This window comes from Nitrosomonas aestuarii (assembly GCF_003046585.1).
GTDB lineage: Bacteria > Pseudomonadota > Gammaproteobacteria > Burkholderiales > Nitrosomonadaceae > Nitrosomonas > Nitrosomonas aestuarii.
In genome coordinates, this window is the sequence record NZ_QAAE01000013.1 from 1 (window position 1) to 57671 (window position 57671).

General features: G+C 44.7%; 52 protein-coding genes and 1 pseudogene (1 of these 53 running past the window's edge). 30 read left to right on the top strand and 23 right to left on the bottom strand.

Annotation, left to right across the window (positions count from 1 at the left end; translation table 11 throughout):
• Nucleotides 1-87: 87 nt before the first annotated feature.
• On the bottom strand, nt 88-309 hold the full coding sequence (locus C8R11_RS11260; RefSeq protein ID WP_107795787.1) for a ZIP family metal transporter: 222 nt from the start codon (nt 307-309) through the stop codon (nt 88-90).
• Between the two features lie 63 nt (nt 310-372).
• Nucleotides 373-1746 (bottom strand): hypothetical protein, encoded by a 1374-nt coding sequence (locus C8R11_RS11265; RefSeq protein ID WP_244907644.1) that lies wholly within the window; start codon nt 1744-1746, stop codon nt 373-375.
• Between the two features lie 503 nt (nt 1747-2249).
• Between C8R11_RS11265 and C8R11_RS11270 the strand changes: the two genes are divergently transcribed.
• Nucleotides 2250-2882: a transglycosylase SLT domain-containing protein gene (locus C8R11_RS11270; RefSeq protein ID WP_107795788.1), complete on the top strand. Its 633-nt coding sequence runs from the start codon at nt 2250-2252 to the stop codon at nt 2880-2882.
• Between the two features lie 439 nt (nt 2883-3321).
• Here C8R11_RS11270 and ilvD read toward each other — a convergent pair whose 3' ends face one another.
• Nucleotides 3322-4995, bottom strand: a complete 1674-nt coding sequence (gene ilvD, locus C8R11_RS11275; protein WP_107795789.1) for a dihydroxy-acid dehydratase — start codon at nt 4993-4995, stop codon at nt 3322-3324.
• 140 nt (nt 4996-5135) lie between these two features.
• Here ilvD and lgt point away from each other — a divergent pair, with 140 nt between their 5' ends.
• Nucleotides 5136-5975 carry a prolipoprotein diacylglyceryl transferase gene (gene lgt / locus C8R11_RS11280; RefSeq protein WP_107795790.1) on the top strand — a complete coding sequence of 280 codons (840 nt, stop codon included), beginning with the start codon at nt 5136-5138 and terminating at the stop codon, nt 5973-5975.
• On the opposite strand, the gene C8R11_RS11285 is transcribed toward lgt, so the two are convergent.
• The 13 genes from C8R11_RS11285 to C8R11_RS17010 all read right to left on the bottom strand — a co-directional run bounded on the left by C8R11_RS11285 (nt 5965) and on the right by C8R11_RS17010 (nt 21667).
• Nucleotides 5965-7347, bottom strand: coding sequence for an alginate export family protein (locus C8R11_RS11285; RefSeq protein WP_107795791.1), 1383 nt, complete (start codon nt 7345-7347; stop codon nt 5965-5967). The two genes, lgt and C8R11_RS11285, sit on opposite strands and share 11 nt — an antisense overlap.
• Before the next feature lie 108 nt (nt 7348-7455).
• The gene (locus C8R11_RS11290) at nt 7456-8865 is read right to left on the bottom strand and encodes a sigma-54-dependent transcriptional regulator (protein WP_107795792.1); all 1410 of its coding nucleotides are present in this window, start codon (nt 8863-8865) and stop codon (nt 7456-7458) included.
• On the bottom strand, nt 8858-10513 hold the full coding sequence (locus C8R11_RS11295; protein ID WP_146159106.1) for a two-component system sensor histidine kinase NtrB: 1656 nt from the start codon (nt 10511-10513) through the stop codon (nt 8858-8860). Before C8R11_RS11295 ends, C8R11_RS11290 begins: the two co-directional genes overlap by 8 nt.
• 40 nt (nt 10514-10553) lie before the next feature.
• Nucleotides 10554-10802 carry a PP0621 family protein gene (locus C8R11_RS11300; RefSeq protein WP_107795794.1) on the bottom strand — a complete coding sequence of 83 codons (249 nt, stop codon included), beginning with the start codon at nt 10800-10802 and terminating at the stop codon, nt 10554-10556.
• A gap of 346 nt (nt 10803-11148) precedes the next feature.
• Nucleotides 11149-12039: a hypothetical protein gene (locus C8R11_RS11305; RefSeq protein ID WP_107795795.1), complete on the bottom strand. Its 891-nt coding sequence runs from the start codon at nt 12037-12039 to the stop codon at nt 11149-11151.
• Between the two features lie 154 nt (nt 12040-12193).
• A complete protein-coding gene (locus tag C8R11_RS11310; protein WP_090697605.1) occupies nt 12194-12772 on the bottom strand; it encodes a YfiR family protein in 579 nt (192 codons plus the stop codon).
• A 14-nt stretch (nt 12773-12786) separates the two neighbouring features.
• Entirely contained in the window at nt 12787-14697 is a 1911-nt protein-coding gene (locus C8R11_RS11315; protein WP_280523898.1) for a TonB-dependent receptor plug domain-containing protein, read from the bottom strand.
• A gap of 294 nt (nt 14698-14991) precedes the next feature.
• Nucleotides 14992-15261 carry a YfiR/HmsC family protein gene (locus C8R11_RS11320; protein WP_280523899.1) on the bottom strand — a complete coding sequence of 90 codons (270 nt, stop codon included), beginning with the start codon at nt 15259-15261 and terminating at the stop codon, nt 14992-14994.
• A gap of 342 nt (nt 15262-15603) precedes the next feature.
• On the bottom strand, nt 15604-17520 hold the full coding sequence (locus C8R11_RS11325) for a GGDEF domain-containing response regulator (RefSeq protein ID WP_107795798.1): 1917 nt from the start codon (nt 17518-17520) through the stop codon (nt 15604-15606).
• The gene (locus C8R11_RS11330) at nt 17517-19643 is read right to left on the bottom strand and encodes a GGDEF domain-containing response regulator (protein ID WP_107795799.1); all 2127 of its coding nucleotides are present in this window, start codon (nt 19641-19643) and stop codon (nt 17517-17519) included. The genes C8R11_RS11325 and C8R11_RS11330 overlap by 4 nt, the downstream gene beginning before the upstream one ends.
• Nucleotides 19640-20035 carry an Hpt domain-containing protein gene (locus C8R11_RS11335; RefSeq protein ID WP_107795800.1) on the bottom strand — a complete coding sequence of 132 codons (396 nt, stop codon included), beginning with the start codon at nt 20033-20035 and terminating at the stop codon, nt 19640-19642. The genes C8R11_RS11330 and C8R11_RS11335 overlap by 4 nt, the downstream gene beginning before the upstream one ends.
• 2 nt (nt 20036-20037) lie before the next feature.
• Nucleotides 20038-20511 (bottom strand): hypothetical protein, encoded by a 474-nt coding sequence (locus C8R11_RS11340; protein ID WP_107795801.1) that lies wholly within the window; start codon nt 20509-20511, stop codon nt 20038-20040.
• 1027 nt (nt 20512-21538) lie between these two features.
• Nucleotides 21539-21667 carry a hypothetical protein gene (locus C8R11_RS17010; RefSeq protein WP_280142051.1) on the bottom strand — a complete coding sequence of 43 codons (129 nt, stop codon included), beginning with the start codon at nt 21665-21667 and terminating at the stop codon, nt 21539-21541.
• 653 nt (nt 21668-22320) lie between these two features.
• Here C8R11_RS17010 and C8R11_RS11345 point away from each other — a divergent pair.
• Nucleotides 22321-22794: a methyltransferase family protein gene (locus C8R11_RS11345; RefSeq protein WP_219908592.1), complete on the top strand. Its 474-nt coding sequence runs from the start codon at nt 22321-22323 to the stop codon at nt 22792-22794.
• Nucleotides 22795-23327: 533 nt separating this feature from the next.
• Here the strand turns inward: C8R11_RS11345 and C8R11_RS11355 are convergent.
• Complete coding sequence (locus tag C8R11_RS11355; RefSeq protein WP_107795836.1) at nt 23328-24221, bottom strand: pirin family protein; 894 nt, start codon at nt 24219-24221, stop codon at nt 23328-23330.
• 391 nt (nt 24222-24612) lie between these two features.
• Between C8R11_RS11355 and C8R11_RS11360 the strand changes: the two genes are divergently transcribed.
• From C8R11_RS11360 to C8R11_RS15915, 3 genes are all read left to right on the top strand, one after another.
• Nucleotides 24613-25113 (top strand): hypothetical protein, encoded by a 501-nt coding sequence (locus C8R11_RS11360; protein ID WP_107795803.1) that lies wholly within the window; start codon nt 24613-24615, stop codon nt 25111-25113.
• A gap of 54 nt (nt 25114-25167) precedes the next feature.
• Nucleotides 25168-25275: a PEP-CTERM sorting domain-containing protein gene (locus C8R11_RS17230; protein ID WP_483406941.1), complete on the top strand. Its 108-nt coding sequence runs from the start codon at nt 25168-25170 to the stop codon at nt 25273-25275.
• A gap of 383 nt (nt 25276-25658) precedes the next feature.
• On the top strand, nt 25659-25838 hold the full coding sequence (locus tag C8R11_RS15915; RefSeq protein ID WP_146159107.1) for a hypothetical protein: 180 nt from the start codon (nt 25659-25661) through the stop codon (nt 25836-25838).
• 181 nt (nt 25839-26019) lie between these two features.
• On the opposite strand, the gene C8R11_RS11370 is transcribed toward C8R11_RS15915, so the two are convergent.
• The 3 genes from C8R11_RS11370 to C8R11_RS11380 form a co-directional block, all read right to left on the bottom strand.
• Nucleotides 26020-26709: a fumarylacetoacetate hydrolase family protein gene (locus C8R11_RS11370; protein WP_107795837.1), complete on the bottom strand. Its 690-nt coding sequence runs from the start codon at nt 26707-26709 to the stop codon at nt 26020-26022.
• A 224-nt stretch (nt 26710-26933) separates the two neighbouring features.
• Nucleotides 26934-29300: an Ig-like domain-containing protein gene (locus tag C8R11_RS11375; protein WP_107795805.1), complete on the bottom strand. Its 2367-nt coding sequence runs from the start codon at nt 29298-29300 to the stop codon at nt 26934-26936.
• 371 nt (nt 29301-29671) lie between these two features.
• Nucleotides 29672-30745 carry a response regulator transcription factor gene (locus C8R11_RS11380; RefSeq protein ID WP_107795806.1) on the bottom strand — a complete coding sequence of 358 codons (1074 nt, stop codon included), beginning with the start codon at nt 30743-30745 and terminating at the stop codon, nt 29672-29674.
• A gap of 653 nt (nt 30746-31398) precedes the next feature.
• On the opposite strand from C8R11_RS11380, the gene purB reads away from it, so the two are divergent.
• From purB to C8R11_RS11415, 7 genes are all read left to right on the top strand, one after another.
• Nucleotides 31399-32775 (top strand): adenylosuccinate lyase, encoded by a 1377-nt coding sequence (gene purB / locus C8R11_RS11385; protein ID WP_107795807.1) that lies wholly within the window; start codon nt 31399-31401, stop codon nt 32773-32775.
• Between the two features lie 129 nt (nt 32776-32904).
• On the top strand, nt 32905-33522 hold the full coding sequence (grpE, locus tag C8R11_RS11390) for a nucleotide exchange factor GrpE (RefSeq protein ID WP_107795808.1): 618 nt from the start codon (nt 32905-32907) through the stop codon (nt 33520-33522).
• Nucleotides 33523-33613: 91 nt separating this feature from the next.
• Nucleotides 33614-35551, top strand: a complete 1938-nt coding sequence (gene dnaK, locus C8R11_RS11395) for a molecular chaperone DnaK (protein WP_107795809.1) — start codon at nt 33614-33616, stop codon at nt 35549-35551.
• Between the two features lie 145 nt (nt 35552-35696).
• Nucleotides 35697-36812, top strand: coding sequence for a molecular chaperone DnaJ (gene dnaJ / locus C8R11_RS11400; protein WP_107795810.1), 1116 nt, complete (start codon nt 35697-35699; stop codon nt 36810-36812).
• A gap of 450 nt (nt 36813-37262) precedes the next feature.
• Entirely contained in the window at nt 37263-38435 is a 1173-nt protein-coding gene (locus tag C8R11_RS11405; protein WP_107795811.1) for a tetratricopeptide repeat protein, read from the top strand.
• 65 nt (nt 38436-38500) lie between these two features.
• Nucleotides 38501-38887, top strand: coding sequence for a VOC family protein (locus tag C8R11_RS11410; RefSeq protein ID WP_107795812.1), 387 nt, complete (start codon nt 38501-38503; stop codon nt 38885-38887).
• Nucleotides 38874-39137 (top strand): TfoX/Sxy family protein, encoded by a 264-nt coding sequence (locus tag C8R11_RS11415; protein ID WP_107795813.1) that lies wholly within the window; start codon nt 38874-38876, stop codon nt 39135-39137. The genes C8R11_RS11410 and C8R11_RS11415 overlap by 14 nt, the downstream gene beginning before the upstream one ends.
• A gap of 125 nt (nt 39138-39262) precedes the next feature.
• Here the strand turns inward: C8R11_RS11415 and C8R11_RS11420 are convergent, their stop codons facing one another.
• On the bottom strand, nt 39263-39544 hold the full coding sequence (locus C8R11_RS11420; protein ID WP_107795838.1) for a DUF768 domain-containing protein: 282 nt from the start codon (nt 39542-39544) through the stop codon (nt 39263-39265).
• Between the two features lie 509 nt (nt 39545-40053).
• Between C8R11_RS11420 and C8R11_RS16760 the strand changes: the two are divergent.
• From C8R11_RS16760 to C8R11_RS11430, 4 genes and pseudogenes are all read left to right on the top strand, one after another.
• A pseudogene (locus C8R11_RS16760) lies at nt 40054-40344 on the top strand (Druantia anti-phage system protein DruA); the annotation flags it as partial.
• Nucleotides 40345-40512: 168 nt separating this feature from the next.
• A complete protein-coding gene (locus C8R11_RS16765) occupies nt 40513-40803 on the top strand; it encodes a transposase family protein (protein ID WP_244907650.1) in 291 nt (96 codons plus the stop codon).
• Nucleotides 40794-41000: a hypothetical protein gene (locus tag C8R11_RS16500; protein WP_219908594.1), complete on the top strand. Its 207-nt coding sequence runs from the start codon at nt 40794-40796 to the stop codon at nt 40998-41000. Before C8R11_RS16765 ends, C8R11_RS16500 begins: the two co-directional genes overlap by 10 nt.
• A gap of 212 nt (nt 41001-41212) precedes the next feature.
• The gene (locus C8R11_RS11430) at nt 41213-41674 is read left to right on the top strand and encodes an ISAs1 family transposase (RefSeq protein WP_280523900.1); all 462 of its coding nucleotides are present in this window, start codon (nt 41213-41215) and stop codon (nt 41672-41674) included.
• Between the two features lie 427 nt (nt 41675-42101).
• Here the strand turns inward: C8R11_RS11430 and C8R11_RS11435 are convergent, their stop codons facing one another.
• A complete protein-coding gene (locus tag C8R11_RS11435) occupies nt 42102-42455 on the bottom strand; it encodes a hypothetical protein (RefSeq protein WP_107795815.1) in 354 nt (117 codons plus the stop codon).
• Nucleotides 42456-42873: 418 nt separating this feature from the next.
• Here C8R11_RS11435 and C8R11_RS11440 point away from each other — a divergent pair, with 418 nt between their 5' ends.
• The 6 genes from C8R11_RS11440 to C8R11_RS11465 all read left to right on the top strand — a co-directional run bounded on the left by C8R11_RS11440 (nt 42874) and on the right by C8R11_RS11465 (nt 49699).
• On the top strand, nt 42874-43404 hold the full coding sequence (locus C8R11_RS11440) for a hypothetical protein (protein WP_107795816.1): 531 nt from the start codon (nt 42874-42876) through the stop codon (nt 43402-43404).
• Nucleotides 43405-43996: 592 nt separating this feature from the next.
• The gene (locus tag C8R11_RS11445) at nt 43997-45046 is read left to right on the top strand and encodes an esterase/lipase family protein (RefSeq protein ID WP_107795817.1); all 1050 of its coding nucleotides are present in this window, start codon (nt 43997-43999) and stop codon (nt 45044-45046) included.
• Between the two features lie 35 nt (nt 45047-45081).
• Entirely contained in the window at nt 45082-45954 is an 873-nt protein-coding gene (locus C8R11_RS11450; RefSeq protein ID WP_107795818.1) for an acetoacetate decarboxylase family protein, read from the top strand.
• Nucleotides 45955-46012: 58 nt separating this feature from the next.
• Complete coding sequence (locus tag C8R11_RS11455) at nt 46013-47569, top strand: patatin-like phospholipase family protein (protein ID WP_107795819.1); 1557 nt, start codon at nt 46013-46015, stop codon at nt 47567-47569.
• A 71-nt stretch (nt 47570-47640) separates the two neighbouring features.
• Nucleotides 47641-48060, top strand: a complete 420-nt coding sequence (gene arfB / locus C8R11_RS11460) for an alternative ribosome rescue aminoacyl-tRNA hydrolase ArfB (RefSeq protein ID WP_107795820.1) — start codon at nt 47641-47643, stop codon at nt 48058-48060.
• Between the two features lie 496 nt (nt 48061-48556).
• Nucleotides 48557-49699, top strand: coding sequence for a DUF1207 domain-containing protein (locus C8R11_RS11465; RefSeq protein ID WP_244907647.1), 1143 nt, complete (start codon nt 48557-48559; stop codon nt 49697-49699).
• A 36-nt stretch (nt 49700-49735) separates the two neighbouring features.
• Here C8R11_RS11465 and C8R11_RS11470 read toward each other — a convergent pair whose 3' ends face one another.
• A complete protein-coding gene (locus C8R11_RS11470; protein WP_107795822.1) occupies nt 49736-49972 on the bottom strand; it encodes a hypothetical protein in 237 nt (78 codons plus the stop codon).
• A 609-nt stretch (nt 49973-50581) separates the two neighbouring features.
• Between C8R11_RS11470 and mraZ the strand changes: the two genes are divergently transcribed.
• The 7 genes from mraZ to mraY all read left to right on the top strand — a co-directional run.
• Nucleotides 50582-51028, top strand: a complete 447-nt coding sequence (gene mraZ / locus C8R11_RS11475; protein WP_107795823.1) for a division/cell wall cluster transcriptional repressor MraZ — start codon at nt 50582-50584, stop codon at nt 51026-51028.
• A gap of 15 nt (nt 51029-51043) precedes the next feature.
• Nucleotides 51044-52024, top strand: a complete 981-nt coding sequence (gene rsmH / locus C8R11_RS11480) for a 16S rRNA (cytosine(1402)-N(4))-methyltransferase RsmH (RefSeq protein WP_107795824.1) — start codon at nt 51044-51046, stop codon at nt 52022-52024.
• A complete protein-coding gene (gene ftsL, locus C8R11_RS11485) occupies nt 52006-52341 on the top strand; it encodes a cell division protein FtsL (RefSeq protein ID WP_244907648.1) in 336 nt (111 codons plus the stop codon). Before rsmH ends, ftsL begins: the two co-directional genes overlap by 19 nt.
• Entirely contained in the window at nt 52325-54058 is a 1734-nt protein-coding gene (locus C8R11_RS11490; protein ID WP_107795825.1) for a peptidoglycan D,D-transpeptidase FtsI family protein, read from the top strand. The genes ftsL and C8R11_RS11490 overlap by 17 nt, the downstream gene beginning before the upstream one ends.
• A gap of 8 nt (nt 54059-54066) precedes the next feature.
• Complete coding sequence (locus tag C8R11_RS11495) at nt 54067-55611, top strand: UDP-N-acetylmuramoyl-L-alanyl-D-glutamate--2,6-diaminopimelate ligase (protein WP_107795826.1); 1545 nt, start codon at nt 54067-54069, stop codon at nt 55609-55611.
• Entirely contained in the window at nt 55608-57005 is a 1398-nt protein-coding gene (locus tag C8R11_RS11500; protein ID WP_107795827.1) for a UDP-N-acetylmuramoyl-tripeptide--D-alanyl-D-alanine ligase, read from the top strand. Before C8R11_RS11495 ends, C8R11_RS11500 begins: the two co-directional genes overlap by 4 nt.
• A gap of 120 nt (nt 57006-57125) precedes the next feature.
• On the top strand, nt 57126-57671 hold the 5' portion of the coding sequence (gene mraY / locus C8R11_RS11505) for a phospho-N-acetylmuramoyl-pentapeptide-transferase (protein ID WP_107795828.1). 540 nt of this gene lie beyond the right edge of the window; 546 of the gene's 1086 nt are visible here — the first part of the coding sequence; the start codon lies at nt 57126-57128; its stop codon lies off the right edge, out of view.

Below are 57671 nucleotides of genomic sequence, written 5' to 3' on the forward strand. Positions count from 1 at the left end.
TCACTGGCAATTCCTCTCTTTTATGCAGTCTAGACAACTGAATTATAAAAGATTTAACAGGAATTGCCTCCCCCATTCATGCAATATTCAGGCTAGTACAGTCATCATAATCACAATAGCCGGCGCTTGTTCCAGCCCAGCCGGTATCATGCCAAGGAATGCAGCGCCTAACAAGGTGCCGATTGCAAAACTGACCAGGCAAGGGACAAGGTTCTTTCGAATTTTTTCCGGAAAAAATAGAAACAAACCTGCGCCAGCAAGCGCACCAATACTGCCTAATAAGCTAAACCCAATTATCCAAAGCAGCATAGCTACACTCTCTATGTTATGCCAGAATTAAAAGCATATCCCGATGTGTAATCACCTGACAAATTATTTTGCGATCGTGATGCTGGGTACACCGAGAGATGGTGCATCGGTGATTGTCATTCGAAATAGAATATACAGTAATTGAAAAGCATTTTTATTCCAGTGGTAGTAGGGCTCCGCAGTGTTGATTGCATAGTATTTGCCATGAGAACGGACGGATAAGCCGGAATCGGCAGGCACTGTATCCGAAACCTTTAGGTCCAGGGTCATGCCTGGATTTTCATTGCGGGCGATAGGCGGTGTTCGTGCGTCTTTTTCAACAGGGTATTCCGGCTCTTCATCCAGCGCATGCCCAAGAAAATTAAGAATTGCATGAAAACTTCTGAGACGGAAAGAACCCTGAATAGGCCAGTCTCCACCCGCATAACCGGGACGGATATCAAAAGCGACATCATTTGCAATCCATGGACTCGTAAGGTCGTATAATTGTGCCCTTTCCTCGCAGCATACAACATCGGGATCATAATTCGTAATGAGAATGGGGCCCAGTATCTGTTTGCTCAGTGTATAGGTATTATCCTGTGGATTGTAGCGCACGGTAAATTCCTTCTCCAGCGCCTGAAATCCTTCCGCCGACACAGCAGCGCCGGGGATGGTCCAGCTACGCTCGAAGGTTAGTGGTTCCACGTAAAGTTGCCTCTGGTCCTGAATCGCTGAAAGATGCAATGCAACGCGGCGGAACATCTCGTATCCGGACATATCTGACGGGCTGTTACGGTAGGCAACTTGTTTTTGGTGTCTCTGGCTGCGTAAACGCACCCGGTGTTTCTGCTCCTCAGTCAGTTCGATAACGTGAGGAGCGGCTTTATGATGCCTGCCGTGTCTGAGTCTGAAACCATGTTCTTTTTCATCGTGGGTGTTGTCAAGGGCATCATTTGAGTTGTGGTGTTGTAAGCGTACTTCCTGAGCCATCATGCGTAATAACAGGTCAACATCGAAGTGCTGGCGCAGCAGCAGGGTAAGCTTGCTTTGATGAAATGGAGTAAGCAGACGTTTGGTGAATTCCTCCCCTTCGATCGGCACAATTGTAAAGGTGGGATTCTCAGCAACGCTGCCGCCGAATAATGGCATCAGCAACCCGCCGGCATCTCCTGTAAGTGCAGGCGTACCGCCTGCATTAATACGGAAATCGAATGTGGCCGCGATACTGGGAACTCTTGTGAAGTGAATAGGCTGGTGATGTTGCGCACGGGCGATATTGATCAACAATTGTTCCGATTCCGCTCTGGTGACAGCCTCGTCATACACAATCACCGCTCGGTTAAGCGTAATCGGCGATAAACAACCGGTCAGTGCCAGAAGGATTGTGAAGTAAACAATGATTAAGCAAACAGATTGTCTTATGTGAGCCTGTCCAGAGTTCTGATAAAAATGCATTATTGTCTGACGGTATAGTTTAAAGATAATCTGATCATGCAGTTATGGTGTGACAGTTCCGATCATCGGTCGGATTTCCTCTGAATCCTGAGCATATTTTATGCCGTGCGGTGAGTGATTGTTGCTGTAATGATTGTGGTATCAATTGTTTACCAAGGTATTTTGACATTGCCATTCCTTTCCTGCAATCTTTCCGGCATGAGAAAAAGAAAAGAATCTGTTTTTTTTTGTCAAATTTGCGTCTGGTCATGTGCTGTGCAATTGAAAGAGAAAAAACAGTCGGGGCACGGTTAATCCAGCTGCGTGTTGGCAACGAACTGATTGATTGCCCGCCCGGTCATATTCAGGGAATGCCCGCAATAAATCCCAAACTGTGAATTTACTACAGATTATCGGCTATCATTGGAGTTTTATTTTTTTCTATTGGCATTTTTATTCGTAATCCAGATTTGATTCTATAGTTTTCGGGGACCCAAACTGACAGCTATGGATTAATTCAATCTATGAACGCAATCAGACATCTTTTCAAGTCAGCTTTTATTATCATCCTGCTCGGGGGGATGGTTGGCTGCGCAACCAATCCGCCGAAACAGCAGCACAACCTGTGCGCAGTATTCGAGCAGCATCCCGATTGGTATGACTACGCCAGGGCATCGGAAGACAAGTGGGGCGTGCCGGCGCACATCCTGATGGCCTTTGTGCGCCACGAATCCAGCTACCGCCACAATGCCAAACCACCGTTCGAGTGGTTCCTGTTCATTCCGCTGGGCCGGGCTTCCTCGGCCAAGGGCTATGCCCAGATTCAGGATCCGGCCTGGCAGGATTACAAGCAAGTGACCGGTGGATTGTTCAAGAGTCGCTCGGACATGAAGGATGCGCTGGATTTCGTCGGCTGGTATAACCATAAGAGCAATAAACAGCTTGGTATTTCCAAGTGGGATTCGAAGAATCTGTATCTTGCCTATCATGAGGGCCACGGCGGCTACCGGCGCGGCACCCACCGGAATAAAAAATGGCTGCTAAGCACGGCCGGACGCGTCGATCATACGGCGCGAGAATATGGTGCGCAACTGCGCCGCTGCGAAGACCAGTTCCGGTGCCGGCACTGGTACCAGGTCTGGCCACTGTGCCGCTAGAACGGCGTTTCGGAGTCAGTAATCCTGAGGAACTCAGTTGAATAACTGGATGCCACACAATTTCTCATCATCGTTACCTTTAATTTTGATGAATTTTTTAGCCATTGATTGTTGTCCCCTGCAGTCGTTGGTCATTATTAATGGAGTTTTGTCTGACCCTTCCAATAATTGGTCACCGCCGGAAGGATTGGCCCATTGATTTAAGTCAGCAACGGATGCGGCGCGTTATTTGAAAATTGTTGGTTTGCGGGGCAACGAAGAAAGGTGCAATCACCCAAGGACATTGCACCCTAAAGATTTTGTTTCAGCAGGCTGTTGAAATCCGCTGGAGCAAAACGAGGTTTCAGGTAAAAAATGGCGAAGAAGCAAAGTTTGAAAAATGCAAATGCGTTGCTTTAGCCATTTTTTTACACTGAAACTTTAGACGTAATAAGTTCTGTTAATCCGTAATCGCGCCTTTACTGGCCGTTGACACCAGCTTGGCGTATTTAGCCAGTACGCCACGCGTATAGCGTGGTTCGGGCGGTTGCCATGCCGCACGGCGCTGTTCGAGTTCTGCGTCGGAAATATTTAGCTGTAACAAACGTTGTTCTGCGTCGATGGTGATTGAGTCTCCTTCCTGCACCAGTGCGATGGTGCCGCCGGCAAACGCTTCCGGAGCGACGTGGCCGACGACCATGCCATAGGTGCCGCCTGAGAATCGGCCGTCGGTAATCAGGCCAACTGAGTCGCCAAGCCCTTCACCGATCAAGGCCGAAGTGGGCGAGAGCATTTCGCGCATGCCGGGACCGCCTTTGGGACCTTCATAGCGGATAACCACGACGTTGCCGGGTTGTATTTTCCGATCCAGAATCGCCTGCATACAGGTTTCTTCTGATTCAAACACGCGTGCCGGGCCGGTGATTTTAGGGTTTTTGATGCCTGAGATTTTGGCGACGGCACCTTCTGTCGACAGATTTCCTTTCAGGATGGCTAAATGACCCTGTGCATACATTGGGTTATTCCAGGGGCGTATGACGTTCTGGTCAGCGCGCGGTGTGTCCGGAATATCCTTCAATACTTCAGCGATTGTCTGTCCTGTAATAGTGATGCAGTCGCCATGTAACAGGCCATTGACCAGCAGCATTTTCATGACCTGTGGAATACCGCCGGCTTTATGCAGGTCAGCGGTGACATAACGGCCGGATGGCTTCAGGTCGCAGATGACGGGTACGCGTGCGCGGATATCTTCGAAATCGTCAATGGTTAAGTTGACTTTTGCAGCATGTGTAATGGCCAGCAGATGCAATACTGCGTTGGTGGAGCCGCCGACCGCCATGATAACAGCGATGGCATTTTCAACCGATTTTCGGGTAATGATGTCGCGCGGCAGAATTTGCTTTTTAATCGCATTGACCAGCGCTTCCGCGGACTGCCCCGAACTGATCAGTTTTTCTTCATCTTCTGCCGACATGGTGGAAGAATAGGGCAGACTCATGCCCATGGCTTCAAATGCGGATGACATGGTATTGGCGGTAAACATACCGCCGCACGAACCTGCGCCGGGACAGGCATGGCGCTCAATTTGGAGTAATTCTTCCTGGTCGATTTTTTGTGCGCTGTGTTGGCCGACTGCCTCGAACACGCTGACGATCGTCAAGTCCTGTCCTTTGTACTTGCCAGGTTTGATAGTGCCACCATAAACAAAAATGGCGGGTACGTTCATTCGAGCAATGGCGATCATTGCACCCGGCATATTTTTGTCGCAGCCGCCGATGGCGATGACGCCGTCCATGCTTTCCGCTTGCACGCAGGTCTCGATGGAGTCGGCGATGACTTCCCTGGAAACCAGAGAATACTTCATGCCTTCAGTACCCATGGAAATGCCGTCAGATACGGTAATGGTGCCAAACATTTGCGGCATTGCACCGGCCTCGTGCAACGCTTGTTCTGCTTTGCGTGACAATTCATTCAAGCCCTTGTTGCAAGGGGTGATTGTCGAGTAGCCATTGGCAACGCCCACAATGGGTTTGTTGAAATCACCATCGGTGAAGCCGACCGCGCGTAACATTGCGCGGCTCGGTGCATGCTGGGCGCCCTGCGTGATAATCTGGCTACGTTTATTGTCTGGCATACTGACTCCTGAAATATTAAATATAAAAGAAATAGGCGTTCTAAAAGGATCTTTTCAAAAAGGCATTCAATTTTGCTAAACGCACTTGTTATAATGTGCTTATTTTACCGTAAATCACGTAAATGATAAGGCAGGAACCCATGCTTGTTCACCCACAGATTGATCCCGTAGCTATTTCATTGGGACCTTTGTCCATCCACTGGTACGGATTAATGTACCTGATTGGCTTCATGCTGTTTTTTTTATTGGGCCGTTATCGTATTAAATATGGCCCCAAAACCGTTATTACACATGAATTTCTGGATGATATTCTGTTTTACGGCATGCTCGGCGTGATTATCGGCGGCCGGTTGGGTCATGTATTGTTTTATCAATTTGGCTACTATCTGGAAAATCCGTTGCTTATTTTTGCACTTTGGGAAGGTGGCATGTCATTTCATGGCGGTTTTCTCGGTGCAATTATGGCAATGATCCTCCTGGCACGTAAATATAACGTGCACTGGTTGAATATTACGGATTTCGGTGTGCCTCTGGTACCGCTGGGTTTGGGTGCCGGCCGTATCGGTAATTTTATTAATGCAGAGCTTTGGGGCCGCCCTACGGATGTGTCCTGGGGTATGATTTTTCCTTATGTCGACGAACTGCCGCGCCATCCATCGCAGCTCTACCAGTTTTTTCTGGAAGGTGTTGTATTGTTTTTGTTCGTCTGGATCTATTCGGCAAAGCAGCGCGCACTGGGTGCAGTGACAGGCATGTTTATGATCGGTTATGGTGTGGTGCGTTCGATCGCAGAATTTTTCCGTGAACCGACAGATGGTTTTATGGGTGAACTGACACTGGGCGTGACGATGGGGCAGTGGTTGTCGATTCCGATGATACTGGCCGGCCTGGCATTGGTGATATGGTCAGAACGGCACAAGTCAATTGAAAACAAACCATTCAATAATCCAAAATTTCGTAAAAGAAAAGCTAGAAATTGATGGTGACCTGCGTATAGAAGTAGTTAATGTCGCCGCGATGGCCTGCGTTTGGCGCATTGTGTATAAATTTACCGGAAAAGAGGTGGGTATAACCTGCTTCAATGGCTAAGTTTCCGGGTAATAACTGCCATTGGATTTGTGCATCAAGCTGTGAACCGACAAAACTGCCTGAGCGACCATCGGGATCTCTGACGCCTGTGAATCCCCAGGCATCCCTGCTTGAGGCAAGCCATAGTGCACGATAATCCATTGATGCGGTCAATCGATTATGTGGTTTTAGATTTAGACGCATGCCTGGCGCGTGCATATTGGTGCGCGCCAGTGCGCCATAAATGCCGGTCGGTCCGAAATCAAACCGGCGTGCACTATACAATGTATCAAAACGCCCGTTATTACCATCATCAGGGTTGTTGTCACCACTGGCAAAATCATAAAGTACGGCAATTCTAGGGGTCCATGCTGTTGAAAATGTGTAGCCAGCCGTCAAATGATGAAAGTGTGCGAAATGATCAAGGGTTCGGGGCGCAACGGGAGATATATGGGACTGACCCATTTGAAATGCGGATTCGAATTCGTAGTCGATACTGGCAGAAGCGGGTGTACGGAACAATCGAAAACCCGGCGTGAAAAGCTGGCGGTTTTGCGTGAGACGATTGGATGTGTCCTGCTCATGCAGGCCGAATATAAAAAGCTCACCACGCCCGAATTTTGCAAAATTGTTTGCTGCGAAAATTCCCCAGAGCTGCAGGTCAAAACTTTCTTCGTCAAAAACAATGTTGTTGTGGAACAGTTGATCAGCCGTATCGGGAAGGCGGACTACCGGTAGCGCCCAGAATCCCCGCAGATGCATGCCTGCTAATTTTTTGCTGCCATGCCAGTTGATATCAATGCCGGTAAAACTGTTGATAGTATTACGGAATCTATTGCGGGCCACAAATCGGCGGCTGCCTACATCCAGCGTCATTCTGCCTGCCTGCGCCATGATGTTTCCACGCAGCACATCGGGCCGGTGAAATTCAAGATAAGCGCGCAATAATTCGGTGGGATTAACGATGGTCGTATTGAGTAAAGCATTATGATCCGCTGCTGTGCGTGAATCCTGTAGTTCGGCGCCCACAGTAAAACCGGCCGGTAATTGTATGCGTCCATTAACCAGCGTTCGGAAAACAATTACATCCGTTTGACCTGACTGGTTGGCTCTGAATTCGTTATCCATGAATTCATACCGGGTGCGGTGGTCGATCTGGAGTGAAAAACCCTGTGGCATCAGGGCATCGTTCAATGACCATTGCGCCTGCAAGGGAAAACTCGCCAGTATAATAATCTTGCAGGCAAGCACAATGTGCAAGCGTATAAATGAACGCAGATACATGATCAGTTTGAATTTAATGACCGATTATACTACTGATCCGGATTTTACAATTTGATTCGGGGAGAAATAATCCATATTTTTCAGCGTTTACACTCGATACAGTTCGTCTTATTTTTTGAGGTGTAATCCAAGACGATCCATACGGTAACGCATGGAACGCACCGTAATGCCCAATAGTTTCGCTGCAGCAGTTCTGTTATGCAGGGTTTGATCCAATGCCTTGTTAATGGATTCTTTCTCCAGTTTGTCCAGGTAATCCTGTAATGGCAGCTTTTGGTCAGGTGTGATCGGTGTGTCGGACGGCGATTGTTGCGTTTCTTTAGGCTTGAGCTGCAATTCATTTTTGCCGATTTTTTTATCTGAACAGAGCGCCAGCGTGCGTTCCAGAATGTTTTCCAGTTCACGTACGTTGCCGGGAAAGTCATAGCCTGCAAGTACGGCAAGTGCTTCCTGATCAAGATGGCAAATGGGTCTTGATGTTTCTCGGCAAATTTTTGCCAGTATTCGCTCTGTGATTAACGGAATATCTTCACGCATTTCGCGCAGTGCGGGCATGTCCAGTTCAATCACATTTAACCGGTAATACAGATCCTGACGAAACAATCCATTTTCAACGCATTCACTCAATATTTTGTGGGTGGCGCTGATGATGCGCACGTCAATATTTGTTTCTTGTGTATCACCGAGTTTGCGTACCTGTTTTTCCTGAATGACTCTGAGCAGTTTCACCTGCATGGCGAGCGGCAAGTCCGCGACTTCATCCAAAAATAATGTGCCGCCATTGGCAGCAAGGAAAAAGCCATTATGATCTTTGTCAGCGCCGGTAAATGCACCTTTTCTGTAACCAAAAAACTCGCTTTCCATAAGATTCTCGGGAATGGCGCCGCAGTTGACCGGAACGAATGCCTCATCGTGGCGCGCGCTTCTTTCATGAATCATCCTGGCGGCCAGTTCCTTGCCGCTGCCTGATTCACCGTTGATATATACGGCAGCCTGACTGCGTGACAGCTTTTCTATGGTTGCGCGCAATCTGCGCATGGGCTGTGATTCGCCGAGCAAGGTGCGCCGGTTGTTTGTGTTTTCTACCGGTGTAACTTCTGAATGCAGCGGCGGCAGACTCAAAGCTGATTTGACCAGCGTGCGTAAATGATTTAACGATACCGGTTTGGTTAAATAATCAAAAGCACCTGCTTTAAGAGCGGCAACGGCGTTTTCCGGTGTGCCGTATGCCGTGATAACAGCTACGGGGAGGCCGATACAGTGCTGCGTAATATATTGCACCAGATCAAGCCCGGTACCATCCGGCAACTGCATGTCGGTGAGACATAGCTGAAATGAACGGGATTCCAGTAATTGCCTGGCATGCTGCGTGTTCATGGTGCTGATGACATTCATGCCCATGCGCGCCAGCGTTAACTCGAGCAATTCAATAATATCTGGTTCATCATCAACAACCAATACATGTGGTACTGCTTTATGAATAGATGTTGTCTGATTATGCTCGTCTTTTCTAGGCATGATGGTTGGCATCCTTGCAAAAAACTCTGAAGTGCCCGCAACCCGTGTTGCAGATATACTCAAGTGCAGCGTGGTTGGCCTCGCACAATTCGCGTGCAATATAAAGACCCAGACCGGTGCCGTTGGCTGCAGTAGTAAAAAAGGGTTCAAATAACTGTTTCAACTGGATGGCGGGCACGCCTGCCCCATCATCCCGGATATCCAGAAGCATTCTGTTTGTGGAGGTGCAACGAGTGATTTTGATTATGATGCTGCCTTTTTGTCGACGGCAATGCCGCCAGGCATTACAGCATAAGTTCCAGAGTATCTGGCGCAGATGATTGGGGTCGAAGTTAATCAGACCGGTCGTGCCGATATTTGTGAAATCAAGTTGAAAAACCGTTTTATCAATTTTTTCTATCAGGCAAAAATCATCGATAAAACAATCAATAAAGTCGATAGCATCGATAGACTCAACCTGAACAGTATCCCGTCGATTCAACTGCAGTACATCTTGCACGATTTTGTTCAGACGCTGTGTGTTATCGTTAATGATACGCAACAGACGGTGATTGCTGCCGGTACCAGAGAACTGAGCGTCTTCCTCCAGAAGCTCTGCTGCATGGCTGATGGAAGATAAAGGGTTGCGGATTTCATGGGCGATATTGGCCGTCAGCCTGCCCAAAGCAGCCAGCTTCAATTGTTGTATCTGCGATTGAATTCGGCTTGTGTCTTCCAGATAAATGACGATGCTTGCGTGGGAATTGTTTTCTATAGGGATAAAGCGGGTTCTGACCAGGGTATTGTTTTTAGATAAGCGCAGTAGATCAAAGGATATGTCTGTGTTACTCCGCCAGCTGGATAACCGGGATGCGAGAGCTGGTGCATACTCGGAAAGTATGGGCGGTTTGAAATATTCCGGTTGTGATTTCAAGCCGATCAATTTTTCAGCATAAGTATTGCACTGACGAATTTTTCCGTTGTTGTCGACTACCAGAATGCCTTCTTGTAAGTCTTTAATAATCAACTGATTAATCTGTGCCATGTTAGCCAGATCGATGCCGCGTTCATGGGCCAGCTTCTCATTGGCGACTGCATGCTTGGCAAGTCGCTGCGCAACCCATGCTACTGCAAAATAACCCATGCTGAGTAACGCAGCATGGGTGAACTGGGCTGCATGAGAACCCATGTAAAGAAATGCGTAAATTTCTTCCAGCAGAACGCCGATGGTGGCGATTGCCGCAAAAAATAAGGCCATTCTTCCTTTACTGATGAGACCGGCACCAGCCAGAGAGATCATGAGTAAAATACCCAGCCCGCTTTCCAGCCCGCCGCTGGCATAGATCATAATGCAGATAAAAATGACATCGGTGCAAACCTGTTGCATCAGTTGCCACTTAAGATCGGGCTTGCGTAATCTGATCAACACCATAAGCAGGCTGCTTACAAGCAAATGCAGCCATGCCGCATAAGAGAACAGTGTGTGATCATGAGAACCCAGATTGACAAAATGAAATGACCATGCAAGTATCATCAACCCACAGGTAATGATCATTCGGGAGATATTAAATAAAAATAATGAATGCCAGAATGCTTCCGGATAAACGTGTTCCGGACTGGATAGTGTGTCAGGCTCGTTATGCGTTCTTTGATACAGCCTGTTACGCACGCTGGGCTGAATAAACGAGAAAATATCTGTAATCACAGTACTATGATGACGAGTCTAAATGCTCAAGGCGATGTTCGTTGCTGCAAAAAAACTCGCCCTGACTGGTAACGCTTTCACTTCTAGGCAGATGGACGCCACAATGCGTGCATCGCACCATTTCTTCCAGTGATTTTGGTGTTGCGTTTTCCGCTTTGTCATCATCCGGGGTTTCGGTTTCTTCGGGTGTGCGTGTTTTTATGAACCAATAAACCAGCACAGCAATAATTAAGAAAAAGACTAATTTGCCCAAATCAATGTTCCTCCTCTATGAATGCGCGACTTTTGTCGCATAAATCATAAGTATAACTGCCATCTATATAAAAACAGGATTTACGTTCAATCAACAGTTTCATCTGTAGCTATTATTTATCATATGAATACTGACAGGCAAAGTTGAAAAAAGGACTCTATTGCCGGATTAATCAAAGTGGCGTTTCTATATGTGGCTTTTTACAGCCGCCCGTCAGGTTAATGAAACGGAAAAAAACATGAGCATGACAAAGCATGGGTTTTTCAGATCTTATTATGAAAACTGGAAGGCTGCTGTTTATTGATAACAGTAGCCTTTCTTAAAATCTGCAAAACGTCAATCAGCACTAGTTTGTAACTTGGATAAAATTACCGTTTTGTTTGATCCAGGTTTCGCCTGTGAAGGCATCGGTAACGGTTGTGGCATCCGTGGCAAAACAATCGGGTACTATCTGGCTCGTATATGTGCCGGTTGAGGCGTATTCGATTGGCGGTGTTACTTGAATTCCTTCAATCGGGAATTGGGATAACGCCCCGGCTAAAGCTTCTGTGAGGTCGAGGCATATATCAGAGTTTACAATCAAGTTGGCTGTGTCAACTGCGGCGTTGATCGTGCAGTGTTTGACGCTTGCGGTAGAATCGATGATGCCTTGAAAAGGATTGGGCAACCCCGGGATAGTGGTTGTGATGCCACTTAAGCTCGAAGAAGTGATTGTATTGCTGCTGAGTGTGGAAATACCAGTAGCGGTCGGCTGTTGCGGTATCACACAAATATTGCTGTTTGCTGAGTCGGTAATGTCAGGTGCAAGTATACATTGGCCATTCGTGGTGACAGTCACTACATTGCCGCTTTGGCTATAAATAATGCCATCGGGTACATTCGCTGTATTACAGGCACTGACACTGCTGTTTCCGCCGGAGTTCTGTATCAGGTTAACCATATTTGAGAGCGTTTCAACTACTGTGACGTTGTTACCCCAAGGGCCGCCGAGTACATAAACGTTATTATCGGTTATATTGACGCCCACGTAAACGCCGGTTTCTGGATAAAACCGAAACAACCAGGGGTTGATATTTTGCGTGGCTTTATGACCGGGCAGCACCTCAGGGAAAGAATTTTCGGCCCAATTGAATACTGTTTCAGCATCCGCTGTAGTATCTGCAAATATGAGATGTGTATGTACAATTAAAGCGAGTGCGCAAATTGATTGAATGAGTTTTTTCAGATGTTGTTTCATGCCAGGAGAACTCCAGTAAATTAATAATGTTTTGTTCAATGTTCGGTTTTGAAATGCGAGGATAAGCATACCTGTTTTGGTGTTCAATCATAGGCGAGATTTAGCTGATTAAAGGTGAATATTTCGTGCGTTTGAATAACAATTAGCTTATTTTCTATTGATATACTTTAACAGCCAGATTCAGTAGCCTTGCACTGATATTCAGACCTGAGCTGCGCGCTTCGCTCAGATTGATTTCAAATACAATTTTTTCATTAGAGAGCGCCATATTGATGGCAACACCCTGGATTGCGGCACCGGGACTGTCTGCAAGCGTAAGGATAGGCTTATTCTGTATTGTGGCTAACAGGGCAGGCAGTTTTTCGCCTACAGATTTAGAAAAAAATATAACCTGGCAATCCTGTAATTGCTCAATGCTGTCATCAGTGCGTATTACCTTGATTTGATGATTGTTGACGGATTTGTTTTCTAACTTGTCAATTTCATGGCCGAAATAATCTTCTCCGTAGATACAGAGATTTAGCGTCTGACCAGTATCTTCAGGCCATTGTGTGAATGCCATGAAGTTATAAATAAACGCGGCTTTAACTTTATTTTCGACTAATTCATCAGCGCAGGCAGTTGATTGCAACGATGGCAAAATAAAACCCATGCATATCGCGCATAAGAAATAAACAACACTTTCTTTTGCGATAGTGCTCAGTAGCCTGATGAGTCGGTTGAAAAAATGCATGTCCGCGCATTCTCCTAGAAGCGCCATTGCGCCCCAACATAAATGCCGCGCGGAATAATTCCAGGTATTGAAGGGATGGTGTCGGATACGAATTCCCGGTGGTTTTGGCTGAACAGATTCTGGCCGACGAGAAACAATTCAACATTTCTGACGGGTTTGAATGCCAGTTTCGCATCCATGGTGACATAGTCTGGAATATCGTAAAAAGCGATCTTGCTGATATAACGCAGCCAGAGATTGAGCTGCAGTTTTTCGGATATGTCGTAGTTGGAGCGCAGGGATAATTGATGCTGCGGACTGATTTTGTCTGCGCCACCTGTGATCGGGTCGAGTTCTTTCAATAGTTTGTTGGAAGAAATCTGCATATTCAGATAGCTATAGCTGCTTTGCAGGCGCCATTTGGTCAGCGGTTTCCAGTCGATCGAAGTTTCGAATCCATAAGTCAGCGCCGAAGCCTGGTTATTTGCCAATGCGGGTAGTATGAATTGTGGCGGCAGTCCTGTGCTCAATGCGAGCGCGCCAAAGCTTAAATCACGCAATTGGCTGTAATCGTTGATAAACCCTGCAATATCAATGGATGCCTGTTGAGAAAACCGGTGGCGGTATCCCAGTTCGTAGGCGATCAGTTTTTCTGAATTAAAGTCACTATTGCCTTGCAGTGTTAATAAGATCGGTATCGGTAAAGTGAGTAATCCTGTTGTGTCCAGTTGTCCCACAGTGCTTGTGACATCATTTTCAGCGCGCGAAGGCGTCCGTACGGCACGGGAAACAGACATCCAGATTGAATTATCGGTGTTGGGTGTCCACATGAGGCGTGCGTTCGGCTGTACTTCCAGTCCGGTAAAGTCATTGTGACCGATCCGGGTTCCCAGTGTGAACAACAGGCGATCGGGTATCAGTGAAATGTCATCCCGGATAAAAATACTGTATAAATGATTGGTTTGTTCGGCAGGCGTGAATTTTACTAAATCTGTTTCGAAAACTTTATTGTGATACAGTCGGAAATTGGCGCCCCAGGTTACATCATGGCTGTCATATAGGGAAAAACGGTGTTGAAAGTCAACGTCGAAGCTCTCTGCTTGAATGATTCCTACCGGTAATAAGCGAATGCGAATATGATCATAATAGGTCTGCAGCATGACCGAGGATCGTTCGGAAAAAGTCCGGTCCCAGCGAAAACGTATATTACCACCTTCTTGGTGGCCACGCAGGCCGCTTGTGGGTATGGTGCTGGGAAGACTGAGCGTATCTCTACTGAGTGTGTCTCCTTTGGACATGTAGAAAAGATCGCCCTGTAAAGTAAATTCATCATTTCCACGCGTGTGATCCACGCGGAACCCACCTCTGGCCGAGTGCCATTGGTTGTGTATGTTTTCACCGGATAAGGATGTTGTATTATCACGCGTGAATCCTTTGGCGTAGACCCGAAAGGGTGTCTGTGAGTTGATTTTGCCGCCGTAGCGTGCGCCAACAAAGCCATGTTCAAAACTGCCGCCGCCGGCTGTGAGCAGAGTGCCCTGCGTATCGGCTGCCTTTTTGGTGATGATGTTGATAACCCCATTGACTGCGTTGGCGCCCCATGCGGTGGCTGCGGGCCCGCGAATGATTTCTATCCGTTCAATATCTTCCATAAGCGTGTCTTGCTGTTCCCACAGCACACCGGAAAATATCGGAGAATAAACACTGCGTCCATCCATGAGGACCTGCAGTTTGTTGGCATAGAGGCCGTTAAACCCGCGCACGCTGATAGCCCATTTATCGGTGCCTACGCGTGCAACTTGAACACCTGGCGCCATGCGTAGAGCTTCGGGGATACTGGTTGCGCCGGATCGGTGTATATCATCGCCGGTAATCACAAAAATCGCAGAGGCAACATCAGTCAGTTTTTGTGATCGTCTGGAAACCGTGGTAACTTCAATATTCATCAGCTCCTCAATGCTGAGTCCCAGAAATTGGTTGTCAAGATTTTTTCCAGTTGCGGCTGCAATACTCGCACAGCAGCAGATAGTAAAGAAGCTTAAGAACTTCATGCCTGATCGCATTGTCTGGGTGTCACTTGAAACCATGCATTCATTTTTTTGCGTTGCCGATAAATTTCTGTTTGTAAACGGGATACTGAGTTTTTTTGAGATGAATATAATATATGGGTTGCTGACTTTATAAAGCTATGAATAAAAGGAATTCGGTTGTCTTCTTTGTTAAATGAGGGAAAGGTTTTTTTACGTTATTAGATGTAAAATCTTTCTGGTTCTGGTTGAATAAATTCTGGCCGTATTCGTACCGTCGGCGAGCGCCAAAATGGCTTGTTTTTTTAAGCTGTCCAAAATACTGGAAAGGTGACCGGCCTCCAGTTTGGAGATATACACCGTCTGGCAGTTACCGGCTTTTTTAAGGGCAGCTAAACGTGAAATCTTCATTGCACATTGATTAACGGGCCTTGTTTGAAGCAGATTGATTTCGTTTGAAGGTGATTTTCTGAGAAGATGCAAAGGTTGATTACTTGATCGATATACTCAGGTCATGATTTGATGGCAAGAAAATTATAAATAAATCCGGCATTTGCACGATATTCATGCCCAGTGCTGGCAATAGGAGGTGCTGTTGGTAATTGAAAGCCCAGTAGCAGGAAAACAACGCTTTTTAGCAGTTTTGTATTGATTTCAGGCATTTCTCATACAATTGTTTTGGGTTTCGTTTGAATAGTTGAAATCCCATGCTGCTGCCTCATTGAAGTTTATTGGGTTTACCTGCTGACAGAGAAGGTGTTGAGACTGATAACGGTATCGGTTATAAGTATGAAGTTTGATAGACTGGCATTACGCGCCTTGCGGTTAGTTACTGTTGCAGTCCACAATTTTGTTATCAATAAATAAACAGGTTTTGTTTCTTCCTGTTTTCTTGGCTGCATAGAGTGCTTTGTCAGCCGCACTCAGTAGCTGATCTTCAGTTTTCATATTCTTTTCTTTTATTGCAATACCCATACTGATCGAAATTTTCATGTGAAATGAGTCGATGTTGATCTGCAGTGCGGCAATATGCTGGCGAAGCCTTTCAGCAAAAAGAACAGCTGGCTTGGCATCGGTGTCATCATTCAAATGAATAGCCATAAACTCTTCTCCGCCAATACGAAAAAAAACATCGTTTTTTCGTCCGATGGCTCTGAAAGCTGCAGCGATTTTTTTCAGTACCTGGTCACCAATAGCGTGACCATATGTATCGTTGATTTTTTTGAAGTGATCAATGTCGATTAGAATGACGAACATCTGTTGATTGGATCTGCCCGTATCATTCCATGCTTTGGAGAGTGCCTCCGTTCCTGCACGTCGGTTAGGTAATTCCGTTAGCATGTCGGTGAGTGCGATATGTTCCAATTTACGGTTTGTGACGGCCAGTTCAGCGGTAAAGCGCTTGAGTTGCTCATGGTCACGTTCCCAGGATTCCTGTAACTTTCGATAGTGCCAGGCTGCACGCAGTCGGGCGCGAAACTCGCGTATGTTAATCGGTTTTGTTACATAATCGTCCACGCCTGCATCAAATGCCTCAATGACTTCTTCTTCATCGTCGAGGCTGGTCATCATGATGATATATAAATTCTGGCCCCAATCTGTAGCGCGCAGGGATTGGGTTAGCTTAAGTCCGTCCATAACCGGCATAAGCCAGTCCGTAATGACAATATGGGGCAGCACTTCTACCGCCAAAGATAATGCCTCTTTGCCGTTACACGCTGTAAATACTGTATGACCAAGAATTCTGGATAGCAGTTCTTCAACAAGGACAAGGTTGGATGGTTCATCTTCTACTATCAGTATTCGAAGTGAAAATTTATCGACCGTACTCTCGGGCCGCGCAATTGGATTATTGATTATTTTATGAAATGGAGGAAGTTCTGCTGCAGGTATTTTGAGCAGTTCCCCCCATGTTTGCCAATCCTTGATAACATGATCGATAAATAACCCAAGCGATTCTGTATCAAGGCTCATTTTCCCGCCAAGCAACATGAGTTCGGTTGTATATTTATTCTGCTCTGACTCTGGGCTCAGGCCAAAGTCAGCTATCAGTTTCGCCATGTAGAGTAAGTGTACGATTTGATAAGGACGGGATCCCTCGGAAAAGCACGATTCTTCCGGGGTTTCATGATAATAGATTGATTCGACAAAAATCTGGGGAAAGCCGTAATTGTTCAATATTGCGGCCGTTAATTCATTGTGGTTGGTTTGTAAAAATTGTTTCTCGAGATCGATTAAAGTCAGATCAGGGGTCTGTTTTTCGAGTAGTTCACTGTATTTTTCTGGATAAATTGTGGCGAGTGCCAGGCAACCAATGCGCGCCATTAAACCGCAGGCAAACAATTCATCAGGAGAGCATAACCGCGTTGATTTGACCAGTTCCTGCGAGGCAATCGCCATCAGTAATGAATGTGACCAGAATTGTTGATAATCAAATTGGTTGCAGGTCCCTATCTGATATTGATCAATCAATGAGAATCCCATCGCGAGTTGTTTGACAGCGTTCAGACCGACGCGGGCTATGGCATCTGGAACTGAGGTGATCGTGCGCGTGCTTAAACCCGTCATATTGGCCTTCTTGATCAAGCGACCAGAGAGCGCGGGATCAGTTTGAATGAGTTTGCTGATTTCGCTGATCGTGATGTCTTCCTGCCGGCAGGCTGTCATAAGCGCAAGGGCGACACCTCTTGGCGTTGGCAGCAGTTCGCTGATGCCTAATTGGCTCGGGTTTGCGGTTTTCATGATGTGTTCCGGAGGATTTGAACTGTTTCGATTGGATGCTGTTTTCTCAAGAAATCAGTGATTTCTCCGGAGCGAACGGGTTTGCTGAAATAATAGCCCTGCAGGTAATCACAGCCTAATTTTTTTAGTACATTTGCTTGTTCGAGCAATTCGATACCTTCCGCTGTGACGGTGAAATTCAGATTCTTGGATAAAGAAATAATGGATCGGATGATGGCCAGGCTTTTTCCATCATCCAGCATGCCGTCAACAAAGCTTTTATCAACCTTGATGTTGTTAATCGGGAGATGCATCAAATAATTCATGGAGGAGTAGCCTGTGCCAAAATCATCCAGTGAAATCTCGATGTTGTGACTGCGTAACGTATTTATTGTGTTCAGAATCTCCGCGTTATAATCCATCAAAGCGCTCTCTGTCACTTCCAGAACAAGATTGCTGGGTGGAAAGCCTGTCTCTGAGAGAATACCCATCACACTTTTTACCAAATCCGGGTTTTTAAATTGCAGCGGCGAGAGATTGACGGAAACGCGTATATTGAATCCTTTTTTCAGCCATTCCATGGCCTCTGCACAGGCTGTTCGCAGTGCCCATTCTCCAATAGGAATAATCAAACCGTTTTCTTCTGCCAGGGGAATGAAATCAAGTGGTGAAATAAATCCTTGTGCAGGGTGCTGCCAGCGGATCAGCGCTTCGACTGACAGAAATTTCCCCGTTGCAATATCCATCTGTGGTTGATATACAAGAAAAAATTGATTCTGTAACAATGCATTACGAAGACCATTCTCCAGGTTTAATCTTTTTTCTGCCTGATGGGTAAATGTGCTGCTATAAAACTGACAATTGTTCCGTCCTTCATCTTTTGCATGATACATGGCGGTATCCGCATGTTTTAACAAAGTTTCTGCATCTTCGCCGTCATCAGGATAGAAGGCTATGCCAATACTCGCGGTCAAAACAACATCACGATCCCCCAGGTGAAAGGGCTGTTGCATGACTTGACGAATACGATGGGCCATAATCAGGGCATCTTCTGCACGCTGTAAATTAGGCATAACGATCGTAAATTCATCGCCACCGATGCGTGCGATATCGGCTGCTGGTTGACTGAGTTGGCCATGTGGTTTTGCGTCATATGGTGAAAAATCCAATGAATGCGTAGTATTTTTCAGGCGGCTGGCGGCTGATTTAAGGATCAAGTCGCCTGTATTATGTCCGATCGCATCATTGATACCTTTGAAGCCATCCAGATCCAGGTACAGCATTGCGAATCTGTTGTTAATATACTGTGCACGTGCAATTTCCTGTTCCAATCGTTCCATGAAGGATTGTCGATTAGGTAAACCCGTCAACACGTCAAAATAAGCAAGATGGAAAATTTTGTTTTCTGAATCCACACGATTTGTAATGTCGCGAACCAGGCAAAGCGTCTCTTGCGTATTGATTGTGACAATCCGGCTTTCAAAATGCAGCGTATTTAGTTCGTCTGGTTTAAGTTGATATTCGAAATGTTCGACCGTTTTTTTCAGGCGGGCTTTTTGCAAAGCGTTAAGATATATTTGAAAGATGTTTGTAGGCAATGTGTGACTCAATGAATTGCCAAGCTTGACTTTTAAACTGAATGTTTTTTCAGAGAGATTCAGTGTGTCAACGACTACCCCGCCATTGTCCAGAATAAACATGGCATCAGGGATAGCACTGAAAATCGCCCTGCCGCGCGCATTGGCGAGTTTAAGGTCAAGTAGATTGAGGTAAGCGCGTTTTAGATAGAGTATTCGGTAGCGGATTAAACTCCAGTTGATCGGCTTGGAAATAAAATCCGTTGCGCCGACATCAAAAGCATGATCGACCGACTGTACATCATCCATCCCTGTGACCATGATGATAGGCAATTCGTTGCCGATTTTTTTGCGTAGATACGAGCAAACTTCATATCCATTTTTACGTGGCATTTCTACATCCAGCATGACCATGTCATGCGGTGATGCATCAAACATACGAATGGCTTCTTCTCCATCGCATGCGAGAGTTACGCTGAGTCCGGCTTGTTCCAATGCAGCCTGCATGAGATACCTGACCGTGATATCATCGTCAGCCAGTAAGACTTTAAAAGCATCAGCGCTCATGACTGTTTAAGGATCTGTTTAATTTCAGTGATGACTTTTTGATAGCGCTGCTGCAAGTTATCCAGTAGTTGTCCTACCTGTCCAAATTCGCCGGATTTACCGCATAACTCAAGCTTCTGGGCAATGACTGATATACTTTCAGCGCCTACATTTGCGGCACTGGACTTTAATGTATGGGCGGCATGGCGCAGGCTCTCGGCATCTTCATTATTAATCGCATCTTCAATCTGTCTGGTCAGGTCAACAGAAGTTTCAAGGAAAACCTGCAGAATTTTATTGACAAGTTCATCTCCGCATGATAGGTCCAGGTTGCGGATAACAGTGAGCTGTTCCTGATTAAGAATCGGTGTGTTAACACGGTCCGAGGCTGTGCATGAGTTTACAGTGTCCATTGTCAGGTTTTTCCTTTAGCGAACCGGGGCGCGCTGTATTTAAATAGATGGGATGTCGGAAGGAAATCATTTTGTTCAGTTGCCGGGCATGCTATAAAGTCATTTTTCGCGATGCCGGCGGCGGCGATAGTAAGTGATTGATCGATATGTGTGATTCGTCCATGAAATCGAATTGTGTTTCTAGAGTAATTCATCACCGGGTCATACCGGCTCGCTAAAATCATAGCGAAAGGGTCGCTGATGACAAAGGCCAGGACTTTCTTGCCGTGCTGAAAAAGATCAATATGCAAACCGGGTTTTGACCGCATGTACTTTGCAGTACACTGATTTGCCATGATCGCTTTTGACAGCGAAAAAAAAACGATCAGGTAACTGTACAAAAGAATGAGGAAAGCTGCCAACATCATGGCCAGATCTTGTGCTATAGAAAAGGGTTGCTGCAGTTCGGCTTGGAATGCGATAAGGGTGATCGGCATATTTAAAAGAACGTTATATCACTGAATGTTGATTAATTGGTTATCTCAATAATTTTAAAATTAAATAAAACTAATATAGTCATGTGGTTGCTATCTAATCGCTGTTTAAGGTTAAGCGTTATTGATAGCAGAATGATGAGTATATAAAAAAAAGAAATAAAGTATTCGCTGTAACAGATTGTGTTTTGTAATCCATTTCTGACTATTAACTTGATGTCAATTTTTTTTTGAATGCCAGATGAGTATGCTTTTGTTTATTTGACCAAAACCGAACGGGTATAAAAAAGGCAAACAGACGTTGCAATACTGTATTTAAAAAAATGAATGGTACATATGCATTCTATAGTGGTTCGCAGCTGAGCTGTTTCTGGGAGGCCGCTTAAAACGTTTTCGAAGGCTGTGCTGGATGAACTCTGGACTATTAACTATGCAGGTATGACAAAACGGCGTCACCACATGTCTTCTACGTTTGAAAGATAACGGGGAAATGCCATCCAAATACATAATGCGGTAAGCGTTACTTCGGTTATAAGAAAGCGCTCCGGGATGGTGGGTGGCGCAGAAAATCTGCACCATTTTAAATGCCCTGGCCTTATACGCAGATGAGTTCGGCTAACTGACTTAAGCCACAGATTGTGGCAATAGGAAAGTACGATTAAACAGGGGTTTGTAAATTATTTTGCTCAACTCTCAACGTTTGCAATTTGCGTATCCACTGAGAAAAATGCCGTCATTAGCTACTTTGGCTTCAAATGTCTTTAAACGCTTATTAAAATTATCCAGGGATTGCAGCAATAAAACGTATCGCCGTATCGCGTGAGACACTTGTGACTTTACAGATTCTGGATATATGATCCAGCGCTTCTGCTAAATTTAACAAGTCTCATGTTTGATACTACGATTGCTGGTGCGCATCATTGAGAGCTACCCATTTTGATAAAAATTCGATACCTCTATCAAAACGGGTAGCTCTCATTTCTGCAAGTGATGTGTCAGGACCGTAAATCCTTCTGCACTATTGCTTACCCTACAGATTGTCAGCGAAGTATGTCGATACAATAATTAAAGCCGTCACCACGCCGAATATGACCGCTATATTAAAACCCATTTTTTTAACTGTACTAGCATCATCCTTTGTATTTTCTAATGTACTCATATTCCTGCTCACTCCTATAGTATGTGTTATGTAACCATAGAAATTATCAACTGAATCAGGACTGGCACCATTGATGTAGATCAACAAAACAGCTGATAAGTGTGCTTATTCGGCTTTTAATACTTGCCGCGATACCACGCTGACGCTGGTTGGATTGCATCATTGTAATGCGGATTATTTTCTCAGAATGAGTTTTCAATATCGATGCCGCAAGAATTCATATAAGTAGAATAATAGTCCCATTTGTTTTGCAACCTACATGTATTTACTATTTAACAGCATTGTTCATGTAAAGATTTAACGGATCTGGTACGGATTGCGGTATTTGATGCATGTTTTTTAATGCAGGTGTCCAGATTTTTCTACCAGCGCAGGGCGAATAATGCCGAAGTGCACAGTCCTGAAATAAAGCCAATTGAGTCAGGTTCTTTTCTTATTCTGCTAATTCTTGCGGAATTCTGAATGCATTATCGGTATTGAAGCGTTCCTGTTTTTTGTGCTGACCTGAAGATTTTTTACCCAAGCAAATGGGTTCTTCTCGATGATATCGTTAGGGTACATTTCATCGAACAATACAATGTCCTCTATAATTCAGATGCTACAAGAAATATAATTTATGGTGTGCTCATTAAATAACACAAGGTTAAAACTGGATGATGCCTGCTGCATGCTGGCTTGACTATAAAATTCCCCCGCCCGTGGTTGGGATGCTTGTCGCTACCGCGATGTGGGCACTAGCAGAAGTAGGGCCGCAGTTCGCACTTGCACCACAAGTACGGTACTCCCTCGTGGGCATTCTGATTATCGCGGGGGGTGTTTTTGATCTGCTGGGATTAGTCGCTTTTCGCGCATCGCGTACAACTATCAACCCACTTAAGCCCGAGCTTGCCTCGGCACTGGTCACAGGTGGTGTGTATCGTTTCACCCGAAATCCGATGTACGTTGGTGTGGTGCTGTTTTTACTTGCCTGGGGAGTTTATCTCTCAGCGCTGCTGCCACTTGCGGGTCTACCGTTCTTTATCATGTACATTACACGTTTTCAGATTCAACCAGAGGAGCGTGTCCTGATGGATATCTTTGGTGAACAGTACTCGAGTTATGCAAAAAACGTGAGGCGATGGCTGTAATGCGTCATCTTACGCAAGCGGCTCCGCAATTGTTATCTACGTATGCAGAAGTATTGTTTGCTCAGTTTAAAATCAATGCATTCCTGTTTTTTCATTAAAAGTGCCGAATACGTCAGTGACGGCAAAGACGTCGTAGCCTTTTTCAATGGCTGAAAAAATCTTTATTGTCCCAGGCGTTGATATTGCCTGGGCATGCAACATACGGAGCAGCGGGAAATATTTCCTTGATTTCCGGAGCCAGTGGGCAATTCGGCCCATCCCTGAAACTTGTTGTTGGGATTGTGGGCAGATTCAAGTATTTGCCTCAGGCCGAGAGGGCTAATACATTATTCTTAAATTCAGTGGGCGAAACGCCTGTGCGAGTGATATCAACCCGGCCTGATGGTCCATTAACAGAAAAACAGCGTCAACTCTGAGGCGTCGATTGTATTTAATAGTCTTATTTACGTATATATTCCCGATGGTTGTGGATTGACAAAACAGGTTAAAAAATCTTGTGCAGAACCATGCATCCATATCATCAGGCAGAATGCTCAAGACATTAAGTGTCCCATCTTGCCACTTTGATAATCTGCCTTTGCCTGACGGATTTCTGCATCTGTGTTCATAACAAAAGGACCGCTGCCAACAATCGGCTCGTCAATCGGTTCACCACAAAGCAGCAAGACAGTTGCATTTTGAGCGTTACTGATGCAGAGGTGATCGCCTGCCGAATAAAATATTCCAACTTCTGCAGCACCAATAGTGTCAGCGTGATTAATCATTACAGTGCCTTTGAGTACAGCAAGCAGAGTGTTGAATGCTTCAGGAACGGGCAGGTCGATCTGTTGCTCGCTGGTCAGATGTAAATCCCATACATGAATAGGTGAGAATGTATGAGCGGGCCCCGCGGCTTCTTCAAATTCGCCCGCAATGATCCGTGCGGTTCCCTGGCCGTTCTGAAGTTTCACAACAGGAATTTGATCATTTAAAATATTTTGATAGCGGGGTGGTGACATTTTATATTTAGCTGGTAAATTGACCCATAGCTGCACCATTTCGAACAATCCACCGCGTTGCGCAAAATCCCGGCCATGAAATTCTTCATGAACAATACCAGAAGCGGCAGTCATCCACTGCACGTCACCGGGCCCTATTTTACCGCCGCCTCCGGAGCTGTCGCGATGTTCAACTTCACCACTATAGACAATCGTGACCGTTTCAAAACCGCGATGCGGATGCTCGCCCACACCAAGGCGTTGACTGGTTGGCGGGAAATCCATGGGGCCGGCGTAGTCAAACAATAAGAACGGACTGATTGCCGGTCCCAGCTTAGGATAAGTAAACAGCGATCGGACAGGAAAACCGTTACCGACCCAGTGACTTTCTGTATTGCGCTGAATGCGCTGCAGCTTCTTGGCAGAGGATTGGGGCTTGTTTTTTAGCATCGTTTTCTCCTGGCTAAAATTTGAATAGATCGCTTGAATCCGCGTCGGGTGAAAAGCGACAATCTGATCAAAACTATTCTTAGTGATCATACTTTGATTCAATGCGATAAGATTACGCTTTTCCGCATAAATTGAGAATCCGTTTTTCCTCGAAACTGGTGTTCGCCTACAGAACATTTTTCCTTGATACATCCTGTCATTGAGATTTCCCGGGTAAATGTGTGTGCTGTTTGGTATTTGTTGCAACAGCGTTGATTTTTTTTACACTTAACAGGTTCTCAAAGAAATAGAAAATATTATATCCATTATAATCATAAGGATATAAGTATGGCATGTTATTTGCTTATCTATCAGTACTGATACTAGTAAATTTTAAAGAGAATACAGTCATATGAAAACTAAAATAAAAAAAACAATTGCACTTGCCGGTTTATTGGGAATCGTATCTATTCATGCCAATGCATCGGTTTATAATTTCGTAAACCTTATTGACACCAACAATGGATCTATTACAGGAACACTGGGAAATGGTAGTGCATTTTCTGGCAACCCAGGTGAAGCCGGCTTCCAGACTTTTGATTGGACCGTAGGTGGCTTAACATTAACCGCAACAGGAAGTACTGTAACCGGTGGCGCATTTGCTTATCTGGATTCTGGTAATGCAGGCCTGGGCGTTTGTAAAGCACTCACCGCAAATAACCAATGTACCCCAAGCAGCGATGACAATGTAACCATCAACGAAGTTCTCGATTTACATTTTGATAAATTAGCAGAAATTGATTTTAATCAAGTGATTTTCCGCGATGCGAATCATAAAATCATCAATCCTAACATTGAGATCAGTGTTAATGGCGGCGGCTTCTCCGCATTAAACCTGACTAGTGTACAATAAGGTACAGATTTTGCGTTCCGCACATTAAATCAAGCCAACCAGTTTTATATCAGTGTGCTTTCAGCTGATGAAGTAACAGTTTCTACACCTGGCACTTTAGTATTGTTGGCATTGGGCTTGGTTGGTTTAGGTGTTACTCGGCGCAAGCATTATTTAGTCTAAGCAATTCGACGAATAACTTCAGTCAGTCAGGCTTTTCCCGAGATTTTTTAGCTTGGTTCAAATTAAAAAGATCCGGGAAAGCCACTCCGGTTCGCTTTGGAAGAATTCCATAAAGATGCCTATGCGATAAAGTATTCTTATTGTTGTGGCCTATCAATCAGCATCCAATATTTTCCAGTGTCAGCGTCTATTGTGGAATAAACTAAGTTGTAAAAACAATAGCATGAAAATTAAACTGGTAAATTTGGACGCTGTTTTTTGAAAAAAACTGGGAAAATTTCAATGCTGATTGATATCTTCGACTAAATGTCGGGTATTTGACAATCATGGGTGAAAACTTTTCAACGCCGATTTACTCGATTTTTTGGTAAATTTTGTATGCCGTGACACTCTTCGGCTGGAAGAAGCAAAGAAAACGGCGGGGTGTAGCTGCCCGTTTCGATTTGTTGCAGGGGCGTCTAGCCGCAGTTGAAAACGCCTGCGTTACTGATAGCATATTGGTAGATCCGCTCATGGTGTCGGCTCCTGTGCTTGCTTTTGGTGGTATGGAGCATGATCTTTAAGGTATGTGTTCCAGGCGCCAATAAAACAATAAGTTACAAGGCAATTAAAAAAGTATGTTTTTTCATGTAGGCGCTATGTAGACGATAAATGGATAAACAATGATTGCAGAATAACCGGAGTATTAAGAAGAATAGTCAGTTGATGGGATACGCTCAATGGAATAAATCAGGCAGATTTAAATCATTCGTCATCGTTGATGACGATTGTTTCTTCTGTTATCAATGAATCTAGTTCGGCTTTGAGTTTGTCACCTACAAGAAGTTCGCCTACACCTCTGGGTGTTCCTGTCATCACTATATCACCAGGCATCAGAGTAAAAGTGCGGCTAATATCACACAACAAAGTCAGTACGGGAAAAAGCATTTGACCAGTATTGGTATTCTGTACAAGTTCATCATTACGCCATAGACATAGTTTGATGTTTTGCAGGTCGAGGGTGTTATCCAATATGACAAATCTGGAAAGTACGCAACTTCCATCAAACGCCTTTGCGCGCTCCCAGGGATGACCTTTAGCTTTAAGACTATTTTGCAAAGATCGAAGTGTGAGATCAAGTCCAACTCCCACTCCGGCAATGGCGTCTCGCGCTTCTTTTTCGTTGCAGCACTGAAGTTTCTTTCCTATTAGCAGTGTCATTTCGGTTTCGTAATGATGAATACCAAAGCGCCTGGCCAATTTAATAAAACCAGAAAAAGACACCATGGCTGTTGTCGGCTTAATAAAAAGTATAGGCTCATTAGGAACATCATTATTTAGTTCGACAATGTGATCCGAATAATTACGCCCTACACATACCGCTTTTCCTGCGGGCCAGGGTACAGACAATCCATTTGCAAAAAGGTGTCGATAATTTGTATCAGGATGGTGCATGATAGTGTTTTTGGGATTTTTATAATGATGTCTTATAGTTATATTATTGCGAAAGCGACCTGCATGATCTGACGTTATGGAATGGACATCCACTAAACTAAACGGCATCAAAGCGCCAACGTAGTGGTGCAGTGACCACTAACGAGAGAGGAGCGTCTATTCCAGTACGTCAACTTATGATTGATGTTCCCTCTTAAGTTGGTGCATTCTAACGTGTTAACGCACTATGCCAGCTGTGCAGATAAAGAGAATTGATCTGTAGCTAGTTCAAATGGCAAAGTACCATCAAAAAGATTATAGTGCACTGACTTAAAGGTCTCATCGATAAGCGGAAGGGGCGTAGTAGACCCTACCCATTTTCCAAGTATACCGTCGTAACCACCTCTGATGTCTAGCGCCTCGACTGCAATAGAGTGATCCTGACTAAACTCAGCTTTATGGTCGATTGTTCCTGTCTGGTCAAGCTCAAGATTGTATTCTACAATTCCATTATTATTCAGATCGATGGCTGAAGCATTTGCAAAAGTCAGCGTATCGCCAGCCACGAAACTGAACGAAGATCCATCTTCGAAGATAATTTTCCCAGCCAATTCATCAAGGTCGAAGTCTGTTGTCCTTGTGAGGTCGTAGTCAACTACAATGTCAAAATCTGCCATCTCGGCATCTAGAAATAACCCGGTTCCAGGGATTGACACTTCAAAATTAAATGGATTTAAGTTTAGGTCAAACGCAAGTTGGGTAAGTGCAAGTTTAATTCCGTCTTTACTCACAAGTGATGGAAAAACAGCCAGTTCAAACATATTCCAAATAAGCTCATCAAGATCAATGTCATAAGTAACAACCTTACTGGTCTCTACGTCATGAGGATTCCCGGACCAGCCACTGATGTCCCCTGGTTTTTCGTAGAAAATAGAAACAAAGTCCAGAAAAGCAGGCAGTTCGCCTTTGTCATTTAGGAGTGCAGGGTTTGCGACGGTTAAGTCAATAACACCTTCTGGAACAGTGTCATTATTGAAGGTGACAAACGGCGCATCAATATTAAGGTTATTCATTGTAGAAAGTTTATTACTGATGTCAGACAACCTGATTGTGCCAAGATTACCTATTACCCCGCCTGGATTAACAGAAGCAAAAGCATCTGCATAAAAATCGAATATAGCCGACAGCTCAACAACCGTGACTGGATCAAGCAGAATCCAGTCATCATAATTGATTACTGATGAAGTATCGATCTTAAGTGTGTCTGTCAGGCTGTTATAAAACGTATCAACCGTTGTATCACGATTTACCCGCAGTCTGAGGGTGCCAGCGTCAAAGTCAAAATCCTCCTGTATTCCGATATCAATATCAGCTTCACCACCTACAGTAAAACCAGCTCCCTCTTTTTTTTCCTTCTTCAGGCCATTAGTAGTTGCTCCGCGAAACTTGTTGAAGTCATATGAGAAAGGTGATGAATAATATTTTTCCCAGTTGGAATTTTCTGTAATTGTCTGGCTTGTTGAAGCAACATGAATAGTTTCGGAAACTGATTCTTCATCTCCGTTGCCATTCTCCTTGGAAACAGCTTTGAAAACCAGATCAAACTCCGCGCTCTCGTTTTCGGGCAGGGTTAGGAGAAAGTCTTGAGTATAAGTGTCAGGCAGACCAGAAGAGGTTGATTGTAACGGAGATATCGTTGCTCCCGAAATTGGAAGGTCGACTTCAATTCGATCGATAAACTCTGATAGATCGGCATCTTGCTGAGTGGCTGTAACAGTAAATATGACTTCATTAACATTGGCAGTGGAAGAAGTGTTAATGGTTAGCGAAGGTATATCAGCAACTGCTGCAATCGAAACATTAACTGTTGCAAAATCGATCCCGCCATTATTGTCAGTGATCCCGTAGCCGAATGTGTCAGTCCCGGCGTAGTCTGCATCGGGAGTGTAAAGGATGGCATCACCTATCTCGTTATCAGCATCGTCACCGTCAACGATCATTACAGTACCGTGCAGTGCGTTAGTGACATAATTGATTGTCAGTGTGTCCCCATCAGCATCGGTATCATTTTTCAATACCTGTAATATCACGCCATCAGGTGACTTGGACGGAGCGTTCAATCCAGCTTGCCCGTCTTCAAAGATGTCATAGCTATCATTTATTGCATCCGGTGCAGCTGGTGCAATGGCAGTAAGTTTATCCCCTTCATTTGTTGTACGAACACCAAATTCGACATTGGCAATGTCATCAAGCGTAAGCGCAGTTGTAGTAGAGGAAAGCGTGAATTCGGTCTGTTGAATGATGTCCTTGCCGGCTCCGGGCGTCCCGAAAGCGATGCCAATATCGAACATCAATCCCGTTCCCTGCAGGTTGACGCCATGTTTTAGGTTGATGACGCCTTCATCTTCGATAGCCTGATTGGTAATGTTCCCGCCGGCTAAAATAAGCGAACTTAAAATTGCGGTATTATTAAAATCAAAAAACAATCCTCTAAGGTCGTCGTCTCCCAGGCTTGTAACAGTAAAATCTAAGGCGTTAGCATTCTCAACAACATTGATTGAAACATCGCCAATAGTAAAGGTAATTTGACGATTAATATTCGTTATATTCATAAGTTTCTCCTAATTCAGAAAATTAATAAACTTACACAATTCGTATTGTTGAACCTGTCACAAGAAATTTGAGCACGTAGAATAACTGAGTTGCGGTCGCGAACATACTTACTGAACCGACCATAAAAAAACAAATAATGCGATCTAAAATAGTTGAAAATATCCGAATGTGGAGATTATGATCACATTGTTTATTGGCCATTTCTATAATCTTAATTTCGTTACTTCACCTAAACCTCAGATCATTCATCGTGTATTTTTACACGGCGAGCAACTAAAAAAAATGACTCAAAGGAATCATTTTTAACATTTGGAATTCAATGGATCAGGATTGTATAAATAAAGATAGCAGTGAAAGTGTTACGCGCTGTTCACTCAGTCCAATTCAACATTTCAATTCGATTCGAGACGCCCATTTTGCTGTAGATGTTTCTAATATGGTTGCGGATGGTGTGATAGCTCAGGTTGATTTCTTCAGAGATAGCGCGGGCAGTGTTGCCCTTAAGGATGAGCGCGGCGATTTCCAATTCACGTTGAGTTAATCCAGCTTCAGTCAATTTACGAAGAATTTGCTTTTTATGGTTAGTAATTCTTGAGAACCGTAAAAAATATAAGAGTTTACTTTTGTTAACGTCTTTGCTTTCCTTGATTAGCTTTAATGTTATGTTGTATATGCGTCGGCCAATTTGCGACTGAAAATGATGCGATTCCACATTAACATTATGTAATACTTTAATATTTATTTGTGACAGTATTGTCGGCAAGTATATGCAATTTTTCTGCGTGATGATCTGATCAAAGGCCTGATTCTTATGTACTAAGGTTCCATCCAGACGGACAACTGCAAATGGTTCATTATAATCAGGCGTTTGTTTTATTATTTGCTGAAAATAACTACATTTTTCATTAGCCAGGATGGTTTTAATAGTCTGTAATAACACAGGACGCAATAGTTGCAATAATTTGAAATCTCGCGAATTATAGTGAAGGTGTTGAGGCTGCAGATTGCAAAAATAGAGACCGATTATTGATTCAGATCTACCTTTGCCAAATAAAGCTGCAATGGTGTAGTGCAGATTGTCTGGGTAGCAGGATTTAATTGTAGAACAATACTGGAAATTTGGGTCAGTACTCTGAAAAACATTTATGGGTATCTGGAGGTGGGTACTGTCTATGGCACTATATTTTAATATCTTTGTCTGCATGACAATTTTGAGAAAATTTTGCCAATTAAACTGACATAATAGTGAGAGATTAATACTATCCAACAACTCCAGCGAATTGTATGCTTCTTTCATCCGCACATAAAAGGCGCCGCTGCAATTTAAAAATGGAATAACTGTGATTTTTAAAAGCTGATTTAATTCTGCTCGTGTATTACAATTAACGAGTGTATTGTTAATCAGGGATAAGGCTTGATAATCTTTGTCATTGATTGATAGCATGTCGATCAAGAATCTCTGCTCATTTGCCAATCCAAAAGACGGGCAGGTTCAAAAATAATTAGCGTCGTCCACGGATAATCTATATATCACAGATCACTAAGTTTACAAATATTAGCGCAAATAACTCTATTTATTATCATGATATTATAATTCTTGATTGCCACTTGTCACTCAGATCACAGCGATTCCACTGTTGAGAATCAGATTCCCTGCCTGCTAAACGGCATCATGTTAGCTGACAATTCCGGTGCATCCGGCCCTAAAAGGTCTTTGGGCGTCTCGTTGAAATTTCCCGCAGATATAACCCTAGCAAGAATTCCTTTATGCCCTGGTGCGCTTGAAGTACGGCGGAATTTGAAATGGCATATTATTGTCAATCGGATGAGTCAGCTGATGTAGTCTGCTCAAACAACAAAGTCTTCGAAAAAGTCGGGTCGATTCACTCTGGCTAACACCATTTTAGCAACAGAGCCGCTGACAGTTTATAACCAGCACATTCATGTGCGATCAGCAGTGTTTTATTTCTCATTTGGTATTTTCCTTGAGCGGACAACTATAACAACTGGCCACTTAACTCAGAAAATTGCACTTATTATACGTATCCGAGATGTTAAGATGCTAAGTTTGCTCGTTTTACCGGAATTGAGAATGCCATGAGTTCATCCCCTATCACTGCTTTGTCGCCATTGGATGGCAGATATCAACAGAAAGTAGCAGCTCTGCAGCCTTTTTTTAGCGAGTTTGCGCTGATACGTTTTCGCGTTCAAGTAGAGGTTGCATGGCTAAAAGCGCTGAGTAATGAGTCGAGAGTTACCGAAATTCCTCCATTCTCAAATGAAACTGATGTCCGGCTGGATGGTCTTGTTGCAGGTTTTTCGGTCACTGATGCAGAAACCATCAAGTCCATTGAAGCTATCACCAACCATGATGTCAAAGCTGTCGAATACTGGTTAAAACAGACACTGGCTGATAATAGTGAAGTAACTGAAGCGACTGAATTTATTCATTTTGCGTGTACATCAGAGGATATCAACAATCTGTCGCATGGTCTGATGCTTAAAATGAGCCTTGATCAGGTCATGTTACCCGCACTGGACAAAATAATTGCTAAATTGGTCGAGCTGGCGCATCTGTTGGCCGATTTGCCGATGCTTTCGCGCACACATGGTCAGCCGGCAACACCTACGACGCTCGGCAAAGAAGTCGCTAATTTGACTTATCGCCTGCAACGCGGCAGAAAACAACTTGTAGGAGTAGCGATAATGGGTAAGATTAATGGTGCTGTAGGTAATTACAATGCACATTTGTCCGCATACCCGGAACTGGATTGGGAAAATTTTGCACAGTCTTTTGTTGAATTGCTCGGATTGACATTCAATCCCTACACCACACAGATAGAGCCGCATGACACAATTGCCGAACTCTTTGATGCATATGCACGTATTAACACTGTTTTGCTGGATTTGAACCGCGATATCTGGGGGTATATTTCATTAGGGTATTTCAAACAAAAAACGCAGTCAGGAGAGGTGGGCTCTTCAACAATGCCGCATAAGGTTAATCCGATTGATTTTGAAAACGCGGAAGGTAATTTGGGCATTGCCAATGCGCTATTACGGCATTTAAGTGAGAAATTGCCTGTTTCGCGCTGGCAGCGTGATTTAACGGATTCGACTGTATTGCGTAACATGGGCGTCGCGCTGGGACATACTTTGCTGGCCTTTGATTCCTGCCTCAAAGGGCTTAATAAACTGGAAGCGAATCCAGAGCAAATGTCACTTGATTTAAATAATGCCTGGGAGGTGCTGGCTGAACCGATCCAGACAGTCATGCGTCGTTATGGTGTGCCTAATCCATATGAACAATTAAAAACATTAACGCGCGGTAAAAGCAGCATCACTCAGGCAGTACTCCATCAGTTTATTCGTGGCCTGAGCATACCCGAAGCTGAAAAAAATAGATTGCTGGCAATGACACCGCAAAACTATATTGGTAAAGCCATTGAACTTGCGCGCAGAATTAAAATTTAGCTTGTAAATTTATATTTAAAAACAGCTAAATGTAATGTTTTACTTGGATTGGTTCATAAAATATTTTTCAAACTACTTGAAATTATAAGAACTGTCCCAATAACCCCCTGATGATCATTAGGAGGAACGATGCAAAATTCACAGAATCCGCAAGATACGCAACCCGGTGAACCTGAAGAACTGTTGAACAATACAAAAGATGATGCATCAGGGACAGTGGGTACAAATGCTGAGCAGTCAGGCGAGCAGACTGAAGTGGACCAGGAACCGCAGCAAGAATTCGAGCCTGATCTGCAACAATTATTGAAAGATGCCGAACTTAAGGCGGCCGAACATCATGACGCATGGGTACGCGCAAAAGCTGAGACTGAAAATATTCGTAAGCGTGCCCAAACAGATGTCACCAATGCACACAAATACGCTGTTGAAAATTTTTCTACTGAGCTTCTGACGGTTATGGATAGCCTAGAGGCCGCATTGGCAGTTGAAAATGCCAGCGTAGAGAATTTCAAGAACGGCATGGAGTTGACGCAGAAGCAGTTAACAACTGTTTTCGATAAATTTAATATTACAGTGATTGATCCAGCAGGTGAGAAATTTGACCCGCATCAACACCAGGCAATGTGCACCGTTGATTCGGAACTTGAACCCAATACTGTCGTACAGGTTATGCAAAAAGGCTACAAGTTGCATGACCGGGTTATTCGGCCAGCGCTTGTGATGGTTTCAAAAGCAAAAGAAGGCTGAATTCAAACTGGAAATTAGCTTGAAATTTGACAATATATCTCCACTTATCTGATTAATTCATAGACAGTATTTAATTTAAAAGGATCTAAACATGGCAAAAATTATCGGCATCGACTTGGGTACGACTAACTCTTGTGTGGCAGTTATGGAGAATGGCAAGTCCAAGGTGATTGAAAATTCGGAAGGTACGCGCACAACACCTTCGATTGTTGCCTACACAGAAGACAATGAGATTTTGGTAGGCGCGTCAGCTAAACGTCAGGCTGTGACCAATCCAAAAAATACATTATTTGCGGTAAAACGGCTTATCGGCCGCCGTTTTGATGAGGATATGGTACAAAAAGATATCAAAATGGTGCCTTATAAGATTATGAAGGCAGGCAACGGCGATGCTTGGGTCGAAGTACGGGATAAAAAAATTGCACCACCCGAGGTTTCTGCGCAGGTGCTCAAAAAAATGAAAAAAACTGCAGAAGACTATTTGGGTGAGCCAATCACCGAAGCAGTGATTACCGTTCCGGCCTATTTTAATGATTCCCAGCGCCAGGCAACGAAGGACGCAGGAAAAATAGCCGGTCTGGAAGTCAAGCGCATTATCAACGAGCCGACAGCTGCTGCATTGGCTTTTGGTATGGATAAGAAAGAAGGCGATCGTAAAATTGCTGTTTATGATCTGGGTGGTGGTACTTTTGATATTTCTATTATTGAAATTGCTGAAGTTGAAGGCGAACATCAATTTGAAGTGCTGGCAACCAATGGCGATACCTTTCTCGGTGGTGAGGATTTTGATTCACGCGTTATTGAATATCTGGTTGAAGAGTTCAAGAAAGAAAATGGTATTGATCTGAGACAGGACATGCTGGCGCTGCAGCGTCTGAAGGATGCCGCGGAAAAAACCAAAATTGAGCTTTCTTCCAGCCAGCAAACTGAAGTCAATTTGCCCTATATTACAGCGGATGCGAGTGGTCCGAAACATATGGCGATCAAAATTACACGCGCTAAACTCGAGAGTCTGGTCGAAGAATTAATAGAGCGCACGGTTGAACCATGCCGAATCGCGATGAAAGATGCAGGCGTGTCCGCTTCAGAGATAGACGATGTGATCCTGGTTGGCGGGCAAAGTCGTATGCCTAAAGTTCAGGCAAAAGTAAAGGATATCTTTGGCAAAGAACCGCGTAAAGACGTTAATCCTGATGAAGCGGTTGCGGTGGGTGCTGCCATCCAAGGCGGTGTGCTGCAAGGTGATGTCAAGGATGTGCTGCTGCTCGATGTCACGCCATTGTCACTGGGTATCGAAACACTGGGTGGGGTCATGACTAAACTGATTCCAAAAAATACGACTATTCCGACCAAGGCGCAACAAGTTTTTTCTACAGCCGAGGAAAATCAGACTGCTGTGACCATTCATGTTTTGCAAGGTGAGCGCGAAATGGCCTCCGGTAATAAGAGTCTCGGACAATTCAATTTAACTGATATTCCACCGGCGCCACGTGGAATGCCGCAAATAGAGGTGGCATTTGATATTGACGCCAATGGTATTTTGCATGTTTCGGCAAAAGATAAGGCAACAGGTAAGGAAAGCAAGATAAAAATCCAGGCCAGTTCAGGGTTGTCGGATGAAGAAGTCGAACGCATGGTAAAAGATGCGGAAGCGCATGCGGAAGAGGACCACAAAATCCTGGAACTGGTTTCCAGCCGTAACCAGTGCGATGCAATTATTCATTCTGTGAAAAAATCGCTGAATGAACATGGCGATCAATTGGATGAAGAAGAGAAATCCAAAATCGAGACGGCTTTGAAAGATGCTGAAGAAGCGTTGAAATCAGACAACAAGGAAGAGATTGATGCAAAAACGCAAGCGTTGACTGAAGCTTCGCATAAACTGGCTGAAAAGATGTATCAAAATCAGGATCAGCAATCACAGCAGGCCCAGCCTGGTGCTGGCGCATCTTCCCCAAAAGATAACGAGAAATCTGTGGAAGGCGAAGTGGTAGATGCCGAATTCGAAGAAGTTAAAGATAAAAAATAAATACTGTTAAATCTGCCAGACGCAGAGCACGAAAAAAGAGTGTTATCTCTTTTTTCGTGCTCTGCGTTTTGGTATTTTCTCTCAATATTAACGAACTCAGAGAAATGTTAATAACAGATTTCATATATGTTTGCAGGAATTAAAAATGGCTAAGCGCGATTATTATGAAATACTCGGCCTCAATCGTGATGCCGATGACAGTACAATTAAAAAAGCCTATCGTAAGTTGGCGATGAAGCATCACCCCGATCGGAATTCGGGTAATTCTCAATCAGAAGAATTGTTCAAGGAAGCTAAGGAAGCTTACGAAGTATTATCCGATCCTAATAAACGTGCTGCCTATGATCAATTCGGTCATGCCGGTGTGGATGCGAGTGCAGCAGGCGCTGGAGCGGGTGGCGCCCAGGGATTTGCCGATGCGTTTGGTGATATTTTTGGTGATATTTTTGGCGGGCGTGGTGGCCGATCGAATGTGCACAGAGGCTCGGACCTGCGTTACAGTCTGGAGATTTCACTGGAACAGGCCGCTCATGGAACCGAGACAAAAATTCGTATCCCTACGATGGATCAATGTGATACCTGCCATGGTGATGGCAGTAAACCGGGTAGCAAGCCTCAAACCTGTCCAACCTGTCATGGTCATGGTCAGGTCAGAATGCAGCAGGGTTTTTTCTCGATTCAACAAACCTGCCCGAAATGTCATGGCAATGGCAAGGTTATTACCGATCCATGTGGCACATGTCATGGCGCGGGACGTGTGAAACGACATAAAACACTGAATGTAAAAATTCCCATGGGTGTTGATGATGGCGATCGCATCCGCATTGCCGGAGAAGGAGAGGCAGGGACGAGCGGCGGTCCGCCGGGAGATCTTTATGTTGTGATCCATTTGGCGTCACATTCTGTTTTTCATCGCGATGGCGATCATTTGCATTGTGAAATACCGATCAGTTTTACCACTGCGGCATTGGGTGGTGAGATCGAAGTGCCGACCCTGGAAGGGCACGCTAAAATCAAAGTGCCGTCAGAAACGCAGACAGGTAAAATTTTCCGTTTGCGCGGCAAGGGCATAAAAGGTGTCCGCAGTAATAGCAAGGGTGATTTGCTGTGCCATGTGATTGTAGAGACTCCCGTAAAATTGACCGCACGCCAGACAGAATTACTTGAAGAACTTGAAGTTATCAGCCAGAAAGATGGCTCCCGCCACAGTCCCCGTGCAAAATCATGGATGGATAAGGCGCGTGAGTTCTTTTCAGAATAGAAGCATGCTTGAAAATAGTGTCTGGCAGACTCGTTGCAAAACTATCTGTGTTGCCGATGCGGTGTTAGACTAGACTCAAAATGCTCATTTATTATGAACATAAGCTTTGTCTCTTAGTCTATTATGCCTTGTGTCATTTGTCTCGAGAACGTTTTTTAGTTGCCGTTAAATTGCCGCCGGAGTTCTGTTGAATTTCGTGCGGTATGGGCATTCCGGTTTCTAATATGATTGTTAAAGCTGTTGCAGCTTAAAACTTGATCTGACAAGCTTTGGAAATTCATTTCCATTCAATCTGATCCTGGTCTCATTGCTGTATTGGCATGACTTATTGGTCTGGCAGGGCCGGTGTTTGTTATGGATCAACGATCAATCAGGCATCATAACGGACGATGCCCTCAAATAACTGATCGACAATGATGTTACGCAGTGTTATTCATACGGGAGAAGGCAATGTCACGATTACGCAGCCTGCTGAGCCATAGCATTCTGATCTCATTAGGCATCGTTAGCCCGCTGTGTCATAGTGTGATGCCGGGTGATGACACTGAGCAGACTGTCGGCAAAGTCTTTGCCGGTGTTGTGCACACGGGTGCTGGCGACGTGCGTATTGGGCTTACCCTGCAACAATACGAAGCAGGACTGAAACGCCGGGAAAAAGAAGTGGAAATACGCTATATCAAAGCGCATGTGAATGATCAACGACACCTAGAAGCTCAGTTGTATGCCATCCAAAGCCAATTGCAGGACACCAGACAAAGCTACCAGGCGCACATCGATGATTTAAGAAAGCGCATTGCGCAGTTGGAGTCAATCCGGGCGCAGGTATCTGATGAATTACTGAATCAAGCCCAGCAAGCATTGGCCGGCGGCGACACCCAGCAGGTCGAGCGATTATTACACCAAATGGAATCTCAATCAGCAGGCGTTAATAACGTTACAGCCGCAGCAAACTATCAGCGGTGTCAGATCGCCAGGGATGAGATACGTTATCGCCAGGCATTCACGTTGTGTCAGCGGGCCGTGCAATTAGTACCTGACAGGATTGATTACCTGTCAGACCTGGCGGATCTGGCGTATACGCTGGGCGAGTATGAAAAAACAATCACGTATTACGAGCAGGTGCTTGATAATTCTCTCAAAACATATGGGGAAGATCATGCCGATGTGGCGATTAGCCGCAATAATTTGGGTACAGTCTGGGATGCCCTGGGTGAGTATCAAAAAGCCATTGGCTATTATGAGCAAGCACTAGCCAGTGACATTAAAACCTACGGGGAACATCATCCTGATGTGGCGGTTGACCGTAATAATCTGGGAATGGCCTGGTTTGCACTGGGTGAGTATAAAAAGGCCATTGTCTACTTGGAACAGGCGCTGACCAGCGACATTAAAACCTACGGAGAACATCATCTCCAAGTGGCGACTTACTACAATAATCTGGCTGGGGCCTGGCATGCGCTGGGTGACTATAAAAAATCCCATGACTACCTTGATCAGGCGTTAAAGATTTTTGAGAAAGTTTTAGGAGAAAACCACCCTAATACAAGTGGAGTCCGTGCAAATTACCAGCAATTGCAGTCAGATATTCAGGGCCTGGAAGATGAATCAGATGTATCAAAATAATGGAGAGCGTGGAAAATGGATAACCTTTCCACTGCCTGCTTACGACCCAACTCGGAAGTTGAGGTATGAATATGGCAACGTCCGCTCAGGGTTTGTTACCTGACTTATTGATGGCATCTGGTGAACTCAAGTTCAAGCCGTCTAAAACCCTAGGCTTCTTGTCTGAGAGCACTGCTTTGACGGGAGTTTCTGATATAAGTCTGTATATTCGTCGGTATTCCTTACAAACACCATACATTGGTGAAGGTGTTATTTTCACCTTGGAAGTGGAAGACGCAGATACCGCTTTCGCAGTAGCAAAATCTAAATCACTCAACATCGTACTTGAGTTGCGGTCCGAGGATTGGGGTCAACGCCACTGCTACATCCAAGACCCGAACGGGATTTATTTGGACATTGTTCAGTCTTTTGAACCGACCGAAGAATATCAGAGAGATTATGTCTCGGAATAGGAGCCTCATAGACCTCAGAAATATCGGCAAGAAAATTGCCGGTCGGTTGAATGAAGTCGGGATATTTTCAGAATACGATTTAAAGCGAGTTGGTTCTGTTGGCGCACATCGCATGATCAAGGAGAGGTATCCGAATGAGACATTACCGTTTTGTTACTACCTGTATTCATTTGAAGGGGCTGTGACTGACGAACATTGGGATGAAATCGGTGAGTACAAAAAACAGCAGATCAAGGCACAAATCAGCTAACAAGGCGATGCACCGGACGCCTTCGGCGCCGGTGATCTTTGACGTTATGTCGTGCGTGAAATGAGTTTGGAAGTGCTCAAATGAGAGAATGTGATATAGTATATGAGTGAGTTGTATGGCGGGTCTCAGTCGCCGTCTTCATTCTCATTCGCCAGTAGTGTTTTTAGCTCATATGCATCGACGTCGAATTCGGTGGTGTCCGAAACCGCAGCCAGAACTAGGGGCGCAATGCGCGACCACTCTTCTTTGATCTCGAAATCACTGAAATTGACCGCGGTCGCCTCGGCGTACATTTCATTCATCAGCCGCTTTGCCCGCGCTTCGAAGGTCTCGATGTCAGTATTGGCGCCGGGAGGGATGTTTTCCTCGATCCAGTTCGATGCCCACTTATTGAATCGCATGCTCATGATCGCCCACCTGTCTCCTGCATTGTAGTCTGGGCCGGTTTCCCGGGCCACTATAATCCAACCGATATTTCGGTCCAAGTAAATACAAGAATACTTCATAGTATTGAAGTATTCAATACTGTGGTGCAGTATTATTTTATGGATTGGAAAATCCAACCATACAAGAACCACTTACTATGATTGTAGCATCAATGTTGTTCGTTTTGTGTTTGCTAGGTATTTTAGTCAGGGTCAATTCGTTCTAGCCCCGCAAGCCAATAACAATGGGCATAACCAATATAATGCCGAACATTTTCAGGAAACATTGATATAAAGGAGCCTCAATAAAACCCGATTGAGATCAGTCCTTGCAGCTTAAAGAAATTGTCGTTCGCCTTGTTACTCGCCAAGAACACGCACACTACCACAAACTTATGCAGAACCATCATTACTTTGGGTCTGCCTTTCCAGTTGGCGAAACACTGCATTATGTTGCCATCTGACGTACGTAATGGGTTGCGCTACTTAGCTTTTCATCTGCGGCCTTAAAATGCGCTCCACGCGACGAATGGAGTGGCTGGCGCTATCGTCATCAATTTAATCGTTTAAATTTGGTCACCAATAACAGCCGGTTTTTGATTCTACCGCAATGGCACACTCCAAATGCGGCAACTCGTATTTTATCGCTGTGCCAGAGAAGGCTCCAAACCGATTGGATGCGACACCTCCATCACCCGCTGCTGTTACTCGAAACCTTCGTCGATCCACAACACTTTCATGGCACTATTTACAGAGCGGCCAACTGGATCATATTGGGTAGCACCAAAGGGTTTCGTCGCGCTAGCGCCCAAGGTTACCAACCCAACGCTTCGCCTAAATTGGTTTTTGTTTATGCGCTGCAACGCAATGCACAGCGCTTACTGTCTCAATCGTATTTAAACCCAGTCTATCAATGTGGAATACCAAAGCTCATGCTAACAGCGAGTCAAATGAGCGCACTACCCACTTTATTTAAATCCATCCATGATCCGCGTCGTACACAGGGTAGGCGCCATCGATTAGAAACGATATTGGCCATTGTCACGGGCGCTATTCTCTGTGGCCGGGTGGGTTATAAAGGTATTGCCGAATGGGCGCAATCACTCGGTCAGGATGCTCGCGCCCGCTTCCAGTGTTACTACAAACAGGAACGTTATCATGCACCCAGTGAATACATTATTCGCGATACGTTGATCAGAGTTGAGCCTGATGCGCTGGACCAGGCATTAAGATGGCATTAAGATACTGGAGCGAGCAATACAGTGCTGCCGATGAAAGTCTGGCGATAGATGGCAAAACCATGCGTAGTGCGATAGACAACGAGGGCAAGCAAGTTCACAGGATGAGCGCTATTGGTCACGAAACACTTAACTGTTACACCCAAAAAAGTCGGGAAGCTCTGCGCAAACGGCTGCACAGTTGCCAAACAAACCAATGAAAAATCAAAATAGCTACTCCGCTACTTGAGCCGCTTGATATTGATGGTGTCGTAATTACCGCAGACGCACTGCTTACGCAACGTCAATTAGCCCGTTATCTGGTAGAAAACAAGCAGGCGCACTATCATTTCACCGTCAAAGCCAATCAACCCAGGCTACATGAAGATCTGCAGTATTACTTTAAATATCTCGTCAGGCACCTGATGCCGCGATAAACAACTATGGGCACGGGCGTATAGAAACCCGTAAAATATGGGTGACCAGCAAACTCAATGACTATTTAGACTTCCCCTATGTCGAACAAGTATTTGCCATTGAACGTGAATCAATTGATAAGAAAACAAAAAAGGTCTCACGAGAGTTGGTATACGGTATTACCAGCCAAGCTGACTTTGATGCCTCTGCAGAAAAAATCTTGGAGATAAACCGGGAGCATTGGTGCATTGAAAATAGCTGCCATTACATTCTAGACTGGTGCTTTGATGAAGACAGGTGCCGAATTCGTACCGGGCATGGCCCTAAAAATATTACACGTCTGCGGCGTTTTGTTGTTGGAGTTATCAAAGCAACAAGTTTAAAAGGCGTCTCTGAGACAATGAGAAAGCTAACCATGAATATCCGTATGGTGTTCGACTATTTAATAATGACCAAAAATTCGGCAAAGCCGCGTTAGAACAAATTTGCCGCGCCCTAGACCCATATTGCTCTTGCTCATAAAGCCGGGTTGCACGCTCGACGAATCTTTCTATTGTCATTATTGCAATGGATAATCCTGTCCGGCTGAAATGATAGCCAAGAAAGCCGAAGCCCCTCTCGATACGTCCTATAAAAGTCTTATCCGGGTGCTTGGTTAAATCGAAAGACGCAAGCTGCCCGTTGACCTCTTTATGCGCTGTCGATGATAGGGTCGCTCGCGAGTGTGGAAATCATGGGCTAAGCAGAATCTAAATGGTGATTTTCAAGTGTACCCAACTTCCGCAGTTGGCCGAAAGCGACCCGAACATTAAGAAAGTGTAAAACAAACTTTTAATGTCAGTACTCACCGCGTTCGGAGTCAGTAATAGCGACCATAGTAGTCTGTTGAAGCACTCTGTTAACTGTCAAATGACCATAGATTTCTTGATGGCATCGCTAATGGCTTCGTAATGTACTTCTATCGGATTTAACTGCTTAAGTCTAGACAGCGAGAGGCTTTTGTGTGGCCCAATGGAGTCATTTAGTTTTTTGGTGGCGATGACGTAGAATTGCCATTGCTCTAAATTCAGCGGGTTGATTGTTGTCTGGTCTTTGTGTTTTAAGAGACAGAATACATATACATCAGATTGGCGGATTTTATCAGAAGAATACTCATTTGTAGCCGCCTCCCATCCATAAGTAGGACGAATGCTAAATTGGATGCTTGAATATTTGCTCTGCATCCAACTTTGGATATAGGCGGATGACTTAACCTCCACCTTTACTCCTTCTGTGGTGATTAGATCGTAGGAATCCCATTCTTGCCTGATGCCAGAAGGACAATAAATTTATTGGAAGATTTTGTCCTCTGGAGACGAATGGTTCTTCACCGGATTTTTTTACTTCTAATGCGATTAGTTTGTTCATTTTTATCGACAGCTAGCAAGTAATTATATAATTTCCGTATATCTTTCATATTTTGGCATTAAAAGCAACAAAGTGGTTTCGTTTGTCTGTGTATCATCCTAAATAACGCGATAGACAGAACTGAAGATCATGTCTGTACTGGCTGTCACATATTATTTGGTCAGATTGCTGGATATTTATTGAAAAAAATTGACTAACCGCTTTCGACTCAAAGGAGACTTTAAATCGAGACAAAAAGCAGTGGGCAATTATAGACGGGTAAAAGTATTTATGAAAAACAACCGCATCTATCACTACAAAATGAATCGCAAAAAGCGATCGACACTATTTATTCGGATGGGGCTGGCTTGCCTTGCCTATATTGCCGGGCTTTATGTGTATGAAATTTATTCTGGGCAAGTAGTATCGGAAAATTTCCGTGCAATCTATATTTATTCTTTTAGCTTTTGTAGCTTGGTGCTGTTTTATATAGCATGGTGGCATCTTAATAATCCAGCAATCTACGAGGCTGCCGTTACGCCGCAGAGGTTTATCGTAAGATATCCGGATTCTTCCCAATGGTCATTTGACGTCAGTATTTCTGACATTGAAAGATTTGAATATCGTGAATTACATTCACGTGCTGGCCGAGGAATAGCGGCGTGCGGAATAGTGATGAAAAGTGGTGAATTTCACGAAATAGTTATGAACTACGGTAATAGAGTTAACAAAATGCATGCCGCGATTAAGGGTATTAACCCAGATGTTACTTTTTTCAAAAAGATAAACAAGGGATCTTCATTCCAATCGTCTAAAAATTGAAATTAAAATAAATTTGATTGTCGGCTTCTGGCCCAGACTGTGTGAGAATCCTTTATTAAAAGTTTTGTGGTAAATGCAGCTTTTATTTGTTACGTTTTTGCTTGAAAAGTAGTAAATATAAACAGATATTCAAGATATTTCTAACAAGCCGTGGGAATTAATTTTATTTCGATCCGAGTTTTCGCACAGCCTGGGCCAAGAGCGGTCGCTTCAATGATGCAAATTGTCACTGCTTTCAATTATATTTTTGAATACTTCAGATTAACAACCTGTTAAATTGAAATTCTACAACTGAGCAACCATTTCCTTCCTGCCGCAATTTGGTGGTAAAAACATTCCCTGTTTCAATCAAGCTCGAAATTAAGTGCAGAAACCCTGAGATAAGCGGTACAATTTTAAATGAGGCTCGTAAATGAGATACTTGTTTGAACTACCTGAGGATTTGCGGATATTTCGAAATGCTGTGAATTAGTTAAAATTGAAATTATCGTTTATAAAAACGCCCGTGTCATCTCAGCATTACGCTATCAGAAATTGTTTTTTGTGTGATCGTTAAACAATTGTAACGTTTCATTTTAAAGGGGTGAGATTTATGGCAGCAAATGAATCAGCTACTAAAAAGCACTATCCTGAACGTATTGTCCCATTCACCGCTGGTGATGGCAGGGAGCTCAACTTGATCAATGTTCGAGGTGAAGTTGCGCCTAAAAAGGGACCGGTGATATTGGTGCATGGTGCCGGTGTGCGCGCCAATATTTTCAGAGCGCCTGTACAGGAGGATTTTGTTGATGCACTGGTCGCCGCTGGTTACGATGTCTGGCTTGAGAACTGGCGTGCTAGCATTGATTTTCCACCTAACTTCTGGACTTTGGATCAGGCCGCTGTTTATGATCATCCACAGGCTGTTAAAACCATCTTGAATGAAACTGGCGCGGATACCTTAAAGGCAGTCATTCATTGTCAGGGTTCAACCAGTTTTACCATGTCCGCCATGGCCGGGCTGGTGCCTGAAGTCACAACGATTGTCAGCAACGCGGTTTCTCTAAATCCCGTTGTTCCCAAGTGGTCCACCTTCAAGCTCAATTACCTGTTGCCTGTTGTTAAGATGCTTACCCGCTATCTCAACCCGCACTGGGGTGTCGAGGCGCCAAATTTCAGTGCCAAATTGATTACATTACTGGTTAATTTGACGCATCATGAATGTAATAACGCCGTATGCAAGCAGGTCAGTTTTACTTATGGTTCCGGTTTCCCTGCGCTCTGGAGCCATGAAAATCTGAACGAAGAAACGCACGAATGGTTAAAGGAAGAATTTGCTGAGGTGCCGCTCCGGTTTTTTGACCAGATTTTGAGTTGTATCAAGCGTGGTAATCTGATTTCAGTCGAGGGATTTACTGAATTACCTGCAGATTTTGCCAAAGAGGGTTCCAAAACCAATGCCCGTTTTGCTTTTTTTGCCGGACAGAATAACTTGTGCTTTTTGCCGGTGAGCCAGGAAAAGGCGCATGCCTACTTTTCGAATATCCGGAAAGATTATCATACGCTGCATTTGCTGCCGAATTATGGCCATTTGGATGTCTTTATGGGTAAGCATGCAGCTCAGGATACTTATCCACTCATGATTGCTGAACTGGATCAATAGAGATGAATTCATTTTTTTGATAAAAGGGGGTTGTTATGTTTATGATACCCAGGCGCATCAAGCAATATACCGGGAAATACGCACTCGTAGACGGCATTCCGTTTAAGCTGCCGGTGACTGCTGTTAATTCACCTGCACTCATGGCTGTTTTTCCCATTAATGCTGAAAAAGCCAAAGCGTTTCTACCCAAAAGCGTGCAACCATTCCGTTTATGGGAAAACGGTTTGCTGGTGGTCACCGTTATCGATTACCGGGAAACGCCCATTGGAAAATACATTGAGTACAGTATCGGAATTGCCTGTACACATGGTACAAAACCGGCTCCAAGGCTACTGCCCGGTTTATTTACAAATCTTTTCAAGACAGGGCAGTATGTGATCGACTTGCCTGTTTCTTCCGAAATATCCGTAAAAGGCGGCAAAGGCATTTGGGGCATGCCCAAACATCAGGGGCAGCTTGATTTTAAAATTACCGATGATCTGGTTAGCAGTCAGTACGATCTGGACGGACAGCTGGTTACTTATGTTGAAATCAAAAAACCGAAATTAAATTTCATTCCGCTTAAGATTCGTGCGTCCAATTACTGTTCATTTCGCGGTATGCTGATGAAATCAGATATTCTGCTTAACAATAAATTTGGCGTGCGTTTGTTTGGAAAAGACAAAGCGCGCTTTGTCATTGGTGATCATCCACGATTACAAGTTATGAAAGACCTGGAAATCGGTGAAGCCATTGCCGCGATTTATCTGCCGAGTATTCATGGCATACTGGACGATCATATTGAAAGCTGGTTTCTCGATTATGATCAGTTGCCTGAGAAAACACCCGAAGGCATGGAATCAGTGATTGATCTGGGTTTGAGCGAGGAATGGCTTCCGTCGCCCAATGCGCCCGTTCCACCGAAATGATGCTCTTCATTGGGCTAAGCCGCGTAGTGTGTAACCATCTATTTTATAAAGGCTAAACATGTCTGGTTCTGTACATATTCCACAAGGTGCGGCGGTCGGTGAACAGACAGCGTCCGGTATGAAACGTGCTTTGATTCTGCCTGGTGGTGGTTTGCGTTTATCGTATGCTGCCGGTGTCATGGATGAAATTTTTTCACATGATCTGAGGTTTCATTTGATGGACGGTACCTCCGGCGGATCGCTCAATCTGGCCATGTTGCTCTCTGGTTTGAAAACGGATGAAATGTGTGATAGATGGTGCAGCCTGAATATGATTGACACTGTTTCGTTTGGAGCAATGAAAGAACATATCAGTGATCCTTTCTTTGTGGCGGCAGGAAGCGCGGAAGCATTCAGGAATAAAGTTTTTCCACGTTTAGGCATCAATGTTAACAATATCAGGGCTGCCGACGGTATACAGGCCACATTTAATGTGTGTAATTTCAGCACCAAAACGAACGAGGTGATCAGGCATCAGGACATCACGGAGGATTTTCTGATTGCTGGTATTTCATTGCCGGGCACCTTGCCGCCAGTCGAAATCAATGGCGTCAATTACCTTGATTCCGGTTTCATACAGGATGCCAATCTTCTGGATGCCGTCAAATCGGGCGCCAATGAATTGTGGCTGATCTGGATCATGGGTAATATTCCGCAATACCGCAGCGGCCTGCTCAACTTTTACGTGCAAATGCTGGAAATGAGCGCTAACGGTGCGTTAGGCAAGGAGATACTGCAAATTGCAGAAATCAACCAGCGTATCCAGAATGGCGAGGCAGTATACGGGCACCACCAGCCGATCAAATTGCATCTGATCAAGCCTGAGCATCCATTGCCATTGGATTCCGCTTTGTATACCGGGCAGATCACTCATGCCCGCCTCATTGAGATGGGAAGAAGCGATGCTAAAAATTACTTGGCATCCGTGCCGTTGCAGGGTGTTTCGCTTGATCCGAGTATATTGCAAATGACCCGGCAAAGTCCCGGCATATTTTTTAAGGAAACCATGTCCGGCGGTTTTTCTCTGGACGCGAACGATCCTGCAACTGGCAAAAAACAGGGCAATCGCGCCGGAACCGAATTGACTATTCGGGTCGAAGTAGTCATTGATGATATCGATCAATTTGTTGAGCAACCCGAACATCCGGGTCATTTGACTGGTAGTATCGATTTTGCGCCGCTCGGTATAGATATGGCAGCAGATCATGGTGTTTTTAATTTATTTACACCCGCAGATGCGCCTGATATGAAATACATGATTTATGAACTGGGATTCGAGCACAGCAACCAGCGCTACTACCTGGCAGGCAGGAAAGAGGTCCGGGATGATCCCATGTTTGATCTATGGGATGATACGACAACACTTTATACCCGTTTATATAAAGGACAGAACGCATCGGGAGAAATTATCGGAGCGGGCATTCTGACACTGGGTGTCAAGGAATTGCTGAGCCTCATTTCCAGTATGGATATTATCAATCCGCAGCTGGAAACAGACAAGTTGACGACACTCTCCAAATTCGGGCGTTTCTTTATCGGTGAACTTTGGGATACGTATGTGATGCGACTCAAGTAGCAGGGCATCATGTAGGCGACCCGCATAGGTTTGATTGCGTTGTGCTAACCAGTTCTCTGACTGAACTAAACATGTTGATAGTAACAGATGATATAGCAATCCACTTGTCGGAGATTGAAATACAGGCAATTCGTTCGCAAGGATCGGGTGGGCAAAATGTAAATAAAGTATCGACTGCAGTGCATTTGCGGTTCGATATAACAGCTTCGTCCCTACCGGAAGAATATAAAGAGAAATTATTGAATTTAAGAGACAGTCGAATCTCAAAAGACGGCGTTATCATCATAAAAGCGCAGCGCTATAACAGCCAAATCAAAAATAAAGAAGATGCACTGAATCGGCTAATTGTGATTATCAAGCGTGTTACTGTCGCGGTTAATTCTCGTAAACCTACAAAACCAACAAAAGCTTCAAAGATGAAACGCTTGGAAAATAAAGCGATTCAGAGTCAAAAAAAATCGTTACGCGGTAAGGTTAAGGAATCATCATAATTTGGTGAGTTGATTTTTAAAGTTAAGTAACGATGTTTTATCCAGGCTTGCCCTGTTGAGGTGCGAACGTACATTAAGTACTAAGCTAATTGCGTCTGTTGCTATGCTAATTTAATAGCAACGGAGGATTGTTTTTAATTCGGATATTCAGAAATATTCTTAGCCGTTTGTGTAAACAAACTTATATAATGTGAAATCAGAATGACCTGTTTAATGATGAGCTGCTCGCGATTTTTATAAAAATGTTACCTGCTTCCGGCATGTTGATTCCTTTACAAGCGACAAGTGTTTTTTTATGCTGTTATTGAACGTGACTGAAAACCACCACGTGTATTACACAAGGCAAAAGCGTAAATTAGAAAATGTTCAATTTCTGCAAAAATGTAAGCACGTGAAGCGGCAAGCCTATGTTAACTGCTTGGTACTGACGTCCAATCAAAAGGTTGCTCATTCCACCTTGGCAGTTCAAAAGCGACGTGGAAGCATACGACATGCTGTGCGACGCTTCGTTTTGTTAACAGTTGCTTTATTTTGGATACCTGCCACTTCCATTGCCGCGTCGCCTGATGATGTTTATGTTGCGGGCTATGCTGCCGGATCGCTCAAAAGTAAATTCGGGATTGAGCTTCCTTCGCTGGTAGTAAGTGAGGGTGTTATTTCGGTGTCAGTTGAAGATTTGACAATTGAAAATCGGGTTGAAATTCTACAACTATTGTCAGAAATACCCGGGGTGATCGCAGTCGAAATGCTGAGCGCTGCCGACCAGCCAGCTGCAACAGCTTCAACGGACCCAGCGATTTCTCCCGCATCAAATGAGACAGCTACAATTGCAAGCTTAGCGACGACGAGGCCGGTACTTTTTCCTACAGGTTTACTGCCAACAGGACATTTATTTAAGCCGCTGCTCGCTGATCCGCGCTGGGCACATTTTTCGGCTGCTTATCGCAATTACGTCGGTAACAATCTTGATGGGAATCATAATGGATCGGTAAGTTTTGGTGAGACCATTCCTTTTTATCGCGCGAATCTGGGTCAAACTACCATACAATGGGAAACAGGACTGCAAGCTGCTGTCTTTAGCGACTTTAATCTTGGTGCGGAATCAAGCGATCTAATCAACAGCGATTTTATTGCATCGGCTTACGCCAGTATGCGAGCAGGAAAATTTTCAGCTTTTTCACGTATTTATCACCAAAGCTCACACTTGGGAGACGAGTTTCTGTTGCGCACACAAACAGAACTGAAACGTATAAACCTCAGCTATGAAGGGATCGATCTGAGACTTTCATATGAGTTACCGCATGGATTCCGTGTTTACGGGGGGGGTGGTGGCATTTTTCACAAAGAACCATCGACACTCAAACCCTGGTCAGTTCAATACGGTGTAGAGTTGAGGAGTCCTTGGCGTTTTGATTTTGCCGCTGCTAGGCCAATCATGGCTGTTGATCTCAAAAATTATGAACAAACCAATTGGAGCGCCGATGTTTCAGCCAGAGCAGGGATTCAATTTGAAAATTTCCAAACATTTGGTCGTAAGCTTCAATTTATGTTGGAGTATTTCAATGGCAACTCGCCGACAGGTCAATTTTATATAGATAAAGTCGAGTATCTGGGTATTGGAGCGCATTACCATTATTGAATCGGCTTGTTATTCCCGCTAGTGTGTCAAATCGACTCAAGTCTGGCAGGTTTCTGGAAACGGACGCAGTTCGCGATTGCGCTGGTTGTGCGTTCGAGCACCCAATAAGCGCTTATGACCATGTTCATTTTTATATCGCGCCATCTGGGCGGATGATGGCATCCGGTTGTTAAAAATCACTTCTCCTATTCGGTCCGGCGCAATATCAACTTTTTCTGTTTTTCTTGAATGCTTGTCGAGCAATTTCCGCTTGTTCGGTATCAGCCACAGCAAATGTTATTTCACATCATTGTATTCCGTCCGATCCATGAAGTATTCCGAAAGGGATGTTTTTACAAGATTCAACAGGTCAAGTGCTGCGTCAGAGCTTGCAGAATATAAAAAAGTTTTATCAATATGATTGTTGCTGGTATCAAAAGTCTTGGTTAGCGCGCTCGCAGTATTTCACGTTGAGTCTGTTTACCATTCACGCTTAAATGAAGGCTGATTTTTTTGTATGCAGTATTTTTTATAGATTTCATAGATGCGTGCATATTTCTGTCGCTAAATTCTGAACGGGTTTGATGTGTTTAGTCTCATTTTTTAGTGGATTGGCAGGTGGCTGTAATGGCTGCTGGGACGCGACAATGAGGTTGCTGTAAATACCCCGTAATCACAAATTGCATTTAATGAACTGGCTATCTATCTATTTCTTTATGTGTTTTTGTGCGCCAAAGTGGCGTAAATAGTCATTCATTAAGTCTTTGTCATATAAATAAAATATCTTTATTTGTACTTGACGGGTTGAATTTTTTTTATTAAAGTGGGGCATAGTTATGAAAAAGTGGTGAAATGTGGGAAAGAGTGCGTAATTAACTTTCCCCGCAAAGATAAGAGGGCAACATGTTTCGTGGTGTCACCCAGCTCAGTTTGGATGCAAAAGGCAGGATTGCGATACCGGCAAGATACCGCGGCGAGTTGATGTCCAAATGTTCCGGGCATTTGATCGTGACTGCTGATCCGTCGAAATGTCTGCTGGTTTATCCTCAGCCAGCATGGGAGCCCATTGAGCAAAGATTGAACAGCCTCTCCAGTTTTAATCCTAAGACGCGCAGCCTTCAGCGCTTATTGATCGGTAATGCCAGTGATGTGGAAATGGATAGTGCCGGGCGTATCCTGGTTGCGCCGCCCTTGCGTGGTTTTGCTGGTTTGTCGAAGGAAGTTGTTTTGGTTGGTCAGGGTGAGAAATTTGAACTATGGGATGAAGGGCAATGGAATTTACAAATTGAGGATGCCCTGTCTTTTAGTGAGGATGATATGCCGCCTGAGTTGGAGGGGTTTTCATTGTGATGAAGCGGTGATGATTTGTCAGAACATATTACAGTTTTGCTGCATGAAGCTGTTGAAGCACTGGCGATTAAGCCGGATGGAGTCTATGTTGATGGTACCTACGGGCGAGGTGGTCACAGCAGTTTAATCTTGTCGCGGTTAAGCGAAGGTGGACGGTTAATCGCGATTGATAGGGATTGGACGGCTGTAGAAGCGGGTAGAAAAATAGAATCCGGACAAGAAACGCTGGGAAGAAGCAGTTCCAGTTTTTGTATCAGGCATGGCAATATTTCGCAAATTCAGCAAATTTTGCTGGAGCTGGGGGTAACCAGGGTTGATGGGATTTTATTAGATTTGGGTATGTCTTCGCCACAATTGGATGCAGCACGAGGCTTTAGCTTTCGCGCCGAAGGTCCGCTTGATATGCGAATGGATGTCAGTCGGGGTAATACTGCTGCACAATGGCTGGAGACAGTTTCTGAAACAGATTTGGAAAGGGTGATTAAAGAATATGGCGAAGAACGGTATGCTAGGTCGATTGCAAGAGCGATTGTTGTGGCAAGAGCGCGGCAGCCTATTGTTACCACATTGCAACTTGCCGAGATTGTTACAGCGGTCGTCCGCGCACGTGAACGTAAGCGGGAGGGCAAGCAGAGTCCGGCGACGCGCACTTTTCAGGCGATACGGATTTTTATCAATCAGGAGCTTGAGGAGTTGTCGCTAGCGTTGCGTCAAAGTGTAGATTTGCTCAATCCGGAAGGACGGTTGGTGGTGATTAGTTTTCATTCATTGGAAGACAGGATTGTAAAGCGATTTATGCGTGCATCGGCAATGTTGGATCGTGTGCCGCGGGGCATTCCATTACGGGAGGCAGAGTTGCAGCAATTGAATCAGCAAAAGCTAAAAGTAATTGGTAAAGCGATACGCCCAAAAAATGAAGAAGTAGCAGCCAATATGCGTGCCAGGAGCGCAGTCATGCGGGTGGCGAAGCGCGTTTCATGCAATACAAATGGTTGATGCGTATGTTTAAATTGAATCTGTCTCTGATATTGATACTTGTAGTCTGTGCTTTGGGCGTTGTTAGTGTGCAGCATGAGGCTCGCAAACTGAAGATGGCCTTGGAAAATGAAAAGAAAATAACACGTAATCTGGAAGTTGAATGGGGTAGGTTGCAACTTGAACAGAGCACATTAATTGCACGTCGACACATAGAAAACGCTGCCATAGAGCAATTGAATATGGAGGTGCCATCAGCGAATCATGTCCAGATTATTTCGGCTGGAAAGCTAAATGATTCGCAGTGGGCGGAACTCGAACATGCTGAAAAATTTTGATTCCAAAACTTTACAAATCAAGTTGCGCCCGGGGCGCTCGACTTTTCTGTTTGGTCTGTTAATTTTGGGTTTAACGGGCTTGGTGGCGCGAGCAGCTTATCTGCAGGGTATGCATAATGATTTTTTGCGGCAGGAGGGCGAAGCACGCTACAGTCGAGTTATTGAAATGAATGCGGATCGTGGCATGATAGTCGATCGCAATGGAGAAATACTGGCAATCAGTTCGCCTGTTGCTTCTGTCTACGCGGATCCCAAGCTTGTCAAAATATCGCCGACTCAACTGGAACAATTATCGCGCTTGCTCGAAATGGAGAAGGCGGAAGTTGAAAAGCGAATCTATCGTAAACAAGGCCGTTTTGTATATTTGAAAAGGCAAATCGTGCCCGAATTGGCCGAGCAAATCAAGGCACTGAATATCCCGGGCATCGCATTTGAGACAGAATTTAAGCGTTATTATCCTGAAGGAGAGGGTGCGGCGCATGTTGTCGGTTTCACTGATATCAACGATCAAGGTCAGGAAGGTATTGAACGGGGATGGAACAATGTGCTAGCGGGGGAGGTAGGTAGTCGCCGTGTTATTAAGGATAATAAAGGGCGCATTATAGAAGATGTAGAAAAAATCCGTAATCCGAAGCCAGGGCGGGATATTGTTTTGTCGCTGGATAGAAGAATCCAGCATATTGCACATCGTGAATTAAGGAAGGCCGTTGCCATACATAAGGCAAAGGCGGGGAGCATTGTTGTACTGGATGCGCAAACGGGAGAGGTGCTGGGTTTGACGAACTTTCCAGTTTATAACCCAAATTCGAGATCAAGCATCAATAGCGAAAGAATTCGTAATCGAGCATTGATTGATAGTTTTGAACCCGGTTCAACACTGAAACCTTTTCCTATAGCAATGGCCATTGAAACCGGACATGTCAATCCGGATACGGTTTTACAAACGGCCCCAGGGACATTCAAAGTAGGCCGTTCCACAATACGTGATGTGAGTAATAAGGGTTTGTTATCGGTTGCAGAAATTCTTCAGGTTTCCAGTAATGTGGGTACAGCCAAGATTGCTTTGTCTATGCAGCCGCAAACACTGTGGCAAATTTATAACAACGTTGGTTTTGGCGCATCTATTGGAACAGGTTTTCCTGGGGAAGCGAATGGTTTGCTTAGACCTTATAATAAATGGCGACCTATTGAACTGGCAACCATGTCATTTGGTCACGGTATATCCGTTACTTTAGCGCAGCTTGCGCGTGCTTACACCATTTTTACTACAGGTGGCGAATTGAAGCCGGTTACACTTGAAAAGCAATTGTTTCCAGTAATGGGACGGCGGGTTATATCGAGTGAAACTGCGCTTGCAATTACTCAAATGTTGGAAATGGCAACGCAGTCTGGCGGGACTGCGCCACTGGCTCAAGTGAATGGGTATCGCGTGGCTGGTAAAACAGGGACAGCACATAAATTAATCGATGGGAAATATGCCAAAAATCGATATCTTTCTTCATTTGTAGGCTACGCGCCTGCTTCCAGGCCGCGTTTAATCATTGCGGTTATCCTGGATGAACCTGCTGCAGGAAAATATTTCGGCGGCGCAGTGGCGGCGCCTGTTTTTAGTCGGGTTATGGAGGGTGCTTTGCGAATCTTAAATGTACCGCATGATGCGCCTGTAAACAATGTTGTGACTTTCCCATCGTTGCTTGCTACGGGTGCAGAAGGGTGAGTCAGGCTATGGCTGAGAGAACAAATAAATTGTTTGATTGTCAGCAGTTGGAGAAGCTGGGTGTGCCTATTGAAAATCTGTCGACCGATAGTCGAGTTGTGCAAACAGGCGATACATTTTTGGCTTTTGCAGGAACAAAAGTTGACGCGCGAAAATTGATACCGCAAGCCATTGCAGCAGGCGCCAATGCAGTGATATGGGATTCGCTTGGCTTTACATGGAATTCGCAATGGCGAATACCGTCATTGGGTGTTGCTGGTTTGCGGGGAAAAGCCGGGTTGATAGCGGACCATGTATATGGTCATCCATCTCAGAAATTATGGGTGGTTGGTTTTACAGGAACAAATGGTAAGACTTCGTGTAGTCACTGGTACGCGCAAGCTATGAATGCGTTGCAAAAAAAAACGGCTGTCATTGGAACGCTGGGTAATGGCTTTATTCATGCGCTAGAAACGACAGCACATACAACGCCTGATGCAGTCCTGCTGCAAAAGAAGCTGGCTGGATTTTTACAACATGGCGCTGAGAATGTGGCTATGGAAGTTTCATCGCATGGCATTGAACAAGGACGTATTAACGGCACGACACTGTCTGTAGCTGTATTGACTAATTTGTCCCGTGATCATTTGGATTATCACAAAGATATGGACGCATATGCCGCGACAAAAGCGCGTCTGTTTTTTTGGCCGAATTTAAAATATGTGGTGCTCAATCTTGATGATATTCTGGGAATAGAATTACTACAGCAACTTGTTCGAAAATCTGTGAAGGTGATCGGATATGGTTTCAAAAAAAGCGTTGCTAATGCAGCTTCTGAACAATGCCAAATGATTTATGGCTCCAATCTCAAAGTTGATTTGCAGGGTGTCGAGTTTGACATCGAATTTCAAGGCAATCGTGAGAAGTTAAAAGTGGACCTGGTAGGTAAATTTAATGCTGTAAATTTGTTGGCGGTGGTTGCCGGGCTTCTGGCAAGCGGCGTTGCATTTACCGATGCTGTCCATGCACTTCGGTATGTGCAGCCAATTGCCGGCCGTATGGAAAAATTTGGCGGCGGCGATCAACCGGTTGTGATCGTAGACTATGCGCATACTCCGGATGCGCTGGAGAAGGTATTGATGACATTGCGGGAAATGCTGAACGCGTCCCGTAAAGTCAAAGAATTAAGTAGTGTGACGGGGCGTCTGTATTGTGTGCTGGGTTGCGGTGGAGAGAGAGATAAGGGTAAGCGGCAATTGATCGGCGAAGTGGCAACGCGTTTTGCCGATGAAGTCATTTTTACCAGCGATAACCCGCGTAGCGAAGATCCGTGCGACATTATCAATGACATGGTTGTGGGTGTGAACAGCAATAATTATCAGACTGAAATTAATCGTGAACTGGCTATTTATCAGTCGATCAGTAGCGCTGTAACAGGCGACATCGTGCTTATAGCCGGTAAGGGGCATGAAGTATATCAAGAGATAAAAGAACAGAAAATTCCATTCAGTGATGCGGCTGTTGTGCAACAGATTCTGCACGATTTGCTGGGCAAAAAAATAGGACGGATATGATGCTGCTGGAAGAAGCTGCTCATATTTTGAATGGGCGCTGGGAAGGTAACAATGTGTTGTTTACTGGCGTGAGTACGGATAGCCGAACCTTGTTGAAAGGAGATATGTTTGTTGCTTTATCAGGCGAAAGATTTGAAGGATACCGATTTGTCCTTGCAGCACAGCATAAAGGTGCGGTAGCTGCCATGGTGGGGTCGAATGTTGACGACGCAGCTTTATCCACGGATTTATCATTATTGCATGTGAATGATACGCGTACTGCGCTGGGACAGTTGGCGGCTCACTGGCGTACACGGTATTCAATACCATTCATAGCCGTAACCGGAAGTAACGGCAAAACGACTGTGAAAGATATGCTGGCAACAATTTTACGTCAGGCGGCAGGTGAGACGGAAATTGCTGAACAGAAATCACCGGTCCTGTCATTCGTGCTGGCGACAGAAGGAAATCTGAATAATGATATCGGCGTCCCTTTAATGCTCTTGCGTTTGCGCGATACGCATCAGTATGCTGTCATTGAAATGGGTATGAATCATATGGGTGAGATTGCGTATCTAGCGCGTTTGGCAAAACCAGGTGTGGCAGTGATTACCAATGCGGGTGCAGCGCATATACAGGGTTTAGGGACAGTAGAGGCAGTTGCGTACGCTAAAGGTGAAATTATGACTGGGCTTGATGCACATGGAATAGCCGTTATCAATGCCGACGATCAGTATGCACCGTTATGGCGCGAACTTGCGGGTATACGTCGGGTGATTGGTTTTGGGCTGGGTGAGCAAGATAAATACAAACAGGTTGCTGCGCAATATCAAGCTGACATATGTGGTAGTGCACTGCGTTTGTGTCTCCCGGATGGTTTTGTAGATGTCCAATTAAAGGTGCCTGGCATACACAATGTCCATAATGCGTTGGCAGCGGCAGCGGCAGCGACAGCGGTTGATATTGACAAGAAAACAATTGCCTCGGGACTGGAGCGCTTTAAAGGTGTGCGGGGGCGTCTGCAGTCGAAACGCGGTTTGCATCAGGCGCTGTTGATAGATGACAGTTATAACGCAAACCCGGAGTCGGTGCGTGCCGCTATGGCAGTTCTCGCTGCTTCAAAAGGTAGAAAAATTCTGGTGCTAGGTGATATGGGTGAATTAGGCGAATCATCGGTTGAGTTGCATCGCGCCATCGGCGAAGAAGCGCGTCGCACCAAGCTGGATGGGTTGTTGACGCTGGGTGAATTGAGCAAGTACGCGAGTGAAGCGTTTGGACAAGGTGCGCAGCATTTCAGCGATATCGATGAATTGTTGGGTGCAGCGGAAAAGTTATTGGACGTGGATGTTACTTTGTTGGTAAAGGGATCACGCTTTATGCAAATGGAACGAGTGGTAAAACGGCTGGAAGCATAATCTCGGCACATGCCAGCGTGGTTTATTGCGGTATTTATAAACATTGGAGTACACAGAATAAATGCGAGTTAAGCAAATCGTAAGCGTTGGATTAATACGACTAAGGATGCTGTAGCTATCATGTTACTAGAAATTTCTCAGTGGTTGGCAGAGGATATTCGCGCATTTAACGTATTCAGCTATATAACTCTGCGCGCTATGCTGGCCGCACTGACAGCGTTGGCGATTTCTTTTCTGGTTGGCCCCATTATGATTCGCAAGCTAACTGATTATAAGATCGGACAGTCGGTACGTGATGATGGCCCGCAAACGCATTTGATCAAAGCAGGCACGCCGACTATGGGGGGTGCGTTAATTCTGGTTTCAATTGTTTTGACTACATTGCTGTGGGCGGATTTGAGTAATCGTTATATCTGGGTGGTGCTGTTGACGACGCTGGGTTTTGGCATTATTGGATGGATTGATGACTATCGAAAAGTTGTTCATCGTAACCCCAAAGGGCTTTCCGCCGGCAACAAATTTTTCTGGCAATCGGTTATTGCATTTGTTGTGGCGGTGTATTTGGCTATAACGGCGGAACTGCCTGCGCAAACCGATATGATTGTGCCTTTTTTTAAGGAGGTGGCGATTCCTTTGGGGGTGACAGGTTTTATTATTTTGACGTAT

Coding starts and splice junctions, on each gene's coding strand:
- C8R11_RS11260 (WP_107795787.1), bottom strand. CDS start 309: ATGCTGCTTTGGATAATTGGGTTTAGCTTATTAGGCAGTATTGGTGCG.
- C8R11_RS11265 (WP_244907644.1), bottom strand. CDS start 1,746: ATGCATTTTTATCAGAACTCTGGACAGGCTCACATAAGACAATCTGTT.
- C8R11_RS11270 (WP_107795788.1), top strand. CDS start 2,250: ATGAACGCAATCAGACATCTTTTCAAGTCAGCTTTTATTATCATCCTG.
- ilvD (WP_107795789.1), bottom strand. CDS start 4,995: ATGCCAGACAATAAACGTAGCCAGATTATCACGCAGGGCGCCCAGCAT.
- lgt (WP_107795790.1), top strand. CDS start 5,136: ATGCTTGTTCACCCACAGATTGATCCCGTAGCTATTTCATTGGGACCT.
- C8R11_RS11285 (WP_107795791.1), bottom strand. CDS start 7,347: ATGTATCTGCGTTCATTTATACGCTTGCACATTGTGCTTGCCTGCAAG.
- C8R11_RS11290 (WP_107795792.1), bottom strand. CDS start 8,865: ATGCCTAGAAAAGACGAGCATAATCAGACAACATCTATTCATAAAGCA.
- C8R11_RS11305 (WP_107795795.1), bottom strand. CDS start 12,039: ATGAAACAACATCTGAAAAAACTCATTCAATCAATTTGCGCACTCGCT.
- C8R11_RS11310 (WP_090697605.1), bottom strand. CDS start 12,772: ATGCATTTTTTCAACCGACTCATCAGGCTACTGAGCACTATCGCAAAA.
- C8R11_RS11315 (WP_280523898.1), bottom strand. CDS start 14,697: ATGAATATTGAAGTTACCACGGTTTCCAGACGATCACAAAAACTGACT.
- C8R11_RS11325 (WP_107795798.1), bottom strand. CDS start 17,520: ATGAAAACCGCAAACCCGAGCCAATTAGGCATCAGCGAACTGCTGCCA.
- C8R11_RS11330 (WP_107795799.1), bottom strand. CDS start 19,643: ATGAGCGCTGATGCTTTTAAAGTCTTACTGGCTGACGATGATATCACG.
- C8R11_RS11335 (WP_107795800.1), bottom strand. CDS start 20,035: ATGGACACTGTAAACTCATGCACAGCCTCGGACCGTGTTAACACACCG.
- C8R11_RS11340 (WP_107795801.1), bottom strand. CDS start 20,511: ATGCCGATCACCCTTATCGCATTCCAAGCCGAACTGCAGCAACCCTTT.
- C8R11_RS17010 (WP_280142051.1), bottom strand. CDS start 21,667: ATGAGTACATTAGAAAATACAAAGGATGATGCTAGTACAGTTAAAAAA.
- C8R11_RS11345 (WP_219908592.1), top strand. CDS start 22,321: ATGATGCCTGCTGCATGCTGGCTTGACTATAAAATTCCCCCGCCCGTG.
- C8R11_RS11355 (WP_107795836.1), bottom strand. CDS start 24,221: ATGCTAAAAAACAAGCCCCAATCCTCTGCCAAGAAGCTGCAGCGCATT.
- C8R11_RS11360 (WP_107795803.1), top strand. CDS start 24,613: ATGAAAACTAAAATAAAAAAAACAATTGCACTTGCCGGTTTATTGGGA.
- C8R11_RS11370 (WP_107795837.1), bottom strand. CDS start 26,709: ATGCACCATCCTGATACAAATTATCGACACCTTTTTGCAAATGGATTG.
- C8R11_RS11375 (WP_107795805.1), bottom strand. CDS start 29,300: ATGAATATAACGAATATTAATCGTCAAATTACCTTTACTATTGGCGAT.
- C8R11_RS11380 (WP_107795806.1), bottom strand. CDS start 30,745: ATGCTATCAATCAATGACAAAGATTATCAAGCCTTATCCCTGATTAAC.
- purB (WP_107795807.1), top strand. CDS start 31,399: ATGAGTTCATCCCCTATCACTGCTTTGTCGCCATTGGATGGCAGATAT.
- grpE (WP_107795808.1), top strand. CDS start 32,905: ATGCAAAATTCACAGAATCCGCAAGATACGCAACCCGGTGAACCTGAA.
- dnaK (WP_107795809.1), top strand. CDS start 33,614: ATGGCAAAAATTATCGGCATCGACTTGGGTACGACTAACTCTTGTGTG.
- dnaJ (WP_107795810.1), top strand. CDS start 35,697: ATGGCTAAGCGCGATTATTATGAAATACTCGGCCTCAATCGTGATGCC.
- C8R11_RS11405 (WP_107795811.1), top strand. CDS start 37,263: ATGTCACGATTACGCAGCCTGCTGAGCCATAGCATTCTGATCTCATTA.
- C8R11_RS11410 (WP_107795812.1), top strand. CDS start 38,501: ATGAATATGGCAACGTCCGCTCAGGGTTTGTTACCTGACTTATTGATG.
- C8R11_RS11415 (WP_107795813.1), top strand. CDS start 38,874: ATGTCTCGGAATAGGAGCCTCATAGACCTCAGAAATATCGGCAAGAAA.
- C8R11_RS11420 (WP_107795838.1), bottom strand. CDS start 39,544: ATGAGCATGCGATTCAATAAGTGGGCATCGAACTGGATCGAGGAAAAC.
- C8R11_RS16765 (WP_244907650.1), top strand. CDS start 40,513: ATGAGCGCACTACCCACTTTATTTAAATCCATCCATGATCCGCGTCGT.
- C8R11_RS16500 (WP_219908594.1), top strand. CDS start 40,794: ATGGCATTAAGATACTGGAGCGAGCAATACAGTGCTGCCGATGAAAGT.
- C8R11_RS11440 (WP_107795816.1), top strand. CDS start 42,874: ATGAAAAACAACCGCATCTATCACTACAAAATGAATCGCAAAAAGCGA.
- C8R11_RS11445 (WP_107795817.1), top strand. CDS start 43,997: ATGGCAGCAAATGAATCAGCTACTAAAAAGCACTATCCTGAACGTATT.
- C8R11_RS11450 (WP_107795818.1), top strand. CDS start 45,082: ATGTTTATGATACCCAGGCGCATCAAGCAATATACCGGGAAATACGCA.
- C8R11_RS11455 (WP_107795819.1), top strand. CDS start 46,013: ATGTCTGGTTCTGTACATATTCCACAAGGTGCGGCGGTCGGTGAACAG.
- arfB (WP_107795820.1), top strand. CDS start 47,641: ATGTTGATAGTAACAGATGATATAGCAATCCACTTGTCGGAGATTGAA.
- mraZ (WP_107795823.1), top strand. CDS start 50,582: ATGTTTCGTGGTGTCACCCAGCTCAGTTTGGATGCAAAAGGCAGGATT.
- ftsL (WP_244907648.1), top strand. CDS start 52,006: ATGCAATACAAATGGTTGATGCGTATGTTTAAATTGAATCTGTCTCTG.
- C8R11_RS11490 (WP_107795825.1), top strand. CDS start 52,325: ATGCTGAAAAATTTTGATTCCAAAACTTTACAAATCAAGTTGCGCCCG.
- C8R11_RS11495 (WP_107795826.1), top strand. CDS start 54,067: ATGGCTGAGAGAACAAATAAATTGTTTGATTGTCAGCAGTTGGAGAAG.
- C8R11_RS11500 (WP_107795827.1), top strand. CDS start 55,608: ATGATGCTGCTGGAAGAAGCTGCTCATATTTTGAATGGGCGCTGGGAA.